49 protein-coding genes and 1 pseudogene (2 of these 50 running past the window's edge) are annotated in these 57,671 nt (G+C 60.3%); 32 read left to right on the top strand and 18 right to left on the bottom strand.

The annotated features are described in order from the left end of the window. The 4 genes in view from PSH91_RS21160 to PSH91_RS21145 are tightly spaced (at most 22 nt apart) and all read left to right on the top strand, a layout consistent with a single transcriptional unit that may run on beyond the window. Positions 1–1,333, top strand: partial view of a Tc toxin subunit A gene (locus PSH91_RS21160; protein ID WP_305466674.1) — the end only. 2,279 nt of this gene lie to the left of the window's left edge; only the last 1,333 of its 3,612 coding nucleotides appear in the window; its start codon lies off the left edge, out of view; the stop codon is at positions 1,331–1,333. Next, positions 1,330–5,415, top strand: coding sequence for a neuraminidase-like domain-containing protein (locus PSH91_RS21155; protein WP_305466673.1), 4,086 nt, complete (start codon positions 1,330–1,332; stop codon positions 5,413–5,415). Before PSH91_RS21160 ends, PSH91_RS21155 begins: the two co-directional genes overlap by 4 nt. After that, positions 5,408–10,177, top strand: coding sequence for an Ig-like domain-containing protein (locus PSH91_RS21150; protein ID WP_305466672.1), 4,770 nt, complete (start codon positions 5,408–5,410; stop codon positions 10,175–10,177). The genes PSH91_RS21155 and PSH91_RS21150 overlap by 8 nt, the downstream gene beginning before the upstream one ends. 22 nt (positions 10,178–10,199) lie before the next feature. After that, positions 10,200–11,177 carry a hypothetical protein gene (locus tag PSH91_RS21145; RefSeq protein WP_305466670.1) on the top strand — a complete coding sequence of 326 codons (978 nt, stop codon included), beginning with the start codon at positions 10,200–10,202 and terminating at the stop codon, positions 11,175–11,177. 16 nt (positions 11,178–11,193) lie between these two features. On the opposite strand, the gene PSH91_RS21140 is transcribed toward PSH91_RS21145, so the two are convergent. The 6 genes from PSH91_RS21140 to PSH91_RS21115 form a co-directional block, all read right to left on the bottom strand. After that, positions 11,194–12,525: a DUF58 domain-containing protein gene (locus PSH91_RS21140; RefSeq protein WP_047227101.1), complete on the bottom strand. Its 1,332-nt coding sequence runs from the start codon at positions 12,523–12,525 to the stop codon at positions 11,194–11,196. 217 nt (positions 12,526–12,742) lie between these two features. Then, positions 12,743–13,747, bottom strand: coding sequence for a MoxR family ATPase (locus tag PSH91_RS21135; RefSeq protein ID WP_047227100.1), 1,005 nt, complete (start codon positions 13,745–13,747; stop codon positions 12,743–12,745). Next, the gene (locus tag PSH91_RS21130; RefSeq protein ID WP_305466669.1) at positions 13,744–14,907 is read right to left on the bottom strand and encodes a DUF4350 domain-containing protein; all 1,164 of its coding nucleotides are present in this window, start codon (positions 14,905–14,907) and stop codon (positions 13,744–13,746) included. The genes PSH91_RS21135 and PSH91_RS21130 overlap by 4 nt, the downstream gene beginning before the upstream one ends. Further along, positions 14,904–16,442: a DUF4129 domain-containing protein gene (locus PSH91_RS21125; protein WP_305466667.1), complete on the bottom strand. Its 1,539-nt coding sequence runs from the start codon at positions 16,440–16,442 to the stop codon at positions 14,904–14,906. The genes PSH91_RS21130 and PSH91_RS21125 overlap by 4 nt, the downstream gene beginning before the upstream one ends. Next, positions 16,429–17,403, bottom strand: coding sequence for a stage II sporulation protein M (locus tag PSH91_RS21120; RefSeq protein ID WP_305466666.1), 975 nt, complete (start codon positions 17,401–17,403; stop codon positions 16,429–16,431). Before PSH91_RS21120 ends, PSH91_RS21125 begins: the two co-directional genes overlap by 14 nt. Beyond that, positions 17,400–18,125: an RDD family protein gene (locus PSH91_RS21115; RefSeq protein WP_305466665.1), complete on the bottom strand. Its 726-nt coding sequence runs from the start codon at positions 18,123–18,125 to the stop codon at positions 17,400–17,402. Before PSH91_RS21115 ends, PSH91_RS21120 begins: the two co-directional genes overlap by 4 nt. Positions 18,126–19,161: 1,036 nt before the next feature. On the opposite strand from PSH91_RS21115, the gene sbcB reads away from it, so the two are divergent. Then, complete coding sequence (gene sbcB / locus PSH91_RS21110; RefSeq protein WP_047227095.1) at positions 19,162–20,589, top strand: exodeoxyribonuclease I; 1,428 nt, start codon at positions 19,162–19,164, stop codon at positions 20,587–20,589. Positions 20,590–20,682: 93 nt separating this feature from the next. Here sbcB and mvaT read toward each other — a convergent pair whose 3' ends face one another. Beyond that, positions 20,683–21,060 (bottom strand): histone-like nucleoid-structuring protein MvaT, encoded by a 378-nt coding sequence (gene mvaT / locus PSH91_RS21105; protein ID WP_047227094.1) that lies wholly within the window; start codon positions 21,058–21,060, stop codon positions 20,683–20,685. 303 nt (positions 21,061–21,363) lie between these two features. Here mvaT and purU point away from each other — a divergent pair, with 303 nt between their 5' ends. Further along, a complete protein-coding gene (gene purU, locus PSH91_RS21100; protein WP_047227093.1) occupies positions 21,364–22,212 on the top strand; it encodes a formyltetrahydrofolate deformylase in 849 nt (282 codons plus the stop codon). Between the two features lie 58 nt (positions 22,213–22,270). Continuing rightward, positions 22,271–22,462, top strand: a complete 192-nt coding sequence (locus PSH91_RS21095; protein ID WP_288915309.1) for a hypothetical protein — start codon at positions 22,271–22,273, stop codon at positions 22,460–22,462. A 7-nt stretch (positions 22,463–22,469) separates the two neighbouring features. Here PSH91_RS21095 and PSH91_RS21090 read toward each other — a convergent pair whose 3' ends face one another. The 5 genes and pseudogenes from PSH91_RS21090 to PSH91_RS26830 all read right to left on the bottom strand — a co-directional run. Further along, positions 22,470–23,465, bottom strand: a complete 996-nt coding sequence (locus PSH91_RS21090; protein ID WP_139049273.1) for a lysylphosphatidylglycerol synthase transmembrane domain-containing protein — start codon at positions 23,463–23,465, stop codon at positions 22,470–22,472. After that, a complete protein-coding gene (locus PSH91_RS21085; RefSeq protein ID WP_305468576.1) occupies positions 23,462–24,229 on the bottom strand; it encodes a polysaccharide deacetylase family protein in 768 nt (255 codons plus the stop codon). The genes PSH91_RS21090 and PSH91_RS21085 overlap by 4 nt, the downstream gene beginning before the upstream one ends. A 16-nt stretch (positions 24,230–24,245) precedes the next feature. Beyond that, positions 24,246–25,367: a glycosyltransferase family 1 protein gene (locus PSH91_RS21080; RefSeq protein ID WP_047227089.1), complete on the bottom strand. Its 1,122-nt coding sequence runs from the start codon at positions 25,365–25,367 to the stop codon at positions 24,246–24,248. Positions 25,368–25,552: 185 nt separating this feature from the next. After that, positions 25,553–26,317: a methyl-accepting chemotaxis protein gene (locus tag PSH91_RS26835; protein ID WP_370695207.1), complete on the bottom strand. Its 765-nt coding sequence runs from the start codon at positions 26,315–26,317 to the stop codon at positions 25,553–25,555. A gap of 141 nt (positions 26,318–26,458) precedes the next feature. Continuing rightward, positions 26,459–27,298 (bottom strand): annotated as a pseudogene (locus tag PSH91_RS26830) (cache and HAMP domain-containing protein); the annotation flags it as partial. Positions 27,299–27,630: 332 nt separating this feature from the next. On the opposite strand from PSH91_RS26830, the gene PSH91_RS21070 reads away from it, so the two are divergent. Next, positions 27,631–29,118, top strand: a complete 1,488-nt coding sequence (locus tag PSH91_RS21070; protein ID WP_076383684.1) for a helicase HerA-like domain-containing protein — start codon at positions 27,631–27,633, stop codon at positions 29,116–29,118. A gap of 206 nt (positions 29,119–29,324) precedes the next feature. Here the strand turns inward: PSH91_RS21070 and PSH91_RS21065 are convergent, their stop codons facing one another. Continuing rightward, positions 29,325–29,780, bottom strand: a complete 456-nt coding sequence (locus PSH91_RS21065) for a DUF721 domain-containing protein (RefSeq protein WP_047227086.1) — start codon at positions 29,778–29,780, stop codon at positions 29,325–29,327. 307 nt (positions 29,781–30,087) lie between these two features. Between PSH91_RS21065 and secA the strand changes: the two genes are divergently transcribed. The 4 genes from secA (at position 30,088) to PSH91_RS21045 (ending at position 35,896) form a co-directional block, all read left to right on the top strand. Beyond that, positions 30,088–32,823, top strand: coding sequence for a preprotein translocase subunit SecA (gene secA / locus PSH91_RS21060; protein WP_305466660.1), 2,736 nt, complete (start codon positions 30,088–30,090; stop codon positions 32,821–32,823). 121 nt (positions 32,824–32,944) lie between these two features. Next, complete coding sequence (argJ, locus tag PSH91_RS21055; RefSeq protein ID WP_047227084.1) at positions 32,945–34,162, top strand: bifunctional glutamate N-acetyltransferase/amino-acid acetyltransferase ArgJ; 1,218 nt, start codon at positions 32,945–32,947, stop codon at positions 34,160–34,162. A gap of 160 nt (positions 34,163–34,322) precedes the next feature. Beyond that, a complete protein-coding gene (locus PSH91_RS21050; protein WP_305466659.1) occupies positions 34,323–34,955 on the top strand; it encodes a glutathione S-transferase family protein in 633 nt (210 codons plus the stop codon). Further along, on the top strand, positions 34,952–35,896 hold the full coding sequence (locus PSH91_RS21045; RefSeq protein ID WP_305466658.1) for a Nudix family hydrolase: 945 nt from the start codon (positions 34,952–34,954) through the stop codon (positions 35,894–35,896). The genes PSH91_RS21050 and PSH91_RS21045 overlap by 4 nt, the downstream gene beginning before the upstream one ends. Positions 35,897–36,032: 136 nt before the next feature. Here PSH91_RS21045 and PSH91_RS21040 read toward each other — a convergent pair whose 3' ends face one another. The 3 genes from PSH91_RS21040 to PSH91_RS21030 are packed head-to-tail and all read right to left on the bottom strand — an operon-like array spanning position 36,033 to position 39,617. Then, positions 36,033–36,614 (bottom strand): cob(I)yrinic acid a,c-diamide adenosyltransferase, encoded by a 582-nt coding sequence (locus PSH91_RS21040; RefSeq protein ID WP_107321972.1) that lies wholly within the window; start codon positions 36,612–36,614, stop codon positions 36,033–36,035. 2 nt (positions 36,615–36,616) lie between these two features. Continuing rightward, positions 36,617–38,653: a HAMP domain-containing sensor histidine kinase gene (locus PSH91_RS21035; protein ID WP_047227080.1), complete on the bottom strand. Its 2,037-nt coding sequence runs from the start codon at positions 38,651–38,653 to the stop codon at positions 36,617–36,619. A 46-nt stretch (positions 38,654–38,699) separates the two neighbouring features. Next, positions 38,700–39,617, bottom strand: coding sequence for a putative 2-dehydropantoate 2-reductase (locus PSH91_RS21030; RefSeq protein WP_305466655.1), 918 nt, complete (start codon positions 39,615–39,617; stop codon positions 38,700–38,702). A gap of 142 nt (positions 39,618–39,759) precedes the next feature. Between PSH91_RS21030 and PSH91_RS21025 the strand changes: the two genes are divergently transcribed. Next, positions 39,760–40,245, top strand: a complete 486-nt coding sequence (locus PSH91_RS21025) for a YajQ family cyclic di-GMP-binding protein (RefSeq protein ID WP_003205057.1) — start codon at positions 39,760–39,762, stop codon at positions 40,243–40,245. A 96-nt stretch (positions 40,246–40,341) separates the two neighbouring features. Further along, positions 40,342–41,184 carry a mechanosensitive ion channel family protein gene (locus tag PSH91_RS21020; RefSeq protein WP_047227078.1) on the top strand — a complete coding sequence of 281 codons (843 nt, stop codon included), beginning with the start codon at positions 40,342–40,344 and terminating at the stop codon, positions 41,182–41,184. A gap of 151 nt (positions 41,185–41,335) precedes the next feature. Here the strand turns inward: PSH91_RS21020 and PSH91_RS21015 are convergent, their stop codons facing one another. Next, entirely contained in the window at positions 41,336–42,592 is a 1,257-nt protein-coding gene (locus PSH91_RS21015) for an OprD family porin (RefSeq protein WP_305466652.1), read from the bottom strand. Positions 42,593–43,448: 856 nt separating this feature from the next. Between PSH91_RS21015 and PSH91_RS21010 the strand changes: the two genes are divergently transcribed. Continuing rightward, positions 43,449–43,874, top strand: coding sequence for an HIT domain-containing protein (locus PSH91_RS21010; protein ID WP_076383691.1), 426 nt, complete (start codon positions 43,449–43,451; stop codon positions 43,872–43,874). Positions 43,875–43,878: 4 nt separating this feature from the next. Beyond that, positions 43,879–44,085: a SlyX family protein gene (locus PSH91_RS21005; protein WP_047227075.1), complete on the top strand. Its 207-nt coding sequence runs from the start codon at positions 43,879–43,881 to the stop codon at positions 44,083–44,085. 70 nt (positions 44,086–44,155) lie between these two features. Here PSH91_RS21005 and PSH91_RS21000 read toward each other — a convergent pair whose 3' ends face one another. Next, positions 44,156–44,761 carry a cold-shock protein gene (locus PSH91_RS21000; RefSeq protein ID WP_047227074.1) on the bottom strand — a complete coding sequence of 202 codons (606 nt, stop codon included), beginning with the start codon at positions 44,759–44,761 and terminating at the stop codon, positions 44,156–44,158. Between the two features lie 374 nt (positions 44,762–45,135). Here PSH91_RS21000 and PSH91_RS20995 point away from each other — a divergent pair, with 374 nt between their 5' ends. The 16 genes from PSH91_RS20995 to queE form a co-directional block, all read left to right on the top strand. Continuing rightward, complete coding sequence (locus PSH91_RS20995) at positions 45,136–45,609, top strand: Dps family protein (protein WP_047227073.1); 474 nt, start codon at positions 45,136–45,138, stop codon at positions 45,607–45,609. A gap of 206 nt (positions 45,610–45,815) precedes the next feature. Continuing rightward, entirely contained in the window at positions 45,816–46,193 is a 378-nt protein-coding gene (locus tag PSH91_RS20990) for a ribbon-helix-helix domain-containing protein (RefSeq protein WP_076383692.1), read from the top strand. A gap of 123 nt (positions 46,194–46,316) precedes the next feature. Continuing rightward, on the top strand, positions 46,317–46,538 hold the full coding sequence (locus tag PSH91_RS20985) for an FmdB family zinc ribbon protein (RefSeq protein ID WP_003178589.1): 222 nt from the start codon (positions 46,317–46,319) through the stop codon (positions 46,536–46,538). A 75-nt stretch (positions 46,539–46,613) separates the two neighbouring features. Further along, positions 46,614–48,389, top strand: a complete 1,776-nt coding sequence (gene aspS / locus PSH91_RS20980; RefSeq protein ID WP_092393309.1) for an aspartate--tRNA ligase — start codon at positions 46,614–46,616, stop codon at positions 48,387–48,389. A gap of 119 nt (positions 48,390–48,508) precedes the next feature. Then, entirely contained in the window at positions 48,509–49,255 is a 747-nt protein-coding gene (locus PSH91_RS20975; protein WP_076383693.1) for a YebC/PmpR family DNA-binding transcriptional regulator, read from the top strand. Positions 49,256–49,426: 171 nt separating this feature from the next. Beyond that, positions 49,427–49,951 carry a crossover junction endodeoxyribonuclease RuvC gene (gene ruvC / locus PSH91_RS20970; protein WP_305466650.1) on the top strand — a complete coding sequence of 175 codons (525 nt, stop codon included), beginning with the start codon at positions 49,427–49,429 and terminating at the stop codon, positions 49,949–49,951. 114 nt (positions 49,952–50,065) lie between these two features. After that, positions 50,066–50,674, top strand: a complete 609-nt coding sequence (gene ruvA / locus PSH91_RS20965; protein ID WP_058542614.1) for a Holliday junction branch migration protein RuvA — start codon at positions 50,066–50,068, stop codon at positions 50,672–50,674. Next, complete coding sequence (gene ruvB / locus PSH91_RS20960) at positions 50,675–51,736, top strand: Holliday junction branch migration DNA helicase RuvB (protein ID WP_047227069.1); 1,062 nt, start codon at positions 50,675–50,677, stop codon at positions 51,734–51,736. A gap of 128 nt (positions 51,737–51,864) precedes the next feature. Continuing rightward, positions 51,865–52,332 carry a tol-pal system-associated acyl-CoA thioesterase gene (gene ybgC / locus PSH91_RS20955; RefSeq protein ID WP_047227068.1) on the top strand — a complete coding sequence of 156 codons (468 nt, stop codon included), beginning with the start codon at positions 51,865–51,867 and terminating at the stop codon, positions 52,330–52,332. Continuing rightward, positions 52,322–53,017, top strand: coding sequence for a protein TolQ (gene tolQ / locus PSH91_RS20950; RefSeq protein WP_047227067.1), 696 nt, complete (start codon positions 52,322–52,324; stop codon positions 53,015–53,017). The genes ybgC and tolQ overlap by 11 nt, the downstream gene beginning before the upstream one ends. Positions 53,018–53,040: 23 nt before the next feature. Then, positions 53,041–53,493 (top strand): protein TolR, encoded by a 453-nt coding sequence (gene tolR, locus PSH91_RS20945; protein ID WP_160893274.1) that lies wholly within the window; start codon positions 53,041–53,043, stop codon positions 53,491–53,493. Continuing rightward, complete coding sequence (gene tolA, locus PSH91_RS20940) at positions 53,493–54,536, top strand: cell envelope integrity protein TolA (protein ID WP_076383694.1); 1,044 nt, start codon at positions 53,493–53,495, stop codon at positions 54,534–54,536. The genes tolR and tolA overlap by 1 nt, the downstream gene beginning before the upstream one ends. Beyond that, the gene (gene tolB / locus PSH91_RS20935; RefSeq protein ID WP_076383695.1) at positions 54,533–55,834 is read left to right on the top strand and encodes a Tol-Pal system beta propeller repeat protein TolB; all 1,302 of its coding nucleotides are present in this window, start codon (positions 54,533–54,535) and stop codon (positions 55,832–55,834) included. Before tolA ends, tolB begins: the two co-directional genes overlap by 4 nt. 52 nt (positions 55,835–55,886) lie before the next feature. Next, positions 55,887–56,384 carry a peptidoglycan-associated lipoprotein Pal gene (gene pal / locus PSH91_RS20930; protein ID WP_047227063.1) on the top strand — a complete coding sequence of 166 codons (498 nt, stop codon included), beginning with the start codon at positions 55,887–55,889 and terminating at the stop codon, positions 56,382–56,384. A gap of 6 nt (positions 56,385–56,390) precedes the next feature. Continuing rightward, entirely contained in the window at positions 56,391–57,221 is an 831-nt protein-coding gene (gene ybgF, locus PSH91_RS20925) for a tol-pal system protein YbgF (protein ID WP_047227062.1), read from the top strand. Positions 57,222–57,387: 166 nt separating this feature from the next. Beyond that, positions 57,388–57,671: the 5' portion of a 7-carboxy-7-deazaguanine synthase QueE gene (queE, locus tag PSH91_RS20920; RefSeq protein ID WP_047227061.1), read on the top strand. Its footprint extends 364 nt past the window's final position; the window shows 284 of its 648 coding nt (coding positions 1–284); its start codon is at positions 57,388–57,390; the stop codon falls past the right edge of the window.

The raw sequence follows: 57,671 nt of genomic DNA, 5'->3' as shown, positions 1-57,671 counted from the left end.
CGGTTCCGAGCAAGCGCTCGAGGTGCTGGTGTGGGCCAATTCAACGGTGAGCCGGTTGCTGCGTCTGGTGCTCGAACGTGACCTTTCGCATCTTGAAGGCTCGGTGAAGCGACGCAACGCCTTGGCTGACCCATTGCTTGCGCTGCTGGCCGATGTGCGCCGTCGCAGTGCGGTGGTGGCGAAACTTGAGCTGAGCGCAGAGGTGTTGCGCGACTATCTGGATTACGGCCATAAAGCCTGGCTGGACCAGGACGACAAGCACGCGTTCACGGTGCGCACGCTTTATTACCTGACCACCCTCAACCGTGCGTTCGAGCTGAGCGACCAGCCGGCGCAGACGCTGCTCGACTACCTGCGCGAGGTCAATGCGCTGCCTTCTCCGATAGGGGGGCATGCACTGCGTCTGGCCGAACAAGCGGCGTCCATCCGGCTGGCCGGGTTTTTTGACTGGAGCGTGCAGGAGGTGCGCGAGTGCGTCAGCCGCTTCCAATCTGCGCAAAAAATCCTGAAAAACCTGCCCCAGCTGGATCTGTTGATGCGGGTCCGGGTGCTGGCGGCGCGCACCGGCATGGATGCCTTGACGATTTTCCTGATGGGCGGGCTGCCAGAAGAGATCAACAAACCCGCCTACAAGGCCGCCGCCGAACATGCCTTGCTGAGCCTGTCCGAATCCGATAGGCCGTTGGTGACCTTCACCGGGGATCTGAAGCAGCTCGTTACTGTGACGTGCAATCCGGACAAGTCCACGGTGGTGGCTGGGACTGATGAAACAATCACCTTCACCGTCACCCTTATGGACAGCGACGGGAACCCGTTGAGCGGCGTCAACGTTTACTGGAGCGCTGAACTGGGGACCGTTGAAACCAAGGCTACGGAACCCGACGGCGTGGTTGAGGCCGTGTACAAACCGGGCAAGGTGACGGGGTGGGACACGCCGCAATTCTGGCTCGATCTGTTTGAGCGCGAGTATGCCCCGACCGTCGAGGTCACTATCGATGCTAAACACATAGCCATACCATCACGGTACATGTCACCGGTACCTCTGGAAGCGGTACCTGCCGGTCAGGAAGTCGAACTCTACGCCACCATCAAGGACGTCCATGGAAACATTGCGAAAAACCATCTGACGCGCTGGTTAAGCAGGGACTTGGACGACGGGGGAGGCACGGTGGTTTATCGACCGGATCAGAGCTACACCAACCAGGAGGGCGTGGCCCGAACATTTGTTTCCAGCCCTACTGGCGGAAAGTTCCAGATCAGCGTTGCCCCTGAAGGTAGCGTGTTAGCTAATTTCCCGCCCATCATCTTTGAACGCGAGGAGCAAGTACCATGACTCTGAACACGTTGAGTGACTTGCTCGAAAAACGCCGGACCGCCCTGATCGAATACAGCCTCGGGCACGTTGAAAAAAGTGGTCAGAATCCTCCGTACAACTTCCTGCGGACCCCGGCGGACCTGTTCGAACTGCTGCGCCTGGATCCCCTGGACAGTTACCCGGTGCAAAGCTCCTGGGTCGCCGAAGCGACCAGTTGCGCCCAGCAGTTCATCCACGCCGCCTACCGCAAACTGGAACCCGGCTATGCCGACAACGAGTTCGACAAGCGGGACCTGGCCACCTGGGAGCTCTACAACAACTACCCGGATTGGTCGGCGCTGCAAATGATCGCGCTTTACCCGGAAAACTTCATCAACCCCTTCGTGCGGCAGCGCAAGACCAGCCTGTTCAAGACCCTTGAAAACAACCTCAACCAGGCACACTTGAACAGTGATTCGGTGCAGGTTGCCTTGCAGGAGTACCTGCAAACGTTCGAGCAAACCTGCAACCTGGACGTGCTCAGCAGCTACATGGACAGCGTCTCGCCGGCCCGGGCCGACTACTACTTTGTCGGTCGCCAGCGGGTGCCGCCTTACCAATACTTCTGGCGCAAGGCCGAGGTCGAGCTCTCTCCCACTTGCCCGGCCATCAACCCGGCGGCCTGGAGTGAATGGCTGCCGGTGGACACGCCCACGGGCGTGACGATACTGGATATCCGCCCGGTGTTCTGGAGCGGACGGCTGTGCCTGGTGTGGGCCGAATGGCAGTACAAGGTCGAAAGCGTGGACGAGGACGACGTAAGCCTGCCGCACCGGCTGGACATCAAAGTGGCGTTCATGGCCCAGAATGGCCGATGGTCGGCACCGCTGAGCCTGCACAGCAGCGTGCATGACGACGACCTTTCCCAAGGCGCCCGGTTGATTGCGACGGTGTGGGCCGACCCCTACAACCCCAAGGGCAAGCTGGGCGTTTTTTTGACCAACGCTGAGGACTCCCTCAAGGTGTTTGCGGTGCGTGACGTGTTGTTCCGCCCCGTGGCCTGGGACGATGGCGGCTGGCTGGAACACGCGGCGCTCAAGCGATTTGTCACGGCTGAGACGGTACAACATCCGCTGATGAATCAGCCGACCATGGTCACCTCCGTGGAGAGGACGGGCAGTTTGACACCGTACCTGAGCCTGCAGGCGGTGGTATTTCGCGACGCCAGCACCGACATGGACAAGCTGTTTGTGCAGGGCTATTGCAGGCCAACGGGTTTGACCGGAGAGGCCACCTTTGACCTGACGTTGCAAAATTCGGCCGACGACCCTCCACCCATTTCGGGAAGTTTTCCCTTGGCCGGTGGCTGGAGTACCGAATGGCAGGAGTTTCAGCGTGAGAGTGGCTCATGGCCGGAGCCAACAACGTTTTCGTTCGGGCATACCGCAACCACGGGTGGATATGGCCGAAATAAATTCGAACTGACCATCATCAACGTCACGAAGTTTGCCCCTGTCTCACTGCTCAAGAACAGCCTCGATGCAGCGCAGTTTCTCTCCCTCAACCAACCCGAGCTGACCCTTAAGTACGCCCGCCTGAATTCGCTGTTCGGCCCCGAGCTGGTGCAGCGCTCGAATATCTCCGTCGAGGCGGTGCTGGATTGGGACACGCAGTTTCTGCCGGAGCCGCCCCCGGAAAGCCAAACGATCAGCGAGCCGAACGGAGCCTTCGACGGCGCTAACGGTCTGTTTTTCTGGGAGCTGTTTTTCCACCTGCCGCATCTGGTGGCCACACGTTTGCGCACCGAGGACCGCTTCCTGGAAGCGCAGAAATGGTTGCATTACCTGTTCGACCCGCAAGCGCCGGCCGACCCGGCCAACGACCCTCAGTACCCGAATCCCAAACCGAAGTATTGGCGCTGCCGCCCTTTGAATAGCAACGGCAACCTGGGCTGTGAAACCCAGGCGCCCACCGACCCTGACGCCATCGGCTATTCGGCGCCCCGGCACTTTCAGATTCTGGTGTTCTCGGAGTACGTCAAGAACTTGCTGGCCTGGGGCGACTGGTATTACCGCCAGCTCACCCGTGACAGCCTGGTGGCGGCCAAGCTGTGTTACGTGCAGGCCGAATTTCTGATGGGCAAGGCACCGGCGGTGCGCACGGTCAACCGCTGGGAAACCGACACGGTAGACAGCTTGATGAACAAAAGCAGGTCGCGACCGGCACTTGAGCAGTTCGAGCAAAGCCTGGCGTTCAGCCTCGCGGATTTCCCCGCGGCCGCCGAAGCGCCGCCGCTGCTGGGGCTGTTGGCCAACGAGCCTTTCAAGGCTCCGATCAATGAGCAGTTGCTCGCGCTGTACGACTTGCCCGGCCAGCGCCTGCATAACCTGCGCAACAACCTCACCCTGGACGGCAAGCCACTGGACACACCGCTATTCAGCCCACCCACCGATCCCAACGCGTTGTTGCGTGACCTGGCGGCCGGTGGTGTCGGTGCGCCAAGGCCCATGGGCGGTCGGTTGGTGGTGGGGGCTTTCCGCTGGCGCACGACGTTCGAGGTGGCATTGCGCGCCGTGCAGGCGCTCCAGGATCACGGCGCCCAGGTGCTGCGTCTGCTTGAACAACGGGACCAGGCCGAGCAGCAGGAACTGCAACAGAACCATCTGGTGGAACTGGGCAGCTACGCCCAGACGGTGCAGGAACAGAACATCACTCAGCTCCAGGCGAGCAGGACTGCGCTGCAGCAAAGCCGGGCGGTGGCAGAGGAACGGGCAACCGCTTATGAGCATCTCTACAACGAAAACGTGTCGAAGGTCGAATACGAGGTCATGGAGAGCTTGCAGCTTTCCAAAATCCTGGCATTGACCTCGGCAAGCATCAAACCCGCGGGCGCCGTGATTGCCTCGATGCCCAATATTTTTGGTTTGGCCGCCGGTGGGCATCGTCTCGAGAAAATAGCCGACGCGGTTTGTTTCGGTCTGGATGTTGCTTCGTCGGTGTTGCAAATGGACGCGGACAAACAGGCCACCACCGAAAGTTACCGGCGTCGCCGTGAAGAATGGCTACTGCAACGTAATCAGGCGCAGGCGGAGGTGCGTGCGCTCGATGCGCAAATCACCGCTCAGACCCACGCGGTGAGCGCCGCTCAAACCACGCTGGATCAAACCCTGCTGGCCAACAACCAGGCCTTGACGGTGTACAACTTCATCAAAAAGCGCGCGTCCAATGCCGAGCTGTATGGCTGGCTGCTGGGTCAGTTCAAGGCGTTGCATTACCAGGCCTACGATGCCGTCGTCAGTCTGTGCCTCAGCGCCCAGGCCTCGCTGAGTGCCGAAACCGGTGACTATGATTCGCAGATCCCCTTGCCCCAGGTCTGGCTGGACAACCGCCACGGTCTGACGGCAGGCGAACACCTGCGCGGGCATTTGATGCGCATGGAGCGCGAGTACCTGCAACGCTTTGAACGGCGGTTGGAGCTGGTCAAGACCATTTCCTTGCGCCAGTTGTTCGATGATGCGAGCGACCCGCAGGCCCCCAACAGCAGTTGGGCGAGCGCCCTGGATCAGTTGCGCACCAAGGGAACGCTGGAGTTCAAACTCTCTCAATTGCTGTTCGACCGCGACCACCCGGGGCATTACTGCCGGCAAATCAGCTCGGTCGAGGTCGACCTGCCTGTGCTGATCGGGCCCTATGAACATGTACGTGCCACCTTGCTTCAGATCAGCAGCATGACGGCTACCAAGGCATCCCTTCCAGCGGTGAAGTACTTGCATGATCCCGTGGGTAACGTGGCGCCTTCCGATGTGCAGATCAACCTGCGCAGCGGTCAGCAGATCGCCTTGTCGATGGGGCTTGGCGACCACGGCATGGTGGCGATGAAACCCGATGACAGCATGCTCAACCCCTTCGAAAACACCGGGGTGGTTTCACGCTGGCTGTTGAGTTTTCCAAGGGCGGTCCATGAGCCGCAGAAGAGCACGCTGCTGTCGTTGACGGACATCATCGTGCGCATCCGTTACATGGCCAGGGCCGGCGAGCCACCGTTCGTGCGAGCCGTCGAAGATCAGATCAGCCTGACTCCCCCCTACTCAACCGCCGAAGGAGCAGCTCGCCATGAATAAGCCGATTATCCTGGCCAATGAAAATCTGGTGCTCAATGGCGACTTCGAAAACTGGATCGAGCACTGGACACGGGGACCGATTCCGGGCGACCTGGGCACTGGGAAGGAGTGGTATGAGGGGGAGGAGGAGTTCGTTAGTTTTCTGACCATCGGCGATGAGGCTTCGGTCAGTCAGGCGCTGACGGCGCCCAAGGATCCAGGCGCTCCAGCGCGCTACGTCCTCACCTTTCTGTGCGAGACGAGGCATACCGAACCGGGCAGGCTGGTCATTAGCAGCGATAAACATCCGCAGGAGCAGGAAATCCTGTTGCCGCGAGGAGCAGCCCAGGATGTGGAGGAGGATCAGGCACGGCTGAGGGACGGTCAGCCGCTGGATTACAGACCTATTGCCTACAACGTACCCTTGGACCTGCCGTTCAACGCTCAAGACACCCTCACGCTGAATATTCAAAGCCCGCGAAACGCCCCCGAGGACGACATCGGGGCCATCCGCATTACGCGCATCAACCTCCAGGTGTACCTTGAGCCAGTGCTGATGCAAGCGTTCAAGCTTGACGAGCAGACACTGCCGGCAACCGGGCCTTTGTACGTGTGCCTGGGGGCCTCGGGTGACTTGGCTCATCAGCTTGAATTCAGGCCCGATCCGGACAATGCATGGGCCGGCACCCAAGCCGCGTTGACCAGCGATGACAACCCCCAGGGTGCGGTGCTCGCGACCCCGGCGTGGGGTGTGGATCACCCGTTGGATTCGGCCTGGGCCCTGGACTGCCCGGCGATCGGTGAAGACGGTCCCTATCTGTTTTCGATGGACCTGGTTAACCAGTACGCCGCCGATGCTTATCCGGTGCAGGTGTCCCTGGGGCATCATCGGCTGGCCTTTCGTGGCGTGCTCGAGGCGGCGTATTACCCGGTGCTTGAATACGACCAAAGTGTGCGTTTGGGGGTGCAGGTCACTTCCTATTACACCGGGCAACCCTTGAGCGACCGCACCGTGAACTGGACCTCCACGACCGGGCAGGTCACCGGCGTTGCCGTCAGCCGAACTGACGGCTGGGCCTACTTCGATTTTCAACCGACGCAGGCCGGTGATGTCGAGATCCAGGCGTCGGTCGAGAGCCTGTACTACGCCTCTGGCACGCTGACTCAAACCCTGACGGTGCGGGTGCTGGCCACGGATCCGTGGAAGGATGTGCTGACGGTGGTCGAGGGGGTTGAGTCGCGTTGGGAGGAAAAAACCGGTTACCCCAACCGCGGCTCGGAGTATCCCCTCGACGTGAAACTGCCCGCCGCCAGCCCCTTGCAGGGGACGCAGCTGTCGTTGCATTGGAGTGGTGATTCCCACGAGCAACTGGGGGTGGCCGTCAGCCCGGCCCTTGAAGCTCCGGTGCCGGTCACCGGCGCCGAACTGGCCTGGACCTTGACCAGCGAAGATCGGTCTGACGGTCGGTTCGACCTGCAACTGACCTGTTCGAAACTGTTGCTGCCTTCACCGAAAAAAAACATGTCGCTGGCGCGCAATCTGGTTCGGGTGGGTGAAGTCCGAGAGGCCAACAAGTTTCCCGTGGTGGACGAAAACGAAAGCGTGCTGTTGCGGGTGCAGGTGGTGCACTTCGTGGCCAGCGGCGACGGCGATCCGGTCATCAATGCCCAGGTCGAATGGAAAACCGGGGGCGAGACGCTATCCACCGTTACCACCGGCATCGGCGGTTGGGCCAGTGTGTTGTACACGCCGCAGAGTGCGGGGGACAAAGTGGTCATCGCCAGTATCAAGGCCCATGGCGAGGCCGTGTCGGTGGAGCGCCCGTTTGAGGTGAAGGCGATTGCCACCAGCCCCTGGAAAAACGAGGTCAGTATTCTGCTCGATGGCGAGGTGGTCGAGCGCAATGCACTCGGTGTGCTCTGCCGGCGCGGGCAGACGCACACACTCAAAGTGCTGCCCAATTCCGGCAGCTCGTGGATCGGTAAGAACATCAGTCTGCATTGGCGCGGGACGGCGCCGGATATCGGGCTGGTGCCCAGTGACCTTGGAACGCCCAAGCAGTTGGTGGCAGCCGGTGCGCAATGGACGCTCGCCTCACAGGTCAATAGCAGCACCAGCAGCCTGTTTGAGCTGGAGTTGCGCCTGGAGAGCGTTTCAGTCGTCCGCGAGCTGACGGGGCGATTGATGTCCGAGAATCTGACGGAAGAAGTCAGCCTGAGACTCGACCAGATAACCGCCGCACTGGATGCCCAGGCGCTTTATCCGTGTCTGGGCGCGCTTCATCGTTTTAGCGTTTTACCCAATGCGCTGAGCCCGCTGGTGGGGTTGGAATCAACGCTGGCGTGGTCGGGGACACCCGCCGAGGAACTGGGTGCAACGATTCGCCCTGCGTTGAATCTTGCGCAACCGATCAACGACGGCGGCGCGATCTGGACGCTGGACTTTACCGCCAGTGAACAACCGGGCGAGTTTGCCCTGGCGTGGGCAGTGCCTGCGCTGGACTTCGTCGCCACGGCCAAGCCGATGACGCTGGCGCATAACAAAGTCAGGATCCAGGGCTGGCGCGAATCGCCGGTCGACCCAGTGGTCGGGCAGGATCCTGCGTGGCTGTGGGTCCAAGTGGTTTCCCACTTCACCGGACGTGCCGTGGATCAGGTGCCGGTGACCTGGACAGCGGGCAGTTCAAGCGCGCAACCCACCGACGCCGATGGCTGGTCCGGTTTTGCCGTGGCACCGGCCGCCGCCGGCACCCAGGCAGTGAAGGCCTCGGTGAGCAGTCGTTACGACGGCTACGAAGAGGAACGGCCCTTTGAAGTCACGGCGCTGGCAAGTGATCCGTGGGCGGGGCTGAGGGTCCGGTTTGATGGCGCGCCCGCGCGACCCTGGGGTGAAAAAACCTACTTTCCGCGCCGCAAGGGCGAACATGTTTTTGAGCTGATGGCCTCCGAGAACAGCCCTTTGTTCGAGCGTGAGCTAACGCTTGGCATGACCGGAACCGGGCCCACCGAACTGGGCATCAGCTTTTTACCTGACCCCTTGGGAATGCCTCGCGAGTTTCCCAGCGAGGGCTTGCGTTTCACGCTCAAGGCCGGCGATCTGAAGGACGGCAGCTTTGCCTTGCGCCTGGCGTCCCAGCGTCTGGCCAGCCTGTCCCCGGCGAACGCGATGTCGTTGGGCGAGGGCGAGCAAGTGCTGGAGATCCGCTGGGATAGCGGGGTTCAGCAAATACTGGAGTGGGAGCAGGAACTGGTCGAACAGGTCACCGTGATCTCCTCCATCAGTGGCAGGCCGATTGCCGGGGTGATCGTGACCTGGCGCGGTGATGACCTGGGGGAAGTGACCACCGTGACCGATTATTACGGGGTGGCGCGCGTGCGTTATGTGCCCACCACGCCTGGCGCGGCGCAGTTGACTGCGACGGTGGGGGAAGGGCCGTACGCGGCATCGGTGGCGCTGTCGTACTTCTTGCACCAGCCCCGGGAAATCCAGTCGCTCACCAGCGACCAAGCCAATGGTCATATCGGCGAGCTGGTTTCAGCGCTCGTGACCGTGGTGTCGGCCATGACCGGCGAGCCCTTGGAAGACGTCGAGGTGCGGTGGGAGTACCCCCACATCACGATTGCGCCGACCCGGACAAATGCCGATGGGCAAGCCCCGGTGCAATTCAGGCTGCCTGGCGTGCGGAAGGGGGTGCTATACGCCATTGTCACGGGGGGCTATGCGGGATGGGAGGTGGCAGGTCTGACCTTTGAACTGCTGCCCAATGACATGACCTGGCGTCAGGAATTCAACCCCTCCATCAATGGCCAACCCGTAAGGTGGCCTGACGTGGAACTGAATCTGGTCCCCGGAGAGGTTTGCACGCTGACGCTGGATTATGAATACAGCTGGTTGATCGGCGATCCGGATGCGCAAGTCCTTCTGGAATATAAGCCGGGCGAACAAGCACAGGGTTTGATATTCGATCCGCCGTTGGGGCAGTTGGTGGCGATGGAGGCGGGGAGTACTGCGTTGAGTTGGTCTATCTCCACCCAGGAAACCCAGATTGACCCGTTTGTACTGCAATTCGATATGCCGCTGATGAGCGGGATGCCGAAGTCCCCACCATTGCCGGGAGGGTCTGTCAGACCTGATTACGAAGTGGTGGAGCTGAGTGTTCCTCAGGTCGGTATTCTTTTTAACGAATCCACGAAGGCGCAGGTGTTGGTGCGTCACCGAATCGACAAAACTCCTCAGGCCGGCGTAGACGTGACGTGGGATTTCACGGGGCACCCAACCGTTGTTACCCAGACTGACGCTACCGGTGTGGCCTATTGCGATATTCAGGGCGAACACCACACCGAAACCGGCATTGCCAGGCTGACGGCTTCTGTTTGGAGTCGACCGGGTGATGCTGGAAGCACGTTTATCGAGGTGTGGTTGTTTGATGTAAGCAATGCGCTGCTTCGTGGAACTGAAGTGAGGATCGATGGCTTGCCTTATGTGTGGGCGATAACGTATCCCTACAGATTTGTCAAAAGCGAAGCGACCATCAGCGTGAAGTTTCGCGAGGAGGATGTAGGGCGTGATTGTGCGATCGCCTGTACGCACCCTGGCGTGGTATTCACGCCACCGGCCAATGAGTTGCGACCTGTTCCTGTTACATCCCAGCTTGAATGGAATATCAAGGTCGACCTGCCGCTGAATACCCGATTTGCTTTCTCCGTGTATTGCCTGGGTGTCACTGGCTCTGCCGGCGGTCATTTTCTCTTCGTACCCGGTTCAGTTGAAGGGCAGCGCTAGCGTGGGCTGGGAGGTAGCACCTATGAAAGTTGTATCAGTACCCAATGACATGACCTGGCTTCAGGAATTCAGGCCTTATGTCAACGGCCAGCCGGTAAGGTGGCCTGACGTCGAGGTGGCTTCAGTCATCGGAGAGGTGTGCACGCTGACGTTGGATTATGAATACAGCTGGTTGATCGGCGATCCGCACGCCCGGATTCTTCTGGAATATAAACCGGGTGAAGAGACGCAGGGTTTGGTTTTCGATCCGCCGTTGGGGCAATTGGTGGCGATGGAGGCGGGGACTACCTCCTTGAGCTGGTCTATTTCTACAGACGAGGCGCAAGGCGGCACTTTTGTATTGCAGTTTGGGATGCCTTTAATTGAGGAAATGCCGAAGTCGCCGCCAGTACCAGGGAGAGTAGTGGATGTCGCGCAAGAGCTGAACGTTAAATTCGACGAGTTTGCGCTCACTTTTGGAGAGGGGGCCGCCTACCCTTGCCATGGTGCAAGCCACACTTTTACCGTTTGGCCTGAACCTTCCAGCTCGCTTCTGAATAAGCAGGTAAAGCTGGTGTGGGATGGCGAATCCGCCGTGAGTCTCGGTGTGGTGGTCACGCCTGCATTGGAGCGTGCCCAGTTATTGACTCTCGAGGGTGCCAGCTGGGAATTGAATTGCCTCAACACTACCCGGGATGGGAGTTTTTCCTTGCGCATGGAAGTCGTGGAGTCGGGCGTGACGACGGGGTCACTCGCTATGTCGTTGGGGCATAACCTGGTCAGGGCTGAGCGTTGGACAACGGGACCATTCCCGTCTTTTGATCCATTACTGGATTATTATCTAAAGCATATTCGTGCCATCTCCAGGTTCACGAATGAACCCGCAGCGGGCGTTCGAACACTGCTTAACGGAGCGCCCTACAATCGCACCAACGCTCAGGGCGAGGTCAGTGCGACGCAATTGGAGGGTGATAGCATGTCCTTGTCGATCGTCAATCGCTATGACGCAAGCCATGCCTGATATGCACGCTGATGGCCTACAAATTCCCCGCCTTCTTCCACCCCAGATACAACGTCACCAGCTCGGCCCCCAACTCCCCGGGCCGGGCTTGCAGCACCGCCACCCCATGGGCACTCAAGCGCTCATGCAGTTCGGCCCGGGCGTTTAAATAATCCACTGTCCCGCAATAGGTCAGGGCTTCGGGCAGGGTTTGCACCGGTGTCTGGCGTAAGCGGTCGAGTGCCTCTTCCCGCAGGCTCGCCACCAGAACCCGATGCTGTTGGCCCAGGCGTTTGACGGCGGCCAGCAGCTCCTCATCGTCTTCATCGCGAAGGTTGGTCACCAGCACCACCAGGGCTCGGCGCTTTTGCCGGGTCAGCAGTTGGGTGACGGCGGCCTGGTAGTCGGCCGGGCGTTGGCTGCTGTCCAGGTCGTACACGGTGTTGAGCAACACGTTGAGTTGACCGGTGCCTTTGACCGGTGCGAGGTAGCGTGGCTGTTCGCTGGCGAAGGTGCTCAGGCCCACGGCGTCACCCTGGCGCAGCGCGGTGTAGCTGAGCAGCAGGCAGGCGTTGAGAGCGTGGTCGAAGTGCGCCAGCTCGCCGTCCTGGCTGCGCATGCGCCGGCCACAATCGAGCATGAAGATGATCTGCTGGTCGCGCTCGTCTTCGTACTCCCGGGCAATCGGTGTGCGATGGCGGGCAGTGGCCTTCCAGTCGATCTGGCGCAGGCTGTCGCCTTCGCGAAATTCGCGCAGTTGATGAAACTCCTGCCCCTGGCCGCGCCGTTGGCGCTGGCGGATACCCAATTGGCTGAGCCAGTTGTCCACCGCCAGCAGTTGACCGTCGTAGAGCCTGGCGAAATCCGGGTAGACGCGGGTGTGGTCGAGGGCGTCCAGCAGACGTTTGCCGGCCCACAGGCCCAATGGGCTGGGCAGGCTGATTTCGCAGTGTTCAAAGCTGAAGTGACCGCGCTTGAGCGGGCGCAGGCGGTAGCCAACCTGGCTGTGTTGACCGGGTTGCAGCTCGACCGACAAGGGGAGGCTTTCGAAGTCCAGGCCGTCGGGGACGTGATCGAAGACCTGAACATTCAGCGGCTGCGCAAAGTCATGGCTGATCTGTAGTCGCACTTCGCTCCAGCGACCCAGTGCCAGGCTGCCGGGCATCTGCCGTTGCACCCGGGGCGAGGGCAAGCGCTTGAGGCGTACGGCATCAAGTATTGCCAGGGCCAAAAGGGCCAGCAGCAACCCCCAGTGGATCGACAGCAACATCGATGGAACCGCAACGCCCAGCGCCCGCAACGCGCCCAGCACGATGCCGAGGGCCAGCAGAATGGCGAGCCAGGTCAGCAGTAGGCGCGCGGGTTTCATGGGGGCGTTCCCTTGGAGAAGGTATTTGCTTTGGTAAAAGAGTTTGCCGCCAAGAGGTTTCCTGTGGCGAGGGAGCTTGCTCCCGCTGGACGCGTAGCGTCCCCTTGCGGTGTGCCAGGCAAAACCAGGGGGCTGCTTCGCAGCCCAGCGGGAGCAAGCTCCCTCGCCACAGAAAGCGGTCTTGCCTCAAGAAGTGCTCTTGGCACAGGCCGCCTCCTCACAACCGCGGCGCCGGCACTTGATCGAGCAGTTGCCCCAGCACCTGATCCACCGAAAGCCCTTCGATGTCCAGCTCCGGTGCCAGCCGCACCCGGTGGCGCAGCACGGCCAGGGCGCAGCCCTTGATGTCATCCGGCACCACGAACTCGCCGCCGCGCAACAATGCCCGGGCCCGGGCGCAGCGCACCAGGGCAATCGAGGCACGCGGCCCGGCGCCTAGGGTCAGGCCCGGCCAGCTGCGGGTGGTGCGGGCCAGGCGCACGGCGTAGTCGAGCACCTGATCGTCCATCGGCAGGTCACTGGCGATGCGTTGCAGCGCTTGCACGTCCTTGGCCTGCAACACCGTGCGCAACGGCTGTACATCGAGCATGTCGGCCCGGGTCGAACGGCTGACCTGACGGACCATGTTCAATTCCTGGTCGGCGTCGGGATAGTCCATGCGCACTTTGAGCATGAAACGGTCGAGCTCGGCTTCCGGCAGCGGGTAGGTGCCTTCCTGTTCGATCGGGTTCTGGGTGGCGAGCACCATGAACGGTTGGGCGATGGGCAAGGCGCGACCTTCGAGGGTGACCTGGCGTTCCTGCATGGCTTCGAGCAGCGCCGCCTGGGTCTTGGCCGGGGCGCGGTTGATTTCGTCGGCCAGCAGCAGGTTGGTAAACACCGGCCCCTTGCGCAGCTTGAACTGCTCGGTCTGCAAGTCGTACACCGCGTGCCCGGTGACGTCGCTGGGCATCAGGTCGGGGGTGAACTGGATGCGCGCGAATTCGCCGCCGAAACAGCGGGCCAGGGCGCGCACCAGCAGCGTCTTGCCCAATCCTGGAACCCCTTCGAGCAAGACGTGTCCGCCGGCGATCAGGGCCGTGAGCACATCGTCGATCACCGCGGCCTGGCCGACCACCGCCTTGTGCAGCTCGGTGCGAATAGCCTGGGCCAGTTGACTGGCGCGCTGGCGCTGTTGGGCGGCGTGGGTCTGGCCGCCGGCAGGTTCGTTCTCTTCAGTCATAAGGCATTCCTGAGGGTTTGCAGATGGGCGACCTGACGGCAGAACTCAGCGCTGGACATGCGCTGTTGCGGTCGGGGGCTTAAGGCCTGGCTGATGGCCCGCGTGGGTTGGCGGGTCAGGCGGGCGAGCACTTGCCACTGTTCGGCCACGGCCAGTTGTTCGAAACCGGGATGCAGATGGCGTGCCCGGCGCAGCACGTCCTGTTGCAAGCTGTGCAGCAGATGCTGACGGCCATTGTGTCGTAGATGAAAACCGGCGCTGGCCTGCACGTGTTCCTCCAACTGGCGCCGCGCCTTGGGAGCCGGTTGTTGCAGCGGGCCCTGACGCACCGCCGAACGCCAGAGCCAGAGGGCGATCAAGGCCAGCAGCGCCACCAAGGCCTGGGGGAAATAACGCAGCAACAGGGCCAGCAAGTTGTCATGGTCGATGTCATACAGCAGCGTCACGTGGGTGTCGGCGCTCAAATACCAGAGCAGCCAGGCGTTGTCGTATTGGTCGATATGGTCGTTCTTCCACAGCTCGGCGTCGGTGAGCACGGTGATCGAGCCCAGGCCATGGTTGAGCTGCATCATGTGGGTCGCCAACGCGCTGTTGGCCCAAGCCTGGGCTAGGTTTTGCGGGTCTTCGAGGTGGAAATCGGTGTCGAAGCCGACGTACGCGGGTGCTTCTTCGTCCTCCAGGTACAGCTTGGTCAGCTTGGGGTAGCGATCCTTGATGAGTTCGGGCTCCGGCGTCTTGAGGTCCTTGCTCAGGAATTGACGCAGGCGCACACGGTCCAGCAATAAGTCGCCGCTGCTGGCGGTACTGTTATCCCACAAGGCTTCGGCGACAAACAGCAATCGTCCACCGGCCTGGGCCCAGTTCATCAACTGATCGACTTCCCGTGGGGTCATGTGGGTGCGTTCACCCAACAACAGCAGGCTGCGCTGATCAGGCTCAAGGTTGGGCAGGACGTCCAGATTATTGGCGTGCTCGACGTTTATGCCCTGCCGGCGCAGGAAATGTTCGGCGGCCAGGTAGGGATTGGCCTGGGCCTCGGGGGAGGGGCCGTGATCGATGGTTTCCTGATAGGGCACTGCCTTCAGGAACAGATAGAGGGCCATGACGCAGAGCAGCGCGGCCACCCCGGCGCCGACCAACAGCCCTGCGCGGCGATTCATCGAGACGCCTCCGGCCCGAACAACCCGCGCCAGTCATCGCACAGTTGCTGTTGCAGGTGGGGCGGCGGCGGGCGATGGCCGTATGCAATGTTTTGCCAGTGCTGGGTCAGGTGTTGGCTGAACGTCAGCAGGCGTTCATGCTCAAGCTGTTCGATGCGTTGCAGCACCTGGCCTTCGGTGTCGGCCGGTTTCAAGGGAAGCGCAAAGTCATGATGCAACCGGCTGAGCAAGGCCCGATACAGCAGCCCCAGGGCCTGGCGAGGGGCAGCGGCCCATAGTTGTTCCACGCTGGTGGCCACGTCGTCCGGCAGGCTTTCTTCGCGAATATCCAGACCGAACATCTGCGCCGGCACCGCTCGTGCCACGGGTGGGCGTTTTGTCGGTCGCAGATTCACCAAGGCCCTGAGCTTTTCCCGGTAGCGCCAGGCCAGCCAGGCAATCGCCGCCACCAGGCAGGCCCACAGTACGATCTGGATCAGTGCGGCGGCGATGTCGAAGCGTTGGCCGCTGATCCATTTGAACCATGCCTTGAGCCAGCCCGGCGCTTCGTCGGTCTCGGCCGATTCGGCGGTTTCTTCACCCAGTCGATAGCGGGTGACCGTTTCCGGGTTTTTGAACGGCGGAGCCTGGAGGATCGCCTTGATGCTGTCCCTGGAGGCTTCGCTGGTAAGAGGTTGGTTGAGCAGCCGCGGGCTGTCGGGGCCGGTGTTGTCTTCGGCGGCCCAGGCCGGCGGTGCCAGCGGCAACAACAGCAGTGCCAGCAGCATCAGCGCGGGGGCAGTGCTGCTCAGGCGTTGGCGCAGGCGTCGGAACACCAGTTCAATGTCCCAGGCTTCGAGTATCGTGCGCCGGTTCAGGTAGAGGCTGAAACCGCAGGCGACATACACCGGCTCCCAGACGATCAGCAGCAGGGGATACAGCAGGTTGATCAGATGTTCGAGCCACAACCAGTCGTGCTCGGCGACGGCGATCAGCGTCTGCCAGTTCCATTGCAGTTCGACCTGCTGCGGCACGAGCAGGTAGAACAGGGCCATGAGGCCGAACCACAAGGCGATCTCCAGGTGGACGCCGATCACGGTCAGCCATTGCGCTGCGCCACGGTTGCGTTGCAGCAGCACCCGCAAGCGCTGTTCACGCGCCTCGTCGTCGAGTCCTTCGAGTTGCACCACGGGCATCAGGAAGCTGCGACTCAGGCTCAGCCGTCGCCAGGTCAGGCTTGCCAGCAACTGGGGCTTGAGCAGCGCGGGCCACTGACGCAAGGCCTGTTTCAGCGTCGGTGTTTCGCCGAACAGCGCCTTGGACAAAATGTACAGGGGCAAACGGTCAAAGGCCGGTTTCAACCACCAGAACAGGAACATCGCCAGAGAGGGCGAATCCCACAGCAGCAGGGACAACAGCGCAAACACCGGCAGCGTGATAACGGCCCAGCTGGTCATCAGCAAACGTCGATGCTGCTGGCTCATCAACACGCCCAGGTCCATGGCTTCCCAGGTGGTGCGCGGGCGGATGACCACGGTGGCATCACTCAGACGCATGGCGGGCCCGTCCGGCAAACACCAGATAACTGATCACCAGAAGCCACAACAAGGCGCCGACCGTGTATTTGGTCGCGGCTGTCACGGCGCTGGAGGACCAGTACGCTTCGATGAACGCGGCAATCAGCAGCAACAGCATCACGCCGCCGACCATCAGCACACTTTTGCCGGCGGCGATCCGCAAGGCCTCGCCTCGGGTGAGGCGCCCCGGTGCGATCAACGCCCAGCCCAGTTGCAGGCCGGCGGCGCCGGCCAACGTGATGGCAGTGAGTTCGAAGGCGCCGTGGCCGATGACGAACGACCAGAACGTCCCACCCGAGCCTATCTGGGTCAGGTGCCCGGCCACCGCACCAATGGTCAGGCCGTTGAAAAACAGGAAGAACGCGCTACCCAGGCCAAACATCAAGCCACTGGCGAATGTCTGAAAGGCGATGCCGATGTTGTGCATGATGTAGTAGCCGAACATGACCCAGTCCTGGCTGGCGGCCCGCTCGATCGAACGCCCCAGGTGCCCGCTGGCCGGGTCGTACATGCCACGTATCTGGCTGACTTCCTCGACGCTCAACAGGCTGTAGACCAGCTCGGGAAACAGATAGACCAGCAGCCCGATGCCGATCAGGCTACCCATGAACATCGCTCCGGCGGCCAGTACGAAACGCCATTGTTCCCGCACGAGTCGGGGGAAACCGGCCAGGATGAAAGTCGAAAGGCCGGTCGATGGCCGGCTGCGATCCCGATAGAGTTGCTGGTGACCGCGCAGCGCCAACTGCTGCAGCGTGTCGACCAGCAGGCTGCTGTAACCTCGTGCCTGGGCCAGCGCCAGATGCTGACAAAGCCTGCGGTAGGCAGGAGGAAAGTCTCTGCTTTGGGGCACGTTACGACTGCGCTCCAGTTGATCGAGTTGTCGGGACAGTCGGTCCCATTCGCCTTGGTGGCGGCTTTCGAACAGACTTTGTTTCATGTCGGCCCCAGCAGGCCACGGGCGATGCCATTGAGTTCGGCCACGGCTCTGGGGGCCTGGACGTTCAGTGGCGCGGCCAGGATGCTCGCCAGTTCGTTGACCCGCGCTTCGGACAGTTCAGCCTGGCGTTCAGCGAAACCCAGCACGGCGCGTTGCTCGTTCAGGCTCAGGGTAAAGGGCGGTCGTATCGACTGCGCCAGGGGCAGCGCGGGACGTTTGACCGGTTGCTCGCGATACACCACCAGGGTGCCGGCGGCCAGGTCTCCCAGGCGTTTGAAGGCAGGATGTTGCAGGCAACTGATTGCCCCGAAGGTGTAGCCGAAGGGTAGCATGTCGACAAAACGCAGCAGGTTGCGGATCAGTGAAGCGGACCAGCCGATAGGCCTGCCGTCGTCCTGCACCACTCGCAACCCCATGATCTGCTTGCCGGGGGAGCGCCCCTGGTTCAGCACCTCGAACAGCACCATGTACCACCAACTGACAACGAACAGCAGGATGGAGCCCAGGCCAATGCCCAGCTCACCAAAAAACGCCAGGATGATGAACACCAGCCCCAGGACCAGCCCGCGTATGCCCAGGTCGATGGCAAAGGCCAGCGCACGAGGCATCAACCCCGCCGGGCGCAGCGGCAGGTCGATGCCTTCGGGCGTTTCAACCTGATACCGCGTATCGAGTGGCGGGGGCAGCTTCGCGTTCCTTTGCAGTGCTGGTCTCTCGAGCATGGGCAACCTGAGTGATGGGCCGGTTCGAACGTTCAGTCTCGGTCCCGATGCTAGCAGTCTTCGTGCGGGCAAACGACATAACTATGTATGTCATTTCATGGCTTGCCACAGGATTCAGGACCCGAACACAAAAGCAGAACCCCTGTGGGAGCGAGCCTGCTCGCGATGACCACGGCACATTCAGCATTGCCGTTTCAGGCAGACCGCTATCGCGAGCAGGCTCGCTCCCACAGTTTTGATTGACGGTGTTCACGCATTTTGCACCCGCCACACATCCCTTGTGGGAGCGAGCCTGCTCGCGATGACCGCGGCACATTCAGCATTGCTGTTTCAGGCAGACCGCTATCGCGAGCAGGCTCGTTCCCACAGTTCTGATTGACGGTGTTCACGCATTTTGCACCCGCCACACATCCCTTGTGGGAGCGAGCCTGCTCGCGATGACCGCGGCACATTCAGCATTGCTGTTTCAGGCAGACCGCTATCGCGAGCAGGCTCGTTCCCACAGTTCTGATTGACGATGTTCACGTATTTTGCACCCGCCACACATCCCCTGTGGGAGCGAGCCTGCTCGCGATGACCGCGGCACATTCAGCATTGCCGTTTCAGGCAGACGCCGCGAGCAGGCTCGCCACAGTTCTGATTGACGATGTTCACGTATTTTGCACCCGCCACACATCCCCTGTGGGAGCGAGCCTGCTCGCGATGACCGCGGCACATTCAGCATTGCCGTTTCAGGCAGACCGCTATCGCGAGCAGGCTCGCTCCCACAGTTTTGATTGACGGTGTTCACGCATTTTGCACCCGCCACACATCCCTTGTGGGAGCGAGCCTGCTCGCGATGACCGCGGCACATTCAGCATTGCCGTTTCAGGCAGACCGCTATCGCGAGCAGGCTCGCTCCCACAGTTTTGATCGGGGTGTTCACTGATCCGGTGTCCGCCTCAGATCCCCCTTTGGATTTCAAAACTCAGGCAGCGCTGGCCGCAGGTGGGCTCGAAGGCCTAGACTTCGCCAGTCTTCAACCCAGGAACGCCCCGTGACTTCTATCTTCTGGTACGACTACGAAACCACCGGCATCAACCCGCGTTGTGACCGGCCCTTGCAAGTGGCGGGGATCCGTACCGATTTCGAACTCAATGAAATCGACGAGCCGGTGAACCTGTATTGCCAGCCCAGCGAGGACATCCTGCCGCATCCGGCGGCTTGTGCGATCACCGGCATTACCCCGCAATGCCTGGCCGACAAAGGCTTGACTGAAGCCGACTTCATGACCCGTATCCACGGGCAACTGGCCGCGCCCGGCACCTGTGGCGCCGGTTACAACACCCTGCGCTTCGACGACGAAATGACCCGCTATAGCCTCTATCGGAATTTTTTCGACCCGTACGCGCGCGAGTGGCAGGGCGGCAATAGCCGCTGGGACCTGATCGACCTGGTGCGCGCCGCCTATGCGCTGCGCCCCGAAGGCATTGTCTGGCCGCAAGAGGAGGGCCGCGTGACCCTCAAGCTGGAGCGCCTGACCGCCGCCAATGGTATTGACCACGGCCAGGCTCACGATGCGTTGTCGGACGTGCGCGCGACGATCGCCTTGGCCCGTCTGATCCGCCAGAAACAACCCAGGCTTTACGAGTGGCTGTTCCAACTGCGCAGCAAACAGAAAGTCATGGATCAGATCCGCCTGTTGCAGCCTATGGTGCATGTTTCCGGGCGTTTCTCGGCCGCGCGCAACTACATCGGGGTAGTTTTACCATTGGCCTGGCACCCGAAAAATCGCAATGCCCTGATTGTCTGTGACTTGCACCTGGACCCGCTGGGTTTGCTGGACCACGATGCTGAAACCCTGAGGCAACGTTTGTATACCCGCCGTGAAGAACTGCTCGAAGGCGAGTTGCCGGTGCCTCTCAAACTCATTCATATCAACAAGTGCCCGGTGGTCGCGCCGCTCTCGGTGCTGCGTGCCGAGGACCAGCAGCGGCTGCAACTGGACATGGACGTTTATCAGGAGCGTGCGCTGCGGCTAACTGACGCACAGCAAGTTTGGCAGGACAAACTTCAGGCCATTTATGGTCGCGAGGATTTCACGGCCAGTGAGGATCCCGAGCAGCAGTTATACGCAGGCTTCATCGGCGACCGCGATCGTCGATTGTGCGAGCAAGTCCGCATGGCTGACCCGGCTCAATTGGCTTCAGAGCACTGGCCTTTTGATGATGAGCGTTTACCGGAGTTATTGTTCAGATATCGCGCGCGCAACTTCCCTGAGACCTTGACCGGCGAAGAGCAGGAGCGTTGGAGACTTTTCTGTCAGCAGCGTTTGTCCTCCCCTGAATGGGGGGCGCCTAATACCTTGCAAAGTTTTGATGAGGCGATGGAGGAATGGATGGCCGTTTCCACGCCATTGCAGCGCGAGGTACTCATAGAGTGGCAGGGCTACAGCCAGCAATTGCGTAAACGTTTAAGCCTTTGAGTGGCGATGAAGTGGGTAAATCGCAGGCATAAAAAAACGCCAGCAATCGCTGGCGTTATTCTGTTCGCATAAAGCGGCGCGAACCGGTGAGGCTTAGCCCAACAGGGTTGCCCAACCTTCAACCACGTCACCGCCCCACTTGGCTTTCCACTCTTTCAGAGTCTTGTGGTTGCCACCTTTGGTTTCGATGACTTCGCCGTTGTGCGGGTTTTTGTATTGCTTAACTTTGCGAGCGCGTTTGGTGCCGGTAGTTTTTACGGCGCCACGGGTTGCCTTGCTCGATTTGGCTTCTGGATCCAGCATAGCAATGATGTCACGCAGCGATTTCTGATATTCGCCCATCAGCGTGCGCAGTTTGCCTTCGAATTCCAGTTCTTTCTGCAGCTTGTCGTCTTTGGACAGAGCTTTCAGGCGTTCTTGCAGTTCTTTGATTGCTTCTTCGGTGCTGCGGTATTCATTGATCAAGGACATGAGGACTACCTTATGTAGGACGCGGGTGACAAGGAGACAGTGAGGCAATAGTAATCAGACAGTTTCATCAAGTAAACATTTAACCGATGTTTTATTTAATTAATTAGTGCAGCCTCGCAAAAACGGCGTTGCAGTTAAATACTGAAACACAGTCTTCACATCTGCTCACAAATATAGCGTGTTGCCAAAGGTCCGGCCCATTGCTGCCCGGGCAGACAAATGTGCGCGGCGTGTCATCGATACTGCAGTTTTGCCGCGCAATGGCTAGAATGGCCGCCTTTGTGAAGTTCTGGAGTTCCCCTAATGCGCACTTTTCGGCTGGTGATCGCTTGCCCGGACCGCGTCGGCATCGTTGCTAAGGTCAGTAATTTTCTGGCGTCCCATAATGGTTGGATCACTGAAGCGAGCCATCACTCGGACACTCACAGTGGCTGGTTTTTCATGCGTCACGAAATTCGTGCCGACTCGCTTCCCTTCGGCATCGAAGCCTTTCGTGAGGCGTTCGCACCGATTGCCGAAGAGTTTTCGATGGACTGGCGAATCACCGATACCGAGCAGAAAAAACGCGTGGTGCTGATGGCCAGTAAAGAATCTCACTGCCTGGCTGATTTGCTGCACCGCTGGCACAGCGATGAGCTCGATTGCGACATCGCCTGTGTCATTTCCAACCATGACGCCTTGCGCAGTATGGTGGAGTGGCACGGTATCCCTTATTACCACGTTCCGGTCGACCCACAGGACAAGCAGCCGGCGTTTGCCGAAGTTTCGCGGCTGGTCAAACAGCACGACGCCGAGGTGGTGGTGCTGGCCCGCTACATGCAAATCCTGCCGCCTTCCTTGTGCAGCGAATACGCGCACAAGGTCATCAATATCCACCACAGCTTCCTGCCGTCGTTTGTCGGTGCCAAGCCGTATCACCAGGCCTCGATGCGGGGTGTGAAGCTGATTGGCGCCACCTGCCACTACGTGACCGAAGAGCTGGACGCAGGGCCGATCATCGAGCAGGACGTTGTGCGCGTCAGCCACAGCGACAGCATCGAAGACATGGTGCGTTTCGGCCGTGACGTGGAAAAAATGGTACTGGCGCGCGGCTTGCGTTATCACCTGGAAGACCGAGTGCTGGTGCACGGCAACAAGACCGTGGTGTTCTGACTACAGTGCAAAGGGCCTGGGCGAGTGATCACCAGGCCCTTTTTTCATGAGGTTCGCCATGACCGACCCATTGGACAAAGCCACCTCCCGAGCCCCGGCGACCCTGGGTGAGGGGTGCCTGAGCCGTTACGATCCTGAAGCGTTGAGCCCGGAGGATGGCACGGAGTTTCCCGACGCTGCGCAACTGTGGAAACAAATGCACCCCGAGGACGAACCAGCGCCTGCAAAGCCTGAAAACGGTGAAGTCTAAATAGGAGTCACGCCTGTCGCAGCTTGATCAGTTTCTTGATCAATGGTCGCCCGACCATCAAAAAGAACACGGGTCCACCGGCGACCAGATAAAAGTAATAGGTCACGGCCCGCCAGATCAGAATTGCCGCTGCGGCCGTGGATTTTCCCACCATGGGCGCCAGCAGCGCCGCCGAGGTCAACTCTGCCGCGCCGGCGCCACCGGGCAGCAGGCTGAACTGCCCTGCGCTCAAGGAGAGCATCTGGATCAGAAAGCTCCAGGCCCACTGCAAATCCGCCCCCAGTCCTCTCAACGCCAGATACAACACGCTGTAGCGCAGGGCCCAGTGAAGGCAGGTCAGGCCGAAGACCTGGAACAGGGTCTGACGGGGCAATTTCAGGGTGTCGGTAAATGCCGCCAGAAAGTGCAGGATCTTGCGTCCCCAGCGTTGGCGAGTGGCGGTCTTTACCCGCAGATGTCGCAATAACCGAGCGCCCAGCAGAATCAGTTTGCGGTGGTAGCGGGCCACCAGCACGCAGCCGAACAGTCCGCCAAACAACGAGAAGGCACTCAATGCCAGCATCCATTCGATGCTCTGGCTGAGGTTCTGGAACAAGGCATAAAACAGGATGCCGACCAAGGCGCAGAGGAAAAACAGCAGATCGCTCAACTGATCCATGGCAAACACCGCGCTGCCATGGGCCGGACGCACGCCGTTGCGCGCCAGCAACGCCATCAGCGTCAGCGGCCCGCCACTGCCGCCGGGCGTGGCACACATGGCGAACTCGGTAGACATGACGACGCCAATGCTTTTCAGCCGGCCGACGCGCCCGCGGTGTTCACCCAGCAGCAAACGCAGGCGCACGGAGTTCAAGCCCCAGCACAGGACAATCATGCCGAGCATGGTCAGCAGCAGTGACAAGGGAAAGCGCTGCACCCGCGACCACATCTCCCCGCCACCCATCAACCACGGCACCAGTAGCGCCAAGAGCAAGGCGGCGCCCAGCCATATCAGCCGTTTCATGCCGCGTCGCTGACCCGCAGGCCCTGGGTCGCCAGCCATTGGACCTTGGTCATCGGTACGCGGCCGTCGTTGAGCAGACGTTCGAGGGTGCGCAACCAATAATCCCGGGAGAACCCATGGCGCATGTCGACGGGATGCAGGCCAAGGCGAATGACTGGCGCCTGACGCCAGCGCTGTTCACGTTGATCATTGATGACTTTGGAAAGGCCACGGCGCCAGGCGCTGCGGGCGCTCCATACCAGTCCCGGAGCGTCGATCGGGGTGAAGTCCGGCAAGCGATAGAGATGCTGGGGATCGCTGGTGTAACTCAGTGGCAACTGGCGCAGTGCCTGGCGCGTGCCTTCGCTCATGAGCCAGGCCGGAGCGACGAAACCCTCCAGTGGCCACTGGTAGCGCTGGAAGGTTTCGACACCCGCACGCAGGCGGGCGAGGGCCGCCTCCTCGGACAGGCTGTAAAACTCGCCTTCGTGGGTATATACCCGGCGCATGAACCAGTCCTTGGGATGAGTCGCCGGCGGGCCATCGTCGCAATGGTAGTAGCCGTGCAGCACCAATTCGTCGCCGCGCTCGACCCGGTTGTCGAGCAGGCGCCGAAAACCTGGGTGATCCTCCAGCGCATTGGCGTGGTGGAAGTCCGGCACCACCAGCCAGGTCATTGGCACCTGGCCGAGGGCGTCGACAGCTTCGACGAAGTGCTGGTAGTCGGGCCAGGTTTGCGGCGCCACGTCATGCAGCACCAACAGTAGGCTGGGCGATTGATTCATCGACACGGACTTCACCTCAACCATTGGCCAACAGGGGCAGTTGTTCACCCAGGACGCTGTGGTAGTGGCCCAACAGGCTGTTGACCACCGAGTCCCAGGCGTAGTGACGCTCAACGTGCTGGCGCGCCAGCACACCGCGTCGCTGACAGCCTTCGGCAAACAGCTGCCGCACGGCGTTGGCCATGGCCTGTGGATTGTCGGGCGTGCATAGCAGGCCGCAGTCTTCGTGGACGATTTCGGTGAAGGCCCCGGCCGCCACCGCCACCACGGGGATACCGCTGGCCATGGCTTCGAGGATCACCAGGCCGAAGGTTTCCTGGTCACCGGCATGCACCAGGGCATCGGCGCTGGCCATGAGCCGGGCAACTTGCGGCGCCGGACAGAACTCATCGACCACCGTAACGTTGTCCGGCACCACGGCGGGCATGGACGAACCCACCAGCAGCAGGTGGTAACGTTCGCCCAGGCGTTTCATGCACTTGAGCAGCACCGGCAGGTTTTTTTCCCTGGAACCGCGACCGGCGAAAATCAGCAGGCGCGTGTCTTCGGCAATTCCCAGTTCGGCACGCAGTTCCGGGTCGCGGGCGGCGGGGTTGAAGGTTTGCAGATCCACGCCCAAAGGCTGCACGTAGACGTTCTTGACCCCCAGCCCGATCAACTTGTCGGCCATGACCTGGCTCGGCGCCAGGACCCGGTCGAAATTGCCGTACAACTTGCTGACATAGGCTTCGATGTTGGGCGTGAACCAGTTGCCCATGCGGTTGCTGACCAGCAGCGGCAGGTCGGAGTGATAGAAACCGATCACCGGCACATCGAGCTGGCGCCGGGCATCCAGGGCAGCCCATGCGGTGAGGTAGGGATCGCCGACTTCAATCAGGTCCGGTTGTAAATCACGCAGGACATTGCGCCAGGGCGCCAGGCGAAGCGGGAAGCGGTAGCCCTTGCCGAAAGGCAGGGCGGGGGCCGGGACCTTATAGATCCCGTCGTGCTCGCTCAGATGCGCGCCAGGGATCAACAGACTGTGACGAATTCCGGGCCGATCACTCAGGCGCCGGTGCTTGGCATCCAGATAAGTGCGCACGCCGCCGCTGGCGGGGGCGTAGAACATGGTTATGTCCGCTATGTGCACGATGAACATCCCTCCGGTCTGTATTCTCCTTTGTTGACCTTTAGTAAGAATAGATGTTCGGTTGGGGTTGTGGGCGGTGGAATGTCTGTCAGCAGTGTGTCGTTTGAGAGGGGCCTATCGCTAGCAGGCTCGCTCCCACCATGGATCTGTGTTGTGCACAAAACCCCGTGGAAGCGAGCCTGCTGGCGATGACGTCAGATGCGGAAACTGCCCACCAGTTGCTTCAACCGCGCCGCTTGCTGCTCAAGGTCTGAGCAGGCGCGCAATGTCGATTGCAGGTTCTCCACGCCTTCCTGGTTCAGCGTGTTGATCTCGGTGATGTCCACGTTGATGGATTCCACCACGGCCGTCTGCTCCTCGGTGGCGGTGGCCACTGACTGGTTCATGCCATCGATTTCACCGATGCGCTGGGTCACGCTGTTCAGGCGCTCGCCGGCCAGGTTGGCGATTTCCACGCTTTCCTGGCTGTGGCGCTGGCTGTCGTTCATGGTCGTGACCGAATCCCGGGCGCCGACCTGCAACTCCTCGATCATGGTCTGCACCTGTTGCGCCGATTCCTGGGTGCGGTGGGCCAGGTTGCGCACTTCATCGGCCACCACGGCAAACCCGCGCCCGGCCTCCCCGGCCCGGGCTGCCTCAATTGCAGCATTGAGGGCCAGCAGGTTGGTTTGCTGGGAAATGCTGGTGATCACCTCCAGGATCTGGCCAATGTTCACGGTTTTGCTGTTCAGCGATTCAACGTTGCTGCTTGAGGCACTCAGCAAGTCGGACAAGCGATTCATCGCGGCAATGCTGCGATCCACCACTTGTTGACCATCCTCGGCCAGGCCACGGGCGTCGCTGGCCTGATGGGAAGCTTGCGCTGCATTGCGGGCGATTTCCTGAGCAGCGGCGCCTAATTGATTGATGGCCGCGGCCACGCTGTTGGTGCGACTGGCCTGCTCGTCGGAATTGACCATCGAGGAGTTCGACGCGCTCACCACCCGCAAGGCGACTTCGTTGACGTGTTCGGTGGCGGAGGACACTTCGCGGATCGAATTATGGATACGCTCCACGAAACGGTTGAACGCCGTGCCCAGAATGCCGAATTCGTCCTGATTCTGGATCGTCAGACGTTTGGTCAGGTCGCCGTCGCCATCGGCAATGTCTTCCATCGCCCGGGTCATCACATGCAGCGGTTGGATCAGCAAGCGGATCAACATGCTCAGCAGTGCAATGATGAACGCCACGGCAATGACCGTCGCCACGACGGCCGAGGTGCGGAAATCGCTGAGCATCGAGTAGGCCTTGTCTTTGTCCACCGACACGCCGACGTACCAGTTCACCGAGGGCAGGCCCTTGATCGGCGTGAAGGTCACGATGCGCGTTTGGCCATCGACTTCGACTTCGCTGATCTGGTCGCTGATCTTCGGGGTGTTCGTCGGGTAGGCTTCGGCCAGGGTTTTCATGACCAGGGCTTTATCCGGGTGTACCAGGATCTTGCCGTCGGCGCTGATCAGGTAGGCATACCCCATGCCGTCGAAATTCACGGTCTTGAGGTTGTCCACAATGGTCTGCAGGCTCAGGTCGCCGCCCACGACACCGACATTTTGCGTGGCGTTTTTCGAGGCGCTGGCGATGGAAATGATCAGCCCGCCGCTGGCAGCGTCGATGTAGGGTTCGGTCAGGGTCGAGGTGCTGCTGCTTTGTGCGCCTTTGTACCAAGGACGTACGCGCGGATCGAAACCGTCAGGCATCTTCGCATCGGGGCGAATGATGAAACTGCCCTGGGCATCGCCAAGGTAGGACGCCATGAAGGTCGAGGTCAGCGCTTTCTGTTCCAGCAGGTGGGTGACGCTGCTCGGGTCGGGGGTGACGGCGATGTTCTGGGCCAGGTTCTCGATAAGCAGGATGCGGCCGGTCAGCCAGGTCTGAATGTTATTTGCCGTGACAGCACCCATTTCATGCAGGTAGCTGTCCAGATCGTCACGGATGGCATTGCGTTGCAGGTAATCGTTGTAGGTCGTGAAGGAAGCGAAGGCTGCAATCACGATGAGCGCGGCGGCTATTAGAATTTTATGGCTAAAGCGCAGGTTTTTATTCATGGCACGGGGGTCCGCTAAGGTCTTGATACGCTAAGCGTGCTTATATATAAGCGCGCAAAAATGGCTTCATAGTGAAAAAAAGCTGATATTTCCTCCTCTCCTTAGGGAATTATCCGACCTTGTTTCAGTAGGGTCTGTCGCTTTAGATATCGGCCATGCAAGGCCATAGATTAACCACAGGTGACGAAATGCCTGACTCATCGCAACTTGTTATTGGCGCCGACCTTGCCGGCCAACCCATCGCCCAGGCCCTGCGTCTGGCTAACCGTCATGGTCTGGTGGCAGGTGCCACCGGCACCGGCAAGACCGTCACCTTGCAACGCCTGGCCGAGACGTTCAGCGATGCCGGCGTTGCGGTATTCGCCGCAGACATCAAGGGCGACCTGTGCGGCCTCGGCGCCGCCGGCAACCCCCAAGGCAAAGTCGCCGAGCGTATCGCCGGCATGTCCTGGCTCGGCCACAAACCCCAGGCTTATCCGGTGACCTTGTGGGACATTCATGGCAAGTCCGGTCATCCACTGCGCACCACCCTGAGTGAAATGGGCCCGCTGTTGCTCGGCAGCCTGTTGGAACTCACCGACAGTCAGCAATCGGCGCTGTACGCGGCCTTCAAGGTTGCCGACCGCGAAGGCCTGTTGCTGCTGGATCTCAAGGACTTGAAGGCACTGCTCAATCATCTCAGGGACAACCCTGAGCTGCTGGGGGACGACGCCGCTTTGATGACCACCGGTTCCAGCCAGGCTTTGCTGCGGCGCTTGGCCACATTGGAGCAACAAGGCGCGGATGCGCTGTTCGGTGAGCCGGCCTTGCAGCTTGAAGACATCCTGCAACCGGCCAGCGACGGCCGCGGCCCTATCCATTTGCTGGACGCCAGCCGTCTGGTGCATGAAGCACCAAAAGTCTACGCAACGTTCCTGCTCTGGCTGCTGGCCGAGTTGTTCGAGCAATTGCCCGAGCGCGGCGACGCGGACAAACCGCTGCTGGCGCTGTTCTTCGATGAGGCCCATCTGCTCTTTGCCGATACCCCCAAGGCGTTGCAAGAGCGGTTGGAGCAAGTGGTGCGGCTGATTCGCTCCAAGGGCGTGGGGGTGTACTTCGTGACCCAGTCGCCAGGAGACTTGCCGGACGACGTGCTGGCGCAGTTGGGCCTGCGCATCCAGCACGGCTTGCGGGCCTTCACCACCAAGGAGCAGAAATCCCTGCGGGCGGTGGCGGACGGTTTCCGGCCCAACCCGCAATTCGATGCGCTGACGGTGCTGACCGAGCTGGGTATTGGCGAAGCCTTGGTGGGCACTTTGCAGGAAAAGGGCACGCCGCAAATGGTCCAGCGTGTGCTCGTGGCGCCGCCACAGTCGCGGATCGGGCCGTTGACCGAAGTTGAACGCGCCGGGCTGATCGCCCGTTCCCCTTTGCAAGGGCGTTATGACAAACCCATTGATCGCGAGTCGGCCTATGAAGTGCTGATGGGGCGCAAGGGCTTGGAGCCGCAAGCCGAAGAGGCACAGGGCAAGGCGAGCGCTGAAGAACCGAGTTTCACCGACAAGGCCGGGGAATTTCTCGGTACGGCGGCCGGCCAGGCATTGAAATCGGCGATGCGCCAGGCCGCCAATCAGTTGGGACGGCAACTGGTACGTGGGTTGATGGGGTCGTTGCTGGGGAGCAAAAAGCGCCGGTAACCGGCTCGGCACAGTTCAACATTGTGGGAGCGAGCCTGCTCGCGATGGCGATTCAACAGGCGCCAAATGTACCGACTGATCTGCCGCTATCGCGAGCTGGCTCGCTCCCACAATTGATCTGTGTCGTACACAAAATCTGTGTTCACTGAAGATCTCCTGTGGGAGCGAGCTTGCTCGCGATAGCGATTCAACTGGCGACCTGGAAGTCAATCCTTGGGCCGCGCATGTGCCGCCAACCGCTCCAGCGCCGCCCGCAGGTTGGGGTCGGTGATGCCATCGGCGGTGGCCTGGATGGTGGCGGCTGCGTCGGTGGACAAGTCCAGCGTGTGCCCCTTGACGGCGACTTGCACCGTGGGCGGTTGTACCTTGAACAGAATCCGCGTCAGGCCGGCAAATTCTTCGAACGCCTGCAATTGCCTCAGCAGGCGCTTTTGCTGATAGCGCAAGCGCGTAGCCCAGTGACCGTCCGTGACGATCAGCAGCAGGCTGCCTTCGCGCCAGGAGGCCACGTGGCAGTGCTCGCGAGCGGCGGGCTGTAGTTGGCTGTCCAGCAGGCGCTGCAAGTGACCCAGTCGTTTGGCGTGGCCGAAGATGGCTTTCAGCGGTTTGGCTTCGCGCAGCAGAACGGCGGGAACCTTGGCTGGAAGAGGGCGAAAGGCCATGAACGAATACCGCAAGTGACAGAGGCGCCATGGTAGCAGAAAGCGCCGAGTACGCCGCGACCGCTCGCCGCGGGCGCCCTTGTCCGCGCAATCAATGAATAACTTCTCTCGTTTGTGGGTTGAAGTTCGCGCAAAAGCCCTTATTTTAGGGAGGCCCCGTCACAGCGCTGTGCCAGCATCGTGGAATAACGCCACTTTCCTCACCATCGTTTCCGGGTAGAATGCTCGTTCGCATGCGGCCATGAGGGCTGCACGGGCGACTCACGGGGCCGCCCTCCATCCCTTTAGTGTGGAAGATCCTGCCGATATGTTTGCGCCTTTGTTAAAGAAACTTTTTGGAAGCAAGAACGAGCGTGAAGTCAAACGCATGCTCAAGACGGTACAGATCGTCAATGCCTTCGAAGAGCAAATGGTGGCCCTTTCGGACGATCAGTTACGCGCCAAGACTGCCGAATTCAAGGACCGCATCGCCAAGGGGGAAACCCTTGACCAGCTCCTGCCCGAAGCCTTCGCGGTTGCCCGTGAAGCCGGCAAGCGGGTGATGGGCATGCGTCACTTCGACGTTCAGTTGATCGGCGGCATGACCTTGCACGAAGGCAAGATCGCTGAAATGCGTACCGGAGAGGGCAAGACCCTGGTGGCGACACTGGCGGTATACCTCAATGCACTGTCCGGCAAGGGCGTGCACGTGGTGACGGTCAACGACTACCTGGCCCGCCGTGATGCCAACTGGATGCGTCCGCTGTATGAATTCCTCGGCCTGACGGTCGGCGTGGTCACGCCGTTCCAGCCGCCGGAAGAAAAACGCACCGCCTACGCTTGCGATATCACCTACGGCACCAACAACGAATTCGGTTTCGATTACCTGCGCGACAACATGGCGTTCAGCATGGATGAAAAATTCCAGCGTGAACTCAACTTTGCCGTGATCGACGAAGTCGACTCCATCCTCATCGACGAAGCCCGTACCCCGCTGATCATTTCCGGTCAGGCCGAGGACAGCTCCAAGCTGTACATCGAGATCAACAAGTTGATCCCGCAGCTGGAACTTCACGTCGAAGAAGTCGAGGGTGAAGTGACCAAGGCTGGCCATTACACGGTCGACGAGAAGACCCGTCAGGTCGAGCTCAATGAAGCCGGTCACCAGTTCATCGAGGAAATGCTCACCCGCGTCGGCCTGCTGGCCGAGGGCGAGAGCCTGTACTCGGCCCATAACCTGGGCCTGCTGACCCACGTCTATGCCGGCCTGCGTGCGCACAAGCTGTTCCATCGCAACGTCGAGTACATCGTCCAGGACGGCCAGGTCGTGCTGGTGGATGAGCATACCGGCCGGACCATGCCGGGCCGTCGTCTGTCCGAAGGCCTGCACCAGGCCATCGAAGCCAAGGAAGGTCTGAACATCCAGGCCGAAAGCCAGACCCTGGCCTCGACCACTTTCCAGAACTACTTCCGCCTGTACAACAAGCTGTCCGGCATGACCGGTACCGCCGACACCGAAGCGTTCGAATTCCATCAGATCTACGGCCTGCAAGTGATGGTGATCCCGCCTAACAAGCCGCTGGCCCGTAAAGACTACAACGACCTGGTGTTCCTCACCGCCGATGAGAAATACGCGGCGATCATCGCCGACATCAAGGAATGCATGGCCCAGGGCCGTCCTATCCTGGTGGGTACCGCCACAATCGAAACCTCCGAGCACATGTCCGCATTGCTCACCAAGGAAGGTATCGAGCACAAGGTCCTCAACGCCAAGTTCCACGAAAAAGAAGCCGAGATCATCGCCCAGGCCGGTCGCCCGGGTGCCCTGACCATTGCCACCAACATGGCCGGCCGTGGTACCGACATCCTGTTGGGCGGCAACTGGGAAGTGGAAGTCGCCTCCCTGGAAAACCCGACGCCCGAGCAGATCGCGCAGATCAAGGCCGACTGGCAGAAGCGTCATCAACAGGTGCTCGAGTCTGGCGGTTTGCAGGTGATCGCTTCCGAGCGTCACGAATCGCGTCGTATCGACAACCAGCTGCGTGGCCGTGCCGGTCGCCAGGGCGATGCCGGTTCCAGCCGCTTCTATCTGTCGTTGGAAGACAGCCTGATGCGTATCTTCGCCTCTGATCGGGTGAAGAACTTCATGAAGGCCCTGGGCATGCAGCCGGGCGAAGCGATCGAACACCGGATGGTCACCAACGCCATCGAGAAAGCCCAGCGCAAGGTCGAGGGCCGCAACTTCGATATCCGCAAGCAATTGCTGGAGTTCGACGACGTCAACAACGAACAGCGTAAAGTGATTTATCACATGCGTAACAGTTTGTTGGCCGCCGACAACATTGGCGAAACCATCGCAGATTTCCGCCAGGACGTGCTCAACGCAACCGTCAGCGCCCACATTCCGCCGCAGTCGCTGCCTGAGCAGTGGGATGTCGCCGGTCTGGAAGCTGCCTTGCAGAGCGACTTCGGCGTGGCGTTGCCGATCCAGCAATGGCTGGACGAAGACGATCACCTGTACGAAGAAACCCTTCGTGAGAAGCTGCTGGCTGAACTGATCGCCGCGTACAATGAGAAAGAAGACCAGGCCGGCGAAGAAGCGCTGCGCTCCTTCGAGAAGCAGATCGTACTGCGGGTGCTGGACGACTTGTGGAAAGACCACCTGTCGACCATGGATCACTTGCGCCATGGTATCCACCTGCGTGGTTATGCCCAGAAGAACCCCAAGCAGGAGTACAAGCGCGAGTCGTTCACGCTGTTCTCCGAGTTGCTGGATTCGATCAAGCGCGACTCGATCCGCGTGTTGTCCCACGTTCAGGTTCGCCGCGAAGACCCGGCCGAAGAAGAAGCCCGTTTGCGTCAGGAAGCCGAAGCCTTGGCCGCGCGCATGCAGTTCGAGCACGCCTCGGCCCCAGGCCTGGAAGTTGCCCAGGAGGAGGGCGCCGAGGTGGATGTTGCCTTGGCGACCGCGCCGGTACGTAACGAGCAGAAGCTGGGCCGCAACGAGCTGTGCTATTGCGGTTCGGGCAAGAAATACAAGCATTGTCACGGGCAGATTCAGTAACACCCGTTTCAAGCGCTGAACGACCCGCGCCGCGACCGGCTTTCAGCCGTCGCGGCGTTTTGCCATTTTGATTCGCCGTCTCGATTAGGCGGTGTCGATTTATCTATTTAGGAGCGCATTCATGGCTGTTGGTCTTGGTCCGTTGCCAACGTTGCACCCGGTTGCCGGTTTTGAACTCGGTATCGCCTCGGCGGGCATCAAGCGCCCAGGGCGCAAGGATGTCGTGGTCATGCGTTGCGCCGAAGGCTCGACGGTTGCCGGCGTGTTCACCCTCAACGCCTTTTGCGCCGCGCCGGTCATCCTGGCCAAGCAACGCGTGCAGGGGCCGGTGCGTTACCTGCTGACCAACACCGGTAACGCCAACGCCGGCACCGGCGCGCCAGGCCTGGCCGCCGCCGAACGCACCTGCGCCAAGCTGGCCGAACTGACCGGCGTCGACGCCAGCCAGGTGCTGCCGTACTCCACCGGGGTGATCGGCGAACCGCTGCCGGTCGAGAAGATCGAAGGCGCGTTGCAGGCCGCTCTGGATGACCTGTCGGAAAACAACTGGGCCGCTGCCGCCACCGGCATCATGACCACCGACACGCTGCCCAAAGGGGCCAGTCGTCAATTCCAGCACGATGGCGTGACCGTGACCGTCACCGGCATCAGCAAAGGCGCCGGCATGATCCGCCCGAACATGGCGACCATGCTTGGCTACATCGCCACTGACGCCAAAGTCTCCCGGCAGGTGCTGCAAGACCTGATGCTCGACGGCGCCAACAAGTCGTTCAACCGCATCACCATCGACGGCGACACCTCCACCAACGACTGCTGCATGCTGATCGCCACCGGCAAGGCCGACCTGCCGGAAATTACCGAAGCCAGCGGTGCGCTGTTTGCCGCCCTGAAGCAGGCGGTATTCGAAGTCTGCATGGAAGTGGCCCAGGCCATCGTCCGTGACGGCGAAGGCGCGACCAAGTTCGTGACCGTGCAAGTCAACGGTGGCGGCAACCATCAGGAATGCCTGGATGTTGGCTACACCGTGGCGCATTCGCCGCTGATCAAGACCGCGCTGTTCGCCTCCGACCCGAACTGGGGCCGGATCCTCGCCGCCGTCGGCCGTGCCGGTGTGCCGGACCTGGACGTGAGCAAGATCGACGTGTTCCTCGGTGAAGTCTGCATCGCCAGCCAGGGCGCACGCGCCGCCACCTACACCGAAGCCCAGGGCGCGGCGGTGATGCAGCAGGAAGAAATCACCATTCGTATCGAGCTGGGACGTGGTGATTGCAGCGAAACGATCTGGACGACTGACCTGTCCCACGAGTATGTGAAGATTAACGCGGAATATCGGACTTAACAGTTCGGGACCGAGTTGCTGCCATCGCGAGCAGGCTCGCTCCCACAGGGATTGGTTGGGTGACCTGGACGTGTTCACACCACCGATCCATTGTGGGAGCGAGCTTGCTCGCGATGGCGCCAGTACAGCCTCCACAACACCCCAAGAAAGGATTCCAGACTTGAGCCTGCACCTGATCATCGGCGACAAACACCTTTCCTCCTGGTCCTTGCGCGGTGCGCTGGCCCTGGCGTTGACCGGCGCAAAGTACGCCGAAGAGCTGGTCAGGCTCGACCAACCGGACACCCGTGAGAAACTGCTCAAGTATTCAGCCACCGCCAAAGTCCCGTTGCTCAAGACCGAATTCGGTGTGATCGCCGACTCCCTGGCGATTGCCGAATACCTGGCTGAACAGTTTCCCGATGCGGGCCTCTGGCCCAGGGACGTCGCGGCCCGGGCTCAGGCACGTTCGGCCTGTGCACAAATGCACAGCGGTTTTTTTGCTATCCGCAGCCACATGCCGTTTGACCTGCTGCGCGATGCGCCGCTAGTGCCCATGCCGGCGGAAGTTCAAGCGGAAATCCAGCGGATGCTGGCACTGTGGGCCGAATGCCGTGCGGCGGCTACTGAAGCCGGGCCCTACCTGTTTGGCCGCTTGAGCCTGGCCGATGTGTTCTTCGCGCCGGTGGCCGTGCGCTTGCGCACCTATCAGGTGGCGTTGCCCGAGGTCGATGCGGCCTATGTCGAAACTATCTATCAATGGCCGGCGTTCAAGGCGTGGCAACAGGCCGGCCTGGAGGAAACAGCGCGGTGAAACGAGTCCATGTAGCGGCGGCGGTCATTCGTGACGCTGCCGGCAAAATCCTGATCGCCCGACGGGCCGACACCCAGCACCAGGGTGGCCTTTGGGAGTTTCCCGGTGGCAAGGTTGAGGCGGATGAGTCCGTCGAAACCGCCCTGGCCCGCGAACTTCATGAGGAGCTGGGCATTGTCGTCGCCGCCGCCCGGCCGTTGATCAAGGTGCGTCACGATTACCCGGATAAACAGGTGTTGCTGGATGTCTGGGAAGTCTCGGCGTTCACCGGCGAGCCCCACGGTGCCGAAGGGCAGCCGTTGGCCTGGGTCACGTCCCGGGAGCTTTTGAACCATGAGTTCCCGGCGGCCAACCAGCCGATCATCGCGGCGGCTCGTTTGCCCGGCGAATATTTGATCACCCCTGAAGGCCTCGAAACGCCGCAGTTGCTGCGCGGCATGCAAAAGGCTATCGCCGGCGGGATCAAACTGGTCCAGCTGCGCGCGCCCAATGGCTACGACCCGAAGTACCGCGATCTGGCGGTGGATGCGGCAGGTTTGTGCGCCGGCAAGGCCCAGTTGATGCTCAAGGGGCCTTTCGAATGGCTGGGGGATTTCCCGTCCGCCGGCTGGCACATTACCGCCGCGCAATTGCGCAAGCATGCTGCGGCCGGTCGTCCTTTCGGCAAAGACCGTTGGTTGGCGGCGTCCTGCCACAACGCCGAGGAGCTGTCCCTGGCGCAGCAGATGGACGTGGACTTCGTGACGCTCTCGCCGGTGCAACCGACCCAGACCCATCCCGAGGCCCAACCGCTGGGGTGGGAAGAGGCTTCGCGGTTGATCGAGGGCTTCAACAGGCCGGTGTATCTGTTGGGCGGGGTGGGGCCGGACGAGCGGCAGCAAGCCTGGGCCGCTGGGGCGCAGGGTGTGGCGGGGATTCGGGCGTTTTGGCCTGGGCCTTGATTGGTTGGGATGACTGATCGTTCCCACGCTCTGCGTGGGAACGCCTCAACGGACGCTCCGCGTTCGGCTCTGGAGGGACGCGGAGCGTCCCGGGCTGCGTTCCCACGCAGAGCGTGGGGAACGATCATGCAGGTCATCAACTCTCGGGCTTGGCAGCCGCCACCCACAACACCTCAGCCACCCCTTGCCGCCGGGCAATGACCCGCGCCGCGACGAATAACAGATCCGACAACCGATTGATATACGCCAGCCCCGGCCCGGCCAGTGGCTCCACGGCGTTCAACTGCTGACAACGGCGTTCGGCGCTACGGGCCAGGCTGCGGCAGACGTGGGCCTGGGCGATCAGTGTCGAGCCACCGGGCAGGATGAAGTTCTCCAACGGTCCCACTTCTTCGTTCCATGCATCGATGGCTGCTTCCAGGCGCTCGACTTCCAGCATGTTCAAGGCCTGATAAGCCGGCATCGCCAGTTCACCGCCCAGGTCGAACAGCCGATGCTGACAAGGCGCCAAGACCTCGATCAGCTCCTGTAGCGCCGGATATTCAACTGCCTCTACCGTGAGGCTGGCGAGCAACAATCCCAACTGACTGTTGAGTGTGTCCACCTCGCCAATGGCCTCGACCCGTGGATGGTCCTTGGCTACACGGCGACCATCCCCCAACCCGGTCTCACCTTTGTCGCCGGTGCGGGTGTAAATCTTCGACAGGCGAAAACCCATGTTCAGCGCTCCAGTTGTTTGTGTTCCTGCGGCACCATTGAGGTGCCGGTCAATGGCAGGCGCAAGGTGAAGCAGGTGCCCTGGCCCGGCGCCGACTGCACTTCCATCTGGCCCTTGTGATTATTGGTGATGATGAAATACGACACCGACAGCCCCAGCCCGGTCCCTTGGCCGATTTCCTTGGTGGTGAAGAACGGCTCGAAGGTGCGTTTGCGTACGTTCTCGCTCATGCCGATGCCGTTGTCCTCCACCTGGATCTCTGCCCACGGTGGGTTCAGCCGCGTGCGCAGGATAATGCGCCCGGGTTCGCTGTCGTCCTGGCGTTGATGGATCGCCTGGGCGGCGTTTTTCAGCAGGTTGAGCAGCACCTGCTCCAGCTCGTTGGCGGTGCCGGGCACCGGGCCCAGGTTGGGGTCGAACTGCCGGATGATCGCCTGGCCCTTGAAATCGAAACCGATTGCCAGGTCGAAGTCGTTGCCGGCGATCTCCACCGCCTGGTCGATCAGTGCCGGCAGGTCGCAGGGGGCCATCTGCCGGGTGCTGCGCCGGCTGAAGCTGAGCATGTGGGTGACGATTTTCGCCGCCCGGGCGCCGGCCTGCTGGATGCCGTCGAGCAACTGCGGGATTTCCCGGCTTTGCAGGTAAAGGTTCACCCTTTGCAGTTCGATATTCAGTTGTTCGGCCTGTTCGATGTTCTTCGGCAGCTCCGGCGACAGGCGTCGGCGGATGTTTTGCACGTTGTGCAGGATGGCTCCCAGCGGGTTGTTGATTTCATGGGCCATGCCCGCCGCAAGACCGCCGACCGAGAGCATCTTTTCTGATTGCACCATCATTTCTTCCAGCGACAGGCGTTGGGTGATGTCATCGATGCGGATCACCACGCCGCGTCCGGCGCCGCCCATCAGTGGATAGAAAGTGAGGGCGTAGTGCCGGGCCTCGTCGTCCTTGGTCCAGGTGACGCGTTCGATCTTCGCTACCGTGTGCTGTTCGACCGTTTGCTTGAGCTGCGGCAGGTAAGGCTTGAGCGGTTCGAAGGCGAGGAAGATCGGCTGGTTCAGCGCCTCGTCCAGGCGTGTGCCGGAGAGGGCGCTGGCTTCCTGGTTCCATTGGGTGACGTAGAGCTGTTCGTCGAGGGCGATCAGGGCCGAGGGCATGGAGTCGATAATGCTGTTGAGGTAGTTCTGGAAACCGGTGAGCTTTTTCTCGATCTTGCTGCGCACCTGGACTTCCAGCTCCAGTTTGCGATTGGTGTGACGGGTTTCTTCCGCCAGGCCCTGGGCCTGGTCGTAGGCGGCCTGGGAGTCGTCACGCGCGCGCTTGAGTTGCTGCTCCCGGGCTTCGATCCGCGAGAGCATGGTGTTGAACGCCTCGGCCAGGCTGCCGATTTCGTCGTGGTTGCCGCGGGCGGCGCGCAGGGAATAGTTCTCCTCGCGGGTGACTTGGCGCGACAGTTCCTCGAGCTGATGAATCGGCTGGGTGATCAGGCGTTTGATCTGCTGGGCAATGACCAGCCAGAGCAACACGCTGAAGATCAGGATGCCGAGGCTGGCGGTCAGGGTGCCGGTGTAGAACGCCGTCGGCAGTTCGCTGCTGGCCACCAGCAACAGATGACCCGGCGCCGTCCCCGGGCGGGGCAGGGTGATGACCTGATTGCTGCGAAACTCACTGGCTTGCCACGCCTGCATATGGCGGTAATGGTCCGGCAGCTTGAGCTTTTCGCCCTGTTGCAGTTGCGCCAGGCGTGCGCCCTCGCCGTCATACAACGCAGCGGCCCGCAACGGCGCGTAGCTGTTGAGTTCATCCAGCAGGCGCTGGGCGGTCTGGGGCGACTGCAGGGCATCGGCGATCAGGCTCGGGTTGGCCACCAGCCGACCGATGGTCTGCAGGGCCTGGGGCGCCATGCTTTCCTGGGAAATGTAATAGGCGGCGCTGATAAAGGTCAGGTTGGCCACCAGCAGGACGGTGGTCAACAACACCAGCAGGGCGGCCAGCAGTTTCTGGCCGACCGGGAGGTTTTCAAGGCGCTGGCGCAATGGCATTGGACTCTTCGTTTAAAAGGAACACGAGGGCCAGCGTAGCCGCTGCTCAGTCGCCGGGCAATCCGAGGTTGTTCAAGTGGGTAATCAGTCGCTGCCGCAATTGTTCCAGGTGTGGCACCGGTAACCGGTGGCGCTCGGCAACCTTGCAAGCGTGGCCAAGCAGATAGCTGATTTCGGTGCGGCGGCCATTGGCGACGTCCTGGTACATCGAGGAGTAGTTGGCGGCGGTGGCCTGTATGACCCGTTCGACTTCCGGCTGCAAGTCTTCGGCCGCCATGGGCTGGCCGCAGCGTTCCAGCAGATCCGTGAGTTCCGCGCAGAGGGTCGCCACTTCGCAGTGATGCGCCTGCAGGCCGCCGTTCTTGCAGTGGTGCAGGACGGTCAGAGGGTTGATGGCACAGTTGAGCGCCAGTTTGCGCCAGAGCCGGGTGAGGATGTCAGCCGTCCATTCGTGGGGGATGGCGGCGGCGGTGAGGTCGTCCAGCCAGATCGGTGCCACCGGGTGCGCGGGGTCACCCAGCCAGGTGTAGCCGTGGCCGGCAAACACCACGCGCCAGTCACCGTCGCGGAATGCCCCTTCGGTACTGGAGGCACTGATGCAACGGGCCTGGGGAACACGATTGGCGACTGCGTCCTGACTGCCGAGGCCGTTCTGTAGCAGGATCAGTTCCGCGTCGGCGCTCAGGCGGTGAGCCACAGAAGCCACGGCCGCTTCGGCGTCATAGGCTTTGCAGGCCAGGAGCAGGCGTTTGATCGGCTCGGGGGCGTCGGCTGTTTGCCCGGGTACCGGGTATTGCCGGGCCTGACCCTGTTCCACCAGCGTCAGACCACCGGCGGCCCGATAGGCCTGCAAGCGTTGTTCATTGCGCAGTACCAGCCGCATCGGCAAACCAGCCCGGGCCAGGCGCGTCGCCCACAACGTACCGAGGCTGCCGGCCCCCAGGACATGCCAGGTAGTAGGCATCAGTTTTTTACTCGGTTTGGCGCAGGCATCTGGGGGCTCGCAGTGTCGACAGGAAAAGACCCGTTATAATGAGCCAGATTTTAACCACAAGCCAAGCACGCGCCTTTGTCACGGGCGCGTCTTTTTTATTGGAGAACACTACATGCCGTCATTCGACGTGGTATCCGAACTGGACAAACACGAAGTCACCAACGCCGTTGAAAACGCCGTCAAGGAACTCGACCGTCGTTATGACCTCAAGGGCAAGGGCAGTTTCGAGTTCAAGGAGAAGGACCTGACCGTCAACCTGACCGCCGAGGCCGACTTCCAGCTTGAGGCAATGATCGAGATCCTCAAGCTGGCCCTGGTCAAGCGCAAGATCGACGTTCAGTGCCTTGAGGTCAAGGACGCCTATGCCTCGGGCAAGCTGATGAAGCAGGAAGCCGTGCTCAAGGAAGGCATCGACAAGGAACTGGCGAAGAAAATCGTTGCTCATATCAAGGACGCCAAGCTCAAGGTGCAAGCCGCCATCCAGGGCGAGCAAGTGCGCGTCACCGGCAAAAAGCGTGATGACTTGCAGGAAGCCATCGCGGCGCTGCGGGGCAAGGAATTCGGCATGCCTTTGCAGTTCAATAACTTCCGCGACTGATACCCAGTGCACAGAGGCATTGTGGGGAGCGGGCAAACGCTCTTTCACAATGCTTCGCCCGGTCTTTCGTGGTTATGGCAATAGAAGGAGAGGTAGATGGACTTGAACGCTGAAGTGGACAACTTGATCAAGGCGTCCGAGGCCTGGATCCCCATGATCATGGAGTATGGCAGCCGGGTGCTGCTGGCGGTGGTGACGCTGGCCATTGGCTGGTGGCTGATCAACAAGGTAACCCGCAAACTCGGCGGGCTGTTGGCACTGCGCAATGCCGACCTGGCGCTGCAAGGGTTCATCAGCAACCTGGCGAACATCATCCTCAAGATCCTGCTGATCGTCAGCGTGGCGTCGATGATCGGCATTGAGACCACCTCGTTCATCGCGGCTATCGGTGCGGCAGGCCTGGCGATCGGCTTGGCATTGCAGGGCAGCCTGGCGAACTTCGCCGGTGGTGTGTTGATTCTGTTGTTCCGCCCGTTCCGCATCGGTGACTGGATCGAAGCTCAAGGCGTGGCCGGTACGGTCGACAGCATCCAGATCTTTCACACCGTGATTCGCACCGGTGACAACAAAACTGTCATCGTGCCCAACGGCAACCTGTCGAACGGCATCATCACCAACACCAATCGCCAGCCGACCCGCAAAGTCGTGTTCGATGTAGGCGTGGATTACCAGGCCGACCTGCAAAAGGCTCGCGAAGTGTTGTTGGAGCTGGCCAAGGACGAGCGTGTACTGGCCGATCCAGCGCCGGAAGCGGTGATTTCCACCTTGGGCGACAGTTCGATCACGGTGTCGTTGCGGGTATGGGTCAAAACGGCCGATTACTGGAGCGTGATGTTCATGTTCAATGAACAGGCCCGGGATCGTTTGAAGGACGCGGGAATTGATATTCCGTTTCCGCAGCGGGTTATTCGTATGGTCCACGAAGGGGCTGCGCAGTAACGCTTTGAATGCATGAGCTGATTGTTAGTTAGCTTGCTAATTACGAAGTTGCTTTCAAGTTGACTTGTAATGGGCACAAAAAAACCGCTCACCTGGATCAGGTGAGCGGTTTTTTATTTGTTGCCGGTGTAACTATCGAATGACCGCTGAATTACAAGATGCTCAGAGGGTATTCGACGATGAAGCGGAAGTCGTTGTTGTCTCGGTTGCCACTGGCAGTGGTATAAGAGGAGTTGGTGCGGTAGAACGCGCTACGAACACGGAACGACAGGTCTTTAGCTGGACCGCTTTGCATAACGTACTTGGTTTCGAAGTCCCATTCGTGCTCTTTTGCTTCGCCATCAGCGGTGGAAATGTTGTCGCCGGTGACATAACGGGTCATGAAGCTCAGGCCAGGAACACCGTAAGTTTTCATGTTCAGGTCGTAGCGCGCCTGCCAGGAACGCTCGTCCTGACCGTTGAAGTCGGAGTACTGGATGGAGTTGGCGAGGAAGATAGTACCGCCACCGTCAACGCCATACACATAGCCGGTGTCACCGGTGGAGCGCTGGTGAGCCAGGGTGAACTTGTGGGCGCCGATGGCATAGGCTGCTGCAAGGGACCAGATGCGGTTGTCAACGTCGCCGCTGATCTTCTGGCCTTGGTCTTTGCTGTCATAACCGTTGAAGTCGAAGTTCAGCGACTGATCTTCGTTGATCGGCAACGTGTAGTTCAGGTTCAGGTATTTCTTTTTGTAGTGATCTTCGACGTCGGAAGCCGCTACGCCGGCTACGAAATTGTCGGTGAACTGGTAGGTTGCACCGGCAATGTCAGCGGATTTCAGGCCAAGGCCGTCATCACCCATGCCAGTTTGCGAGCTCATGGCGTTGAAATGACCTGCGCTCAGCTCCAAGCCTTTGATTTCTTTACTGGTGATCAGCGTACCGGTAGCAACTTCTGGCAGCAGACGGCTGTCGTCAGTAGAGAAAACCGGGCTGGTAGTGAACTGGTTGCCGTATTTCAGAACGGTGTCGGACAGACGGAACTTAACCGCGCCGCCAATCTTCGATTGTGTTTCTTCCAGGTTGCCATCACTGTCCTGAGCGAACAGGCCGTTACCGGCGCGACCAGTACCACCGTCGAAACGGGCGGAGCCGAATGCGAAGGCGTCAGCGCCTACACCAACGGTACCTTGGGTAAAGCCCGACTCGTAGATGGCGCGAACGCCAAGGCCGGCTTCTTCACGATAACTTTGACGAGTGCTTGGCTCGTTCTTGAAGTCGCGGTTCATGTACAGCATACGGCTCAGAACGTTCAGGCTCTGATCTTCGAAAAAGCCCTTGGATTCTTCCTGGGAAGAGGCCATTGCGAACTGCGAGGTACTGGCCGAAACAGCCAGTGCGATCATGCTCCACTTCATCACGCGCATCGTGATTTGCTCCTTTGGTTTTTAGAAGAGTCTTGCCGTCCCACCTGTTTTTTTATCTGGGCGGCTCTTTCTTTTTGTGTCGGCGCGAACTTATATCACGACGACATTCATTGGCGATACTTGCCCATCCAATCTTTCAGCTTCTTTACGACCCTGTCGCCAATGGCTCGATCCATGTCGTATTTGGGCTGTTCCGGCGCAATCGGACTCACAACTCGAAGTTGCTTCTTTTTTTCCGGCGTCGGTGTAAAGAGTCCTTTGTTACTGCGCTTGAAGCTCCCTGTGGGCAACCTTGCCACTTTATTTATAGGCCAGCAGGTTTTCGCTTCCGGCGATGCCCTGCAGGCGATATGGGGATGAATGCAACAAGCATGCTCAAACCCGGATTTTGTTCACGTTTTTTTCACATTCTCCATTTTTGTATGGTGAAACCTCATGAAACCGGGCTCCAAAGGCCTTGTTTTAAATGAGGTTGACTGCTGTGGCGCTCTCGTGTTTAGAACCGCTAAACGCTGCGAGACAACCAAAAACGTTACCGGTTCACCCTCTCAGTGAGTAGATCACGGATGCTTCGTGCACTGAGCGTAGACGCGTTGTGCTGTTTTGGTGCAAAAAATCTCTACCTTGTACGAAAATTTTACAGGCTCAGTGCAAGAGGCAGTGCTCGCAGCGCCCGTCTCAGGCCTATGTGTTACCGGCCGCGCTGAGTTGGTGCGCGTACTGGAAAAAAAGCATCGGACAGGGTCATGACAGTACGCAGTGAACCCTTCGACGTTCAAGGGTATGCTGCGGCTCTATGTCCCCCTCAGGCCCGCTGAGTCGGGCAAAAAACGATAACCAGCGAGGAGTGCGCGCGGTGTTTGCTTTAGATCCACAACTGCAACAAGACACGTTAGTCATGGGTGACTTCCCGCTGTGCCGGTTGCTCTTGTCCAACGACTCCAATTACCCGTGGTTCATCCTCGTGCCGCGACGGGAAAATATCAGCGAATTGTTTCAATTGGATGACGCCGACCAGCGGCAGCTGTGGAAGGAAACCACGGCCCTGGCCGAAACCCTCAAGGACTCCTTCAATGCTGACAAGCTGAACGTTGCAACCTTGGGTAACGTCGTCAGTCAGTTGCACATGCACGTCATCGTGCGCAAGCGTGATGACGCGGCCTGGCCAGCGCCGGTCTGGGGCAAACACCCGGCCAGGTCGTATACTGCTGAACAGGTGAAGGTCATTCGCGACCGATTGCGAGCGGCCCTGACCGATGATTTCAAGTTTCTGGAGGGCTGAAACCATGAACCTTGAAGAGCGTGTAACGGATCTGGAAAGCCGCCTGGCGTTTCAGGATGACACCATCCAGGCATTAAATGACGTGCTGGTGGAGCAGCAACGAGTGGTCGAGCGTCTGCAGCTGCAAATGGCCGCGTTGCTCAAGCGCCAGGAAGAGATGGCCGGGCAATTTGAAACCTTCGAAGAAGAAGCGCCTCCGCCTCACTACTGACCGACCGGAACGACAGGCAATAAAAAACCGCGAGCAGCCTGGCTGCATCGCGGTTTTTTTACGCTTGGGATCAGCGGCGCGGTAGCGCGGCGATCACATCTTCGGCCTGCAGGCCCTTGTCGCGGTTCATCACGGAGAACTCCACGCGCTGGCCTTCGACCAGAACGCGGTGGCCTTCACCACGAATGGCTCGGAAATGCACAAAGATGTCATCGCCGGAGTCGCGGGAGATGAAACCGAACCCCTTGGAAGTGTTGAACCACTTCACGGTGCCGGTATCGCGGTTGGACATGTCGTAGTTTTGCGGTGCGGCGGCCGGTGACGACTTCTTGTAGAAGCTGACAGCCAGGTGCAATGCCACGGCGAGCAGTGATGCGGCCAGGCTGAACAGCACGGCCGGTTGACCGGCGATTTGCGGCATGGGTGCCAGCAGGGTCAGGGTTTGCAGGGCAACGGCCAACACCAGCAAGGCGCTGACCAGGTTTTGCAGTTGATGACGTGGGCCTTTGTTCCAGTAGGGGATAACAGGTGCAAGGGTCAGGTTGAGCAGGCCGAAAAAGGCTAGGTAAAGCGCATCGGGATGTTGCAGGTAAGGCGTGGCTTCGGAACCCAGGCTAGGGATGAAGGACAGCAGCAGGGCAGCTGCGCCCATTAGCAAGTGGACGATTTTCAACATTTTGATTGACTCACGGTTAAGACGGATCACAAGGAAGAGCTGATCGGGGCGGTTCGCTTCGGAACAATAGAGAGGCGTTGGACACATTCCCGAATCAGCCTATGCGCCATGCCCGGAAAAATAGGCGTAGCGACACACTGCCTATTTAACAGCAAAGCCTCGACCTTCTCAAACCCGTTACGGGGGGCGGACCGCGCTGTTCGTCGGCGCAAGGTGTCAGGCAAGGGCGTGAAATCTCCCGCCTCGTCGGAACCCTCCGGTGTTGCGGCTTGTCGGTTCAGGAGGGCTGGCGATTTGTCGCAGGCTGGCGGCGGTAACACCGGCTAGAGTGCAAGGGCCGCTGTCGAATTCATCACCGCAGGAGATCAACCAACATGGCCATTGATATCGGGATCAGTGAAGAAGATCGCAAATCCATCGTCGAGGGGCTTTCACGGCTGCTGTCGGACACTTACGTTCTGTACCTCAAGACCCATAATTTTCACTGGAACGTCACGGGGCCGATGTTTCGCACCCTGCACCTGATGTTCGAGGAGCAATACAACGAACTGGCGCTGGCGGTGGACCTGATTGCCGAACGCATTCGTGCCCTCGGCTTTCCTGCGCCGGGCGCTTACGCCGTGTATGCACGCTTGTCTTCTATCAAGGAAGAAGAAGGCGTGCCTGGCGCCGAAGACATGATCCGCCAGTTGGTCGAGGGTCAGGAAGCCGTGACGCGTACGGCCCGTAGCATCCTTCCTTTATCGGACAAGGTCAGTGACGAACCGACCACCGATCTGCTGACCCAGCGCATGCAGGTCCATGAAAAAACCGCATGGATGTTGCGCTCGCTGCTGGAAGATCGGTAAGCGCCGGGCCGGGCGATGACGGAGGGGCTGGCATTATCGCTGGCTCTTTGTGTAGGACGTCGTAATTCGTCGCCTGCCTGCTGCTGGCTTGTCCTACGCCGATGGTCATAAAGTCATCTGGATCTGGCGATGCCGTTGAGCTTCCATAGAGCCACAGATTGGTTGTTCCAATTGAGAGGTTCGTATGGCAAAGGAGTGTCAACGGTATGATTCAAGGAAAGGAACCTGGGGAGGGTGTGCATGGGCGCTTTCAGCCCATTACCATCGACCCGTTCGTCCGGGGGTTCGACATGCAGCTGGCCCGGCCCCTGTCCCGATCGATCCGCCTGAACGGGTTCGCCACCTGTCTTCGGCTCGAGCAGGTCTATTGGGATATTCTCGGTGACATGGCCCAGCTCAACAGCTGTTCCATCAGTACTCTGCTGTCCCATGTGGACCGGGAGGTGCACCTGCGCCATGGCGGGGTACGCAACTTCAGCGGTTTAGTGCGCGTGGTTTGCGTGGTGCACAGTTTGAAGGAGGCAGGGACGGAGGTCGTGGGGCGTCATTGGCGTGATGAATGCGTGGCGCCTGTCAGTGGCTGAGACCGACCGGTAACGGCCTGTGCCGTCTTACGGCTGCACAGGCCGCATTTAATGGATATAATCCCGCTCTTTGCCGCAAAGCCCAGCCTTTGCGCGAGTAACCTGATCGCCGAGACAACCCCCATGCCGATGTACGACTATCAATGTGCTTCCTGTGGTCATCAGATGGAAGCCATTCAAAAGATCAGCGCGGCACCGCTGGTCGACTGCCCTGCCTGTCAGGCGCCGGAACTGAAAAAGATGCTGTCCATGCCAGGTTTCCGCCTCGGTGGCACCGGCTGGTATGAAACCGACTTCAAGACCGGCGCCAAGAAGAACCTGGCCGGTGGCGACAAAGCTGACTGAGTTGAACACGCGCGAGCTCTTGCACGGGCAGGGCCTCCAACCGAATTTCGAATTACGAGAAGTGAAACCACTACCATGATGCGCAGCCATTATTGCGGCCAACTGAACGAAAGCCTGGAAGGTCAGGAAGTTACTCTTTGCGGATGGGTCCATCGTCGCCGTGACCATGGCGGGGTGATTTTCCTCGATATCCGTGATCGTGAAGGCCTGGCCCAAGTGGTGTTCGACCCGGACCGCGCTGAAACCTTCGCCGCCGCCGACCGCGTGCGCAGCGAATACGTGGTCAAGATCACCGGCAAGGTACGCCTGCGTCCGGCCGGTGCCGGCAACGCCAACATGGCCTCGGGCATGATCGAAGTGCTGGGCTACGAGCTGGAAGTGCTCAACGAAGCGGAAACCCCGCCGTTCCCGCTCAACGAATACTCCGACGTGGGCGAAGAAACCCGCCTGCGCTATCGCTTCATTGACCTGCGTCGCCCGGAAATGGCCGAGAAGCTGCGTCTGCGTTCGCGCATGACCACCAGCATCCGTCGTTACCTGGACGAGAACGGCTTCCTCGACGTCGAGACGCCGATCCTGACCCGCGCCACGCCGGAAGGTGCTCGCGACTACCTGGTGCCGAGCCGCACCCACCCCGGTAGCTTCTTTGCCTTGCCGCAATCGCCGCAGCTGTTCAAGCAACTGCTGATGGTGGCCGGCTTCGACCGCTACTACCAGATCGCCAAGTGCTTCCGCGACGAAGACCTGCGTGCCGACCGTCAGCCTGAGTTCACTCAGATCGACATCGAGACCAGCTTCCTCGACGAAAAAGACATCATGGGCCTGACCGAAGGCATGATCCGCAACCTGTTCAAGGAAGTGCTGGGTCTGGAATTCGGCGAGTTCCCGCACATGACCTTCGAAGAAGCCATGCGCCGCTACGGTTCCGACAAGCCGGACCTGCGCAACCCGCTGGAACTGGTGGACGTGGCCGATCAGCTCAAGGAAGTCGATTTCAAGGTGTTCAGCGGCCCGGCCAACGACCCGAAATGCCGGATCGCGGCCCTGCGTGTGCCAGGCGGGGCAAGCATGCCGCGCAAGCAGATCGACGACTACACCAAGTTCGTCGGCATCTACGGTGCCAAGGGCTTGGCGTACATCAAGGTCAACGAGCGCGCGGCGGGTGTTGACGGCCTGCAATCGCCGATCGTGAAAAACATCCCTGAAGCCAACCTGAACGTGATCCTCGATCGCGTGGGCGCGGTTGATGGCGACATCGTGTTCTTCGGCGCCGACAAGGCCAAGATCGTCAGCGAAGCCTTGGGTGCGCTGCGCATCAAACTGGGTCACGACCTCAAGCTGCTGACCTGCGAGTGGGCGCCGATGTGGGTTGTCGACTTCCCGATGTTCGAAGAGAACGACGACGGCAGTTTCTCCGCGCTGCACCACCCGTTCACCGCGCCGAAGTGCTCGCCTGAGGAGTTGGAGGCCAACCCGGCCACCGCTCTGTCACGCGCTTACGACATGGTTTTGAACGGCACCGAGCTGGGTGGCGGTTCGATCCGTATCCATCGCAAGGAAATGCAACAGGCGGTCTTCCGTCTGCTGGGCATCAGTGAAGCGGAACAGGAAGAGAAATTCGGCTTCCTGCTCGATGCTCTGAAGTACGGTGCACCGCCCCACGGTGGCCTGGCCTTTGGCCTGGACCGCCTGGTGATGCTGATGACCGGCGCCCAGTCGATTCGTGAAGTGATCGCGTTCCCGAAAACCCAGAGCGCGGCCGATGTCATGACCCAGGCTCCGGGTGTAGTGGATGCCAAGGCACTGCGCGAGTTGCACATCCGTCTGCGTGAACAGCCAAAGGCTGAGTAAGGCCGACACCTGAAGGCGCATCTTCGGATGCGCCTTTTCATTGGGGTCGATATTTCTGGTTGCCGGCTACTGTGCGAGCGCAGGGCGGGCAATGTTGCAAAGAGAAACCGGAGCGAGTTATGGCAGGTCATTCCAAGTGGGCGAACATCAAGCACCGCAAAGAACGTCAGGATGCCAAGAGGGGCAAGATATTCACCAAGTGGATCCGTGAGCTGACGGTCGCTGCCCGCCAGGGTGGCGGTGATCCAGGTTCCAACCCGCGCTTGCGCCTGGCCCTGGACAAGGCGCTGGGGGCGAACATGAGTCGCGACATCATCGACCGCGCTATCGCCCGCGGCGCGGGTGCGACCGAAGCCGATAATGTGGAAGAGCTGACCTACGAGGGTTACGGCCCCGGTGGCGTAGCGGTGATGGTCGAGTGCATGACCGACAACCGCAACCGCACCGCCGCCGCCGTGCGTCACGCCTTCAGCAAATGCGGGGGTAACCTGGGCACCGACGGTTCGGTGGCGTACCTGTTCGAGCGCAAGGGGCAGATCAGTTTCGCGCCGGGCCTCGATGAAGATGCCCTGACGGAGGCGGCCCTGGAAGCCGACGCCGATGACGTGGTCAGTCATGAAGACGGTTCCTTCGACGTGTTCACCTCGTTCGCCAGCTTCTACGCCGTGCGCAATGCCCTGGAGGCTGCCGGTTTCAAGCCGGCCGACGCGGAAATCGTCATGCAGCCGACCACCAGCGCCGAACTGGACCTGGAGGGTGCCGAGAAGGTGCTCAAGCTGATCGACATGCTCGAAGACCTGGACGATGTGCAGAATGTCTACTCTAACGCGGACATTCCTGAAGCGGTCGCTGAACAGCTTGGCTGATAGCGTTGTTGGTACAGCGATCTTGTTCAGTTATGCGTAGGTGCTTTATGTGGGAGCGAGCCTGCTCGCGATAGCGAGGGTCCAGCTTGCAAAGATGTTGCAGTGATACCCCTATCGCGAGCAGGCTCGCTCCCACAGATTCAAACACTTCATCTCCAAACCGCAGGCGTTATGACTTTAATCCTTGGTATCGACCCCGGTTCGCGCATCACCGGCTACGGCGTGGTTCGTGATACCGGGCGCGGCTGCGTGTACGTCGCGTCAGGCTGTATCCGCACCGGTGCCGGTGAGTTGCACGAGCGCTTGCAGATCGTTTATCGCGGCGTGCGTGAAGTCATCCAGATCTACGGCCCGGTCACCATGGGCATTGAAAAGGTCTTCATGGCGCGTAACGCCGATTCTGCCCTGAAGCTGGGGCAGGCTCGTGGGGCGGCCATTGTGGCCGGTGCCGAGGAAAACCTGGAAATCGCCGAATATACCGCGACCCAGGTCAAGCAGGCAGTCGTTGGAACGGGCGCGGCGAACAAGGAACAGGTGCAAATGATGGTGATGCATCTGCTGAAACTGGTCAGCAAGCCGCAGATCGATGCCTCCGACGCCCTGGCCATCGCCATTTGCCATGCCCATACCCGTTCCAGCCTGTTGCCGCATGGCCTGGGAGCCGCACGCAGTCGTGGCGGGCGCCTGCGTCTCTGATAGCATCAGCGCAATCTTTCGTGAGCCCGAGCATTTTGCGCCTGTGTCGTCGGCCTCCATGCTCTGGCCGTTACTCGCCAGCCCACGGCTGGCCTACGCCCAAGGATCTGAAACGTGATTGGACGCTTGCGCGGCACCCTGGCTGAAAAACAGCCGCCGCACCTGATTCTGGATGTAAATGGCCTGGGTTATGAGCTGGAAGTGCCCATGACCACCTTGTATCGCTTGCCGTCGGTCGGTGAACCGCTGACGCTACACACCCATTTGGTCGTGCGCGAGGATGCGCAGTTACTCTATGGCTTCGTCGGCAAGCGCGAGCGGGATTTCTTCCGCGAGCTGATTCGTCTCAACGGCGTCGGTCCGAAACTGGCCCTGGCCTTGATGTCGAGCCTGGAAGTCGACGAACTGGTGCGCTGCGTGCAGTCCCAGGACACTTCGGCCCTGACCAAGGTGCCAGGTGTCGGCAAGAAAACCGCCGAGCGCCTGTTGGTTGAGCTCAAGGACCGTTTCAAGGCCTGGGAAGCGGTGCCGGCCATGTTCGCGCTGGTGCCTAACCAGCCGGACGCGCCAGCGCCCGCCGTCAGCGCGGAAAACGATGCGGTCACCGCACTGATCTCCCTGGGTTACAAGCCGCAGGAGGCCAGCAAGGCGATTTCCGCTATCAAGGAAAAAGGCTTGAGCACCGAAGACATGATTCGTCGTGCCCTGAAGGGAATGATTTAAGTGATTGAAGCCGATCGTCTGATCGCCGCCACGGGTGCCCCCCGTGACCGTGAAGAAGTACAAGACCGTGCGATTCGTCCCGTCAGTCTGGCCGATTACATCGGTCAGCCGGCGGTTCGCGAGCAAATGGAACTGTTTATCCAGGCGGCCCGCGGGCGCAGCGAGTCCCTGGACCATACCTTGATCTTCGGCCCGCCCGGTTTGGGTAAGACCACCCTGGCCAACATCATTGCCCAGGAGATGGGCGTGTCGATCAAGAGTACGTCCGGGCCGGTCCTCGAGCGCCCGGGTGACCTGGCGGCGCTGCTGACCAATCTTGAGCCCCATGATGTGCTGTTCATCGACGAAATCCACCGGCTGTCGCCGATCGTCGAAGAAGTGCTGTATCCGGCGATGGAGGATTTCCAGCTCGACATCATGATTGGCGAGGGGCCGGCGGCCCGTTCCATCAAGCTCGATCTGCCGCCGTTCACCCTGGTGGGCGCCACGACCCGCGCCGGCATGTTGACCAACCCGCTGCGGGACCGTTTCGGTATCGTCCAGCGCCTGGAGTTCTACAACAACGCCGATCTGGCGACGATCGTCGGCCGCTCGGCCGGCATTCTCGGGTTGCCGCTGGACCCGGATGGCGCTTATGAGATCGCCCGGCGGGCGCGGGGTACACCGCGGATCGCCAACCGGCTGTTGCGTCGGGTCCGGGATTTTGCCGAAGTTCGCGCCAAGGGCCACATCACCAAACCGATTGCCGACCTGGCGTTGAACCTGCTGGACATCGACGAGCGTGGTTTCGACCACCAGGACCGGCGCCTGCTGCTGACCATGATCGAGAAGTTCGACGGCGGTCCGGTGGGCGTGGACAGCCTGGCGGCGGCCATCAGCGAAGAGCGCCATACCATCGAAGATGTGCTGGAACCGTACCTGATCCAGCAGGGCTACATCATGCGCACCCCCCGCGGGCGTGTGGTGACGCGTCACGCCTATCTGCATTTCGGCTTAAACATCCCGACACGAATGGGTGAGATGCCGGTGGTAGACGAATTCCTCGATGCCGTGGACGATTGAACGACCTCTGTGCAGCGACTTTTTTCAGGTTCGTGCTGTCCCAGACGACACCCGGAGCGTCATTGCATTTCGAGAATGAAAAAACAGTTGCCTGGCCGATTGGCAACCTGAGGAGTAAGCACTAGAGTATGCGCGCGCAAAACGGGCTGGAGTCGTTCGCACATCGCTGTCGCGTTTATTACGAGGACACCGATGCCGGCGGCATCGTTTACTACGTCAATTACCTCAAGTTTATGGAACGGGCTCGAACCGAACGGCTGCGGGAACTGGGTTTTGCCCAATCCGCGCTGGTGGGAGAGGACCTGTTATTCGTCGTGCATTCCAGCGAAGCGCGCTACCACGCGCCGGCGCGACTGGACGACGAGCTTCTGGTAAGTGCCGATGTCATCGAATTGAACCGTGTCAGCCTGCGCTTCAAGCAGCAGGTCAGGCGGGCTACGGATAATGCGCTGCTCTGTGAAGGGCAGTTTCTGGTGGCCTGTGTGCGCACCCATAGTTTGAAACCCCGGGCCATTCCCGAAGCTCTACGTGCGGCCTTTGCCGGCGTGAGCGGCGCCGGTACATACTCAGAGCAGGAGATAAAGCGTGGAAGCTAACGTCGTCGACCATTCCTCCATGTGGAGCCTGGTCAGCAATGCCAGCGTTGTGGTGCAGTTGGTAATGCTGATCCTGGTAGCCGCATCGGTGACCTCATGGATCATGATCTTTCAGCGCAGCAATATGCTGCGCGCCGGTCGTCGAGCCCTGGAGAGCTTCGAGGAGCGCTTCTGGTCCGGTATCGACCTGTCCAAACTCTACCGCCAGGCCGGCAGCAACCCGGACCCGGACTCGGGGGTCGAGCAGATCTTCCGTGCCGGCTTCAAGGAGTTCTCCCGTCTGCGCCAGCAACCAGGCGTGGACCCTGAGGCGGTGATGGAAGGCGTGGCCCGTGCCATGCGCGTCGCCATCTCCCGCGAGGAAGAAAAACTCGAGCAGGGCCTGCCATTCCTGGCCACCGTTGGTTCGGTCAGCCCGTATATCGGCCTGTTCGGTACCGTGTGGGGGATCATGAACTCCTTCCGTGGCCTGGCCACTGCCCAGCAAGCAACCCTGGCCACCGTGGCCCCGGGTATCGCCGAGGCACTGATTGCCACCGCCATCGGTCTGTTCGCGGCCATCCCGGCTGTTATCGCCTACAACCGCTTTGCTGCCCGCAGCGAAACGCTGACCAGCCGTTACTACACCTTCGCCGATGAATTCCAGGCGATCCTGCACCGCAAAGTGCACACCAGCGAAGAATAAGCAGGTATTTCCCAATGGCTTTAATCGCTCGAGCCCGAAAAAAGCGCAAGCCGGTTGCCGAGATGAACGTGGTGCCCTACATCGACGTGATGTTGGTGCTGCTGGTCATCTTCATGGTGACCGCGCCGATGCTCAATCAGGGCGTGAAGGTTGATCTGCCCAAGGTTTCCAGTGAAGCCTTGCCGCAGGACAACGACACCCAGGTCCTGACCATTTCGATCAAGGCTGACAAGACCTACTACTGGAACCTTGGCAGCGAAGTCGACACCGAGAAGCAGCAGGACCGGGCCATGACCTTGCCGCAGATGACCGATGCGGTGACCAAGATCATCAACGCCGGCAACAGCAACGGCAAACGCACCCAGGTCTTCATTCGCGGCGACAAGACCGTCGACTACGGTGCGGTGATGGGCGCCATGGGCGGCCTGCAGAAAGCCGGGGTCGGTAATGTTGGCTTAATCACTGAGGCGCCCTGATGCAGCAACAGCGAGAGCCGTCCGCCTCGGAAAGCTACTTCTGGCCTAGTGTCTGGGCAATTGGCCTGCATGTGCTGGTGTTTGGCATGCTGTTCGTCAGTTTTGCCATGACTCCGGAGCTGCCGCCGGCCAAGCCGATCGTGCAGGCGACCCTGTATCAGCTCAAGTCCAAGAGCCAGGCCACCACGCAGACCAACCAGAAGCTTGCCGGTGAGGCGAAGAAATCCGCCGCGCGCCAGACCGAAGTCGAGCAGATGGAGCAAAAGAAGGTCGAGCAGGAAGAGATAAAAGCTGCGGAACAAAAGAAAGAGCAAGCGGCTCAAAAGGCCGAAGAAGCCAGGAAGGCTGACGAAGCCAAGAAGGCCGACGAGGCGAAGAAAACCGCCGAGGCCAAAAAAGCCGAAGAAAAGAAACTGGCTGATATAGCCAAGAAAAAATCCGAAGAAGAAGCCAAGAAAGCCGCTGAAGAAGAGGCCAAGAAAGCGGCCGCTGAAGAAGCGAAGAAAAAGATTGTCGAGGACGCGAAGAAAAAAGCGGCCGAAGACGCCAAGAAGAAAGCTGAAGCTGACGAGGCGAAAAAGAAAATCGCCGAAGACGCGAAGAAGAAAGCCGCCGCCGACGCCGCCAAGAAAAAGGCTCAGGACGCAGCGCGTAAATCCGCCGAAGAGAAAAAGGCCCAGGCCTTGGCAGATTTACTTTCCGACACGCCGCAGCGCCAGCAGGCATTGGCTGATGAGCAGGGCGATGAAGTCGCCGGCAGTTTCGATGATTTGATTCGCGCCCGAGCGGCAGAAGGCTGGGCTCGTCCACCTTCGGCACGCAAAGGCATGACTGTAGTATTGCAAATCGGCATGTTGCCCGACGGTACGGTTACCTCGGTCAGCGTGGCCAAGTCCAGCGGTGATGGCCCGTTCGACGCTTCGGCGGTCGCAGCGGTCAAGAACATTGGGCGATTGACGGAAATGCAAGGAATGAAACCGAGCGATTTTGCTCCCTATCGTTCATTCAAGATGACATTCACACCTGAGGATCTAGCCTTGTGAGAAACCTTCTTCGATCAATGCTGGTCGTTATCTGCTGCCTGGCAGGGATAGCGGTAGCAGAGGAAAAGAACATTCTGGTCACCAGCGGCAGCGATCGGGCGACCCCGATCGCCGTCGTACCGTTCGGCTGGCAGGGCGGTAGCGTCCTGCCGGACGACATGTCGGAAATCATCGGTAATGACCTGCGCAACTCGGGTTACTACGCGCCGATTCCGAAGCAGAACATGATCAGCCTGCCGACCCAGGCCAGCGAAGTCATCTATCGCGACTGGAAAGCCCTGGGCGCCCAGTACCTCATGGTCGGCAACATCGTGCCGGCCGGCGGTCGCCTGCAGGTGCAGTACACCCTGTTCAACGTCGCCACCGAGCAGCAAGTGCTGACCGGTAGTGTGTCGGGCAGCGTCGATCAGCTGCGTGACATGGCGCACTACATCTCCGATCAGTCGTTCGAGAAACTCACCGGCATCAAGGGTGCGTTCTCTACCCGCATGCTCTATGTGACGGCCGAACGCTTCTCTGAGAAAAACACCCGCTATACCTTGCAGCGTTCAGACTATGACGGTGCTCGTGCAGTGACCCTGCTGCAATCGCGCGAGCCGATCCTGTCGCCGCGTTTCGCCCCCGATGGCAAGCGCATCGCCTATGTTTCGTTCGAACAGAAGCGCCCGCGTATTTTCATGCAACACATTGACACCGGTCGCCGTGAGCAAATCACCAACTTCGAAGGCCTGAACGGTGCGCCAGCCTGGTCGCCGGACGGTACGCGCCTGGCATTCGTGCTGTCCAAGGACGGTAACCCGGATATCTATGTGATGAACCTGGCTTCGCGGGCGATTTCTCGCGTGACCAACGGTCCCGGCATCAACACCGAACCGTTCTGGGGCAAGGATGGCTCGACCATCTACTTCACCTCCGACCGTGGCGGCAAGCCGCAGATCTACAAGACCAGCGCCAGTGGTGGCGGTGCCGAACGCGTAACATTCGTCGGTAACTACAACGCCAACCCTAAACTGTCGGCGGACGAAAAGACCCTGGTGATGATCCATCGCCAGGATGGCTTTACCAATTTCAAGGTGGCGGCTCAGGATTTGCAGCGAGGTAGTGTAAAGATCCTCACTGATAGCACTCTGGACGAGTCACCTACTGTTGCGCCCAACGGCACCATGGTAATCTACGCCACCCGCCAGCAGGGCCGGGGAGTCTTGATGCTCGTGTCCATTAATGGACGCGTGAGGCTCCCGCTTCCTACCGCACAAGGCGAAGTCAGAGAACCGTCCTGGTCCCCTTACCTGAACTGACGCGGCGCAATACGTTTTACTTAACACACTGGGGTTCATTAGGAGTTTCACGATGGAAATGCTGAAGTTTGGTAAATTTGCTGCGCTGGCTCTGGCCATGGCTGTAGCTGTAGGTTGCTCGTCCAAAGGCGGCGACAACGCCGGTGAAGGCGCTGTTGATCCAAACGCTGGTTACGGCGCTAACACTGGTGCAGTTGACGGCTCCCTGAGCGAAGAAGCTGCTCTGCGCGCAATCACCACCTTCTACTTCGAATACGACAGCTCGGACCTGAAGCCAGAAGCCATGCGCGCTCTGGACGTTCACGCCAAAGACCTGAAGTCGAACGGTGCTCGCATCGTTCTGGAAGGCAACACCGACGAACGTGGTACTCGTGAGTACAACATGGCACTGGGCGAGCGTCGTGCGAAAGCCGTTCAACGCTACCTGGTACTGCAAGGTGTTTCCCCAGCTCAGCTGGAACTGGTTTCCTACGGCGAAGAGCGTCCAGTTGCTACCGGCAACGACGAGCAGTCCTGGGCTCAAAACCGTCGCGTCGAACTGCGTAAGTAATTCGTCATGCGAACGTGCCGCCGTGCTGTAACTGTTCTGGCTCTCAGCCTCGCGCCGCTTGCGGCGTGGGCTGCGGTTCCCGTGGTCGATAATGATTCCGGCTATAACAATAGCGCAAGCAATTATCCGCCTGCAGGTTACGGTACGAGCGGCGCCTATGCCGGGGGAGGGGTTTCGGCCCCTGTCTCGGCACAGGGCCAGCTGTTCAACCAACTGCAGCAAATGCAAGACCAGATTTCACGCCAGCAAGGCGCGATTGAAGTTCTGCAAAATGAAGTTTCGCGCATGAAGCAGGAAAACCTGGAGCGATACCAGGATCTTGATCGGCGCATAGGAACCGGCGTTGCACCTGCCGCGACTCCTGAGAATTCTCCAGCCGGTGGCGACTTGAACGCCCCTGGCGCAGCCGCAGGCGCGGGAGCAACTGCTCCGGCACCTGCAGCCGGCGGTGAGCCGGCTGATCCGGCGAAGGAAAAGCTCTATTACGATGCGGCCTTCGATCTGATCAAAGCCAAGGATTTTGACAAGGCCAGTCTGGCCTTTGCCGCTTTCCTTCGCAAATACCCTAACAGCCAGTATGCGGGCAACGCCCAATATTGGCTGGGTGAAGTGAACCTGGCCAAGGGCGACCTGCAAGGTGCCGGTCAGGCCTTCGCCAAGGTCTCGCAGCTCTATCCCAAGCACGCCAAGGTGCCGGACTCGCTCTACAAGCTCGCTGACGTGGAGCGTCGCCTGGGCCACACCGACAAGGTCAAGGGCATTCTGGAGCAGGTGGTGGCCCAATACCCGGGTACCTCCGCCGCCCAATTGGCTCAGCGTGACTTGCAGCGTATGTGAGGCTGTTTGATCCGTTTCGAAGAAACCCGCGCTTGTCGCGGGTTTTTTCGTTAGAATTCACGCCCTTTTTATGAAACACGCTTCTTGGGATCTGCGCGTTGGCGGGGTTGCTGGAAGTGCCTGACGGAGGCGGACAGCCTGTTTAGCTGTTACGCCCGTGGCGACTATGCAAGACACATTGAGAATTACCGAAGTTTTTTACTCGTTGCAGGGTGAAACGCGAACGGCCGGGCTGCCCACAGTATTTGTGCGCCTCACCGGTTGCCCGTTGCGTTGCCAATACTGCGACAGTGCCTACGCTTTCAGTGGCGGCACCCTGCGCAGCCTCGACGACATCCTTGAGCAGGTGGCCGGTTTTCGCCCGCGCTACGTCTGTGTTACGGGCGGCGAACCACTGGCGCAACCCAACGCGATCCCCTTGCTCAAGCGGTTGTGCGATGCCGGTTACGA

The sequence above is a fragment of the Pseudomonas sp. FP1154 genome (assembly GCF_030687245.1).
GTDB lineage: Bacteria > Pseudomonadota > Gammaproteobacteria > Pseudomonadales > Pseudomonadaceae > Aquipseudomonas > Aquipseudomonas rhizophila.
Note: the sequence above shows the minus strand (reverse complement) of the source record. Positions and strands in the feature narration are given on the sequence as shown.

Bases quoted from the DNA above. Each gene is read 5' to 3' on its own strand.
- PSH91_RS21155 (WP_305466673.1), top strand. From the start codon at position 1,330: ATGACTCTGAACACGTTGAGTGACTTGCTCGAAAAACGCCGGACCGCC.
- PSH91_RS21150 (WP_305466672.1), top strand. From the start codon at position 5,408: ATGAATAAGCCGATTATCCTGGCCAATGAAAATCTGGTGCTCAATGGC.
- PSH91_RS21145 (WP_305466670.1), top strand. From the start codon at position 10,200: ATGAAAGTTGTATCAGTACCCAATGACATGACCTGGCTTCAGGAATTC.
- PSH91_RS21140 (WP_047227101.1), bottom strand. From the start codon at position 12,525: ATGAAACCCGCGCGCCTACTGCTGACCTGGCTCGCCATTCTGCTGGCC.
- PSH91_RS21135 (WP_047227100.1), bottom strand. From the start codon at position 13,747: ATGACTGAAGAGAACGAACCTGCCGGCGGCCAGACCCACGCCGCCCAA.
- PSH91_RS21130 (WP_305466669.1), bottom strand. From the start codon at position 14,907: ATGAATCGCCGCGCAGGGCTGTTGGTCGGCGCCGGGGTGGCCGCGCTG.
- PSH91_RS21125 (WP_305466667.1), bottom strand. From the start codon at position 16,442: ATGCGTCTGAGTGATGCCACCGTGGTCATCCGCCCGCGCACCACCTGG.
- PSH91_RS21120 (WP_305466666.1), bottom strand. From the start codon at position 17,403: ATGAAACAAAGTCTGTTCGAAAGCCGCCACCAAGGCGAATGGGACCGA.
- PSH91_RS21115 (WP_305466665.1), bottom strand. From the start codon at position 18,125: ATGCTCGAGAGACCAGCACTGCAAAGGAACGCGAAGCTGCCCCCGCCA.
- mvaT (WP_047227094.1), bottom strand. From the start codon at position 21,060: ATGTCCTTGATCAATGAATACCGCAGCACCGAAGAAGCAATCAAAGAA.
- purU (WP_047227093.1), top strand. From the start codon at position 21,364: ATGCGCACTTTTCGGCTGGTGATCGCTTGCCCGGACCGCGTCGGCATC.
- PSH91_RS21095 (WP_288915309.1), top strand. From the start codon at position 22,271: ATGACCGACCCATTGGACAAAGCCACCTCCCGAGCCCCGGCGACCCTG.
- PSH91_RS21090 (WP_139049273.1), bottom strand. From the start codon at position 23,465: ATGAAACGGCTGATATGGCTGGGCGCCGCCTTGCTCTTGGCGCTACTG.
- PSH91_RS21085 (WP_305468576.1), bottom strand. From the start codon at position 24,229: ATGAATCAATCGCCCAGCCTACTGTTGGTGCTGCATGACGTGGCGCCG.
- PSH91_RS21080 (WP_047227089.1), bottom strand. From the start codon at position 25,367: ATGTTCATCGTGCACATAGCGGACATAACCATGTTCTACGCCCCCGCC.
- PSH91_RS26835 (WP_370695207.1), bottom strand. From the start codon at position 26,317: ATGGTCAATTCCGACGAGCAGGCCAGTCGCACCAACAGCGTGGCCGCG.
- PSH91_RS21070 (WP_076383684.1), top strand. From the start codon at position 27,631: ATGCCTGACTCATCGCAACTTGTTATTGGCGCCGACCTTGCCGGCCAA.
- PSH91_RS21065 (WP_047227086.1), bottom strand. From the start codon at position 29,780: ATGGCCTTTCGCCCTCTTCCAGCCAAGGTTCCCGCCGTTCTGCTGCGC.
- secA (WP_305466660.1), top strand. From the start codon at position 30,088: ATGTTTGCGCCTTTGTTAAAGAAACTTTTTGGAAGCAAGAACGAGCGT.
- argJ (WP_047227084.1), top strand. From the start codon at position 32,945: ATGGCTGTTGGTCTTGGTCCGTTGCCAACGTTGCACCCGGTTGCCGGT.
- PSH91_RS21040 (WP_107321972.1), bottom strand. From the start codon at position 36,614: ATGGGTTTTCGCCTGTCGAAGATTTACACCCGCACCGGCGACAAAGGT.
- PSH91_RS21035 (WP_047227080.1), bottom strand. From the start codon at position 38,653: ATGCCATTGCGCCAGCGCCTTGAAAACCTCCCGGTCGGCCAGAAACTG.
- PSH91_RS21030 (WP_305466655.1), bottom strand. From the start codon at position 39,617: ATGCCTACTACCTGGCATGTCCTGGGGGCCGGCAGCCTCGGTACGTTG.
- PSH91_RS21025 (WP_003205057.1), top strand. From the start codon at position 39,760: ATGCCGTCATTCGACGTGGTATCCGAACTGGACAAACACGAAGTCACC.
- PSH91_RS21020 (WP_047227078.1), top strand. From the start codon at position 40,342: ATGGACTTGAACGCTGAAGTGGACAACTTGATCAAGGCGTCCGAGGCC.
- PSH91_RS21015 (WP_305466652.1), bottom strand. From the start codon at position 42,592: ATGCGCGTGATGAAGTGGAGCATGATCGCACTGGCTGTTTCGGCCAGT.
- PSH91_RS21005 (WP_047227075.1), top strand. From the start codon at position 43,879: ATGAACCTTGAAGAGCGTGTAACGGATCTGGAAAGCCGCCTGGCGTTT.
- PSH91_RS21000 (WP_047227074.1), bottom strand. From the start codon at position 44,761: ATGTTGAAAATCGTCCACTTGCTAATGGGCGCAGCTGCCCTGCTGCTG.
- PSH91_RS20995 (WP_047227073.1), top strand. From the start codon at position 45,136: ATGGCCATTGATATCGGGATCAGTGAAGAAGATCGCAAATCCATCGTC.
- PSH91_RS20990 (WP_076383692.1), top strand. From the start codon at position 45,816: ATGATTCAAGGAAAGGAACCTGGGGAGGGTGTGCATGGGCGCTTTCAG.
- PSH91_RS20985 (WP_003178589.1), top strand. From the start codon at position 46,317: ATGCCGATGTACGACTATCAATGTGCTTCCTGTGGTCATCAGATGGAA.
- aspS (WP_092393309.1), top strand. From the start codon at position 46,614: ATGATGCGCAGCCATTATTGCGGCCAACTGAACGAAAGCCTGGAAGGT.
- PSH91_RS20975 (WP_076383693.1), top strand. From the start codon at position 48,509: ATGGCAGGTCATTCCAAGTGGGCGAACATCAAGCACCGCAAAGAACGT.
- ruvC (WP_305466650.1), top strand. From the start codon at position 49,427: ATGACTTTAATCCTTGGTATCGACCCCGGTTCGCGCATCACCGGCTAC.
- ybgC (WP_047227068.1), top strand. From the start codon at position 51,865: ATGCGCGCGCAAAACGGGCTGGAGTCGTTCGCACATCGCTGTCGCGTT.
- tolA (WP_076383694.1), top strand. From the start codon at position 53,493: ATGCAGCAACAGCGAGAGCCGTCCGCCTCGGAAAGCTACTTCTGGCCT.
- pal (WP_047227063.1), top strand. From the start codon at position 55,887: ATGGAAATGCTGAAGTTTGGTAAATTTGCTGCGCTGGCTCTGGCCATG.
- ybgF (WP_047227062.1), top strand. From the start codon at position 56,391: ATGCGAACGTGCCGCCGTGCTGTAACTGTTCTGGCTCTCAGCCTCGCG.